Consider the following 45,107-nt stretch of genomic DNA (forward strand, 5'->3'; position numbering starts at 1 on the left):
TCCCCTTGGGGGCGGGTGCTTTTTGGATCCGGGGATGTTGGCGGTGGTGTTGGATGGGTCGGGAGATTGCACTATAGGACGCGGAAATGCAATATGGGTCGGGAGATTGCCGTATGGGTCGGGGGATTGCACTATGGGTCGGAAGATTGCACTATGGGACGCGGAAATGCAATATGGGGTGCGGAAATGCGATATGGGTCGGAAGATTGCACTATGGGACGCGGAAATGCAATATGGGTCGGGAGATTGCCGTATGGGTTGGGGGATTGCACTATGGGTCGGGAGATTGCCGTATGGGTTGGGGGATTGCACTATGGGTCGGGAAATTGCACTATGGGACGCGGAAATGCAATATGGGGCGCGGAAATGCAACATGGGTCGGGAAATGCACTATGGGACGCGGAAATGCACTATGGGACGCGGAAATGCAACATGGGTCGGGAGATTGCACTATGGGACGCGGAAATGCAATATGGGGTGCGGAAATGCAACATGGGGCGAGGAAATGCAATATAACCACTACAGCTAAACGGTCCCAGTCGGACGCCGCCCCTCCGATGAATACCTTTTCGCCGCGTTGACCATCCTCCTGAAGAAGGAGGATGATTGAAATGAAGAAATGGATATACGCATCAGCAGCGACAGTTGCAGTGCTTGCCGGATGCGGCATGCAGACGGGCGAGGAAGAGGTAAAGATTCCGGTCATGAGCGAGGGAGTCACCACCGCAGTAGAGTCGGACCTGATCAATACCGAAGGGGAGACGGTCGGAACCGTCCTCCTGACAGGAGACAAGCAGGGAACGGGCATCCGGATTACGGCGGAGGGGCTTGAACCCGGAACCAAGGCCATTCATGTGCACGAAAAGGGCGACTGCACGCCGCCCGACTTCAAGTCCGCGGGGGCCCACTTGAACCCGGAACATAAACAGCATGGGTTTGAAAACCCGAAAGGCTTCCATGCCGGAGATCTGCCGAACATTGAAGTGGACGATGAGGGCAAGGTCGATCTCGAAACGGTTTCACAGTATATCTCCCTGAAGGAGGGCCATCCGGGCTACTTGCTGGATGAGGACGGCAGTGCGGTCGTCGTCCATGAAGGACCGGATGACTACAAGACAGACCCGGCAGGAAATTCGGGTTCCCGCATCGCCTGCGCAGCATTCAACAAAAAATAACCAAGCAAAAACCGCACGCCGGCCGCGTGCGGTTTTCATATGCTCATTTAAACAGGAAGTTCTCCGTATAGTATGGCTGGTCTTCTCCATTGAAGGCGACACCGACGCCGAGCATGCGGAAGTCTTCGTTCAGGATGTTTTTACGGTGGCCGAGCGAGTTCATGAGCCCTTCATGGGCGAAGATGCTGCTCGGCTGGCCGTAGGCGAGGTTCTCTCCGGCGCCCCGGAACTGGATGCCGTCTTCCGCCATCCGGTCGAACGGCGATTGGCCCTGCTGGTTTTCATGGGCGAAGTAGTCATTCACCGCCATGTCCTCGCTGTGCTTGACCGCAGTGGCGGCAGTGCGCCCGTCCCAGTCGAGGACCCCATAGCCGTGCGCCACTCGCGCGGCGTTCGTCAGGTCGAACAGCTGGCGCTCGAACCCTTCCTTCAATTCGGGATCTGCGGCTCCGTAAAGGGCGCCGTGCGCCTGCTCGAGTTCCTTTTCGATGATTTGGACGGCGGTGACGGTATCGTTCCGGTGGAGATCATAAAAGACGGTGACATAACTGTTGTCGATCTCGAACACGTCGTACTCGCCGTTGCTTTGGATCAGAAAAGCACTGCGCCCTTTGACGATGCGGTCGAGCGGGCGCCCGTATTCCGCCCGGACGGAAGCTTTCCGGGAACCGTAGGCGATGCCGCTCGTGGAGGCGATGATGTCCTGGTTGGTGTACAGGCCATTCACGCGGCCATCACCGTCAAATGACACCATCGCGAAATTGTGGTAGCCGTCATGGTAGGCGTGCCATTCGGTGCCGTATTCGTTCGTCGTGGAGCGGGCGGGTTCACCGAGCTCTGCCTGGACAAGCTCCCGGGGGTCCCCGATTCCGATATTGTGCACGGTGATCGGAACGGACTCCGGCCGCTCGAGCTCCGGCTTTTCAGCCTCCGCGCCGGAAGACTGGTGGGCACGCTCGTCCTTGACGGACTGCTCCAACTTCGCATAAAGCGAATTGGCGCCTTCATTCAGCTTGCCGATGGCCAGATCGACCGCTGGCTGCCCGCCGATGTCTGCAATCAGCTTGTCTGCCCGGTCAAGGAATGACAGATCGACGACGCGGGACAGCGGTTCTTCCCAGAGCGGGCGGGCAAGAAAGACCAGGACGGCAAAAAGAATCAGTCCGAACAACCGTCTCACCATGCACAATCACCTCCTTTATCTTTCCATTTTACCACCCGGACATCCTGTTCATGCATGAAGGCATAATAAATCCCGGGTGCCACAAAAAGTCTTTATGATAAGGACAGCAACCATGAAGAGGATGTTCCTTTCAAAAGAAAACAAAAAGACCCGATCGGGGTCTTGGAAAAAGGCGGACGGTCAAAGCCGTCCGGTATATTCTTCTTTCAGGAAATCGCGCACTTCATCCAGCGGGAGATCCGCCCGGACGACGCCTGCGGCTCCAACCGCGACTTCATATTCGTCGAAATAAATCGAGAGCCGGTCATTGCGGATTGCCCATTTCCAGGAGGTCGGATCGTTCAGCGCCATTGCAAGCAAGTCGTTGAAGAGTTTGTCTTTCAGCTGTTTCTGCTCCAGCAGGTGCTCTTTCACCATTTTCTGGAGAACCGGGCCGTCACGTTCGAGATCGAACAGGTCCGCCAGTTCAACGATTCGGCCCTCGGAAGGATCGATGTTAAACGGCTTGATCTTCATCGTGCCGTTTTCGCCGCCGGTGTACTGATACGACGTGTAGAGCAGGCTGTAGAGACTGCCGTGATGGGGCAGCTTTTCCGCTGTCAGCCTGAGTTGGGCCCGCTCGCCGTCTGCAAGCAGAGTTTTATATTCATCGACACTGTCTTCAAAAAGGTCTTTCTGCTCGTCGATCCACTTGGTGATCGGCTTTTCTACTCCTTGATGATCCGCCGTCACCATATTGATGTCCATCGTATACCATTTTGTCTGTTCCGTAACCGTCTGAAGCTGAAGGCCGGGAGTTTCCGGAAGTTCCTTCGTTACGGCCGCGTCCGCGATAGCCGGGTTTTCGCCGATCCCATCCGGCTTACCGGTCTGCGAAAAGGCGATTCCAAGCATGGCGGTAAGGGCCAGCATGGCCGATAGGGTCCATGCTGGCCAGCCGGGCCGCTTCATTCGCGTTTTCATAAATGTAAATCAGCCCTTCTATTTTTTGGCCGCCTGTTTTTTATATGTTCGGGCGACCCCCCTAATAACTCGTACAGTATACCATTGATTTGCGCCTGAAGGGAGGGGAAATGACAAAAGCATGCAAGGATGCGGGGTTTGTGAAAATATCTCGGATGGAAATGGGGTTCTTATCAACCTCCCGACCAACAATCAATTCAAGCGGAATACTTTTCGGAAAGAAAAGGCCTCCCCGCACTCAGGGAAGCCTTTCAATGATAGGACCGCTTAAGGTTTCAGGATGACTTTTGTGCATTCATCCCCATGTTCATAGAACGTCTTGTACGCAATAGGCGCTTCCTCGAGGGGGACGATGTGGGAGATGATTTCGGTCGGGTCGAATTGTTTTTCGGTGATCATCCTGAACAGCTCCGGCATGAGGTGGGGCACGGGCGCCTGGCCGGACTTGATCGTGATGTTGCGCTCGAAAAATCGCCCGAGCGGGAAGGCGTTGTACCACAGGCCATAGACGCCGGTCAGCTGGACGGTGCCGAATCGCCGCACGGCGCGGTGGGCAGTACGGAGCGCGGTGAGCGAACCGCCGTGGAGTTTCATCTTGTGCTGCACCTTTTCCGGAACGGTCTTTTCTCCGTCCATTCCGACGCAGTCGATGACGACATCGGCGCCGCCGGATGTGAGTTCTTTGAGATAGTTGCCGGTCTCTTCCGGGTCTCGGTAGGTGACCGTTTCAGCCTTGTTCATTTCTCTCGCCTTGGCCAGCCGGTACGGCACATGATCAACGGCGATCACCCGCTTGGCGCCCATCATCCAGGCGAACTTCTGGGTCATGAGGCCGATCGGTCCGCTGCCCAGGACAATGACCGTGTCGCCCTTTTTCACGCCGGAGTGGAGCACGCTCCAATAGGCGGTCGGGAGAACATCCGACATGAAGAGGACCGCTTCATCAGGAACTTCGGCAGATTCCGGGATGACGAATGGCAGGAAGTTGCCGAACGGCACGCGCATGTACTCAGCCTGTCCGCCCGGATGGTTGCCGAACATTTCTGTATAGCCGAAGTAGCCGCCGAAGTCGGTGCCCGGCGTCGGGTTACTGTCAGGGTGTTCGCACTGGCTTTCCATGTCATGTGTGCAGTACCAGCATTCGCCGCAGGCAACGTTGAACGGGATGACGACCCGGTCGCCTTTTTTGACTTTCGTGACGGCGGGGCCGACTTCTTCGACGATGCCCATCGGTTCGTGGCCGATGACGTATCCGGGACGGGTCATGATGGAGCCTGCATAAATGTGCAAGTCCGATCCGCAGATGGCGGTGGAGGTGATGCGGAGGATGATGTCGTCGTCTTTTTCGATTTTGGGGGCTTCCACGTTCTTGACCTGGATGTCTTTTGTGCCTTGGAATGTCACTGCTCTCATTTGTCGAACGCCTCCTTTGGGGATGTCTCCCTTAATAGTTTCCGCTTTCCGGTCCGGGTAAACGCCGGGGGGTGCGAAGGAGCTGGCGGACAGGTATACTTGGAACATGAAAACCCGCAAATTGCGGGCCTGGGAGGAAAGCGCATGATTTTCGGAATGGACAGTGTCCCGATGTGGTTTTACGTTCTCGCAATCTGCGTGGTGATTCTGTTTGTCCTCTTCGCCGAGTGGTGGACGAGGTGAACGATATGAAAATCCGTGCGCCGAAATTGGCGGCAGGATTGCCGGAATTCTCCTGGGAAGGCGCATTCGAAGAAGAGGATTCGTCCATTCGCGCATCCTGTGTGGAGGGCGGACAGGCGATTGCCGGCGGCCGGGTCATCTTCGACGGCGTCGTGTTCAGGAAAACCGATTTCCGCGGATTCCGCGCACCTGCCTCAGAATTGATGGATGTCGTGTTCGATGGGTGCGACTTGTCGAACGCGGACTTTTCCCGGTCTTCGCTGCACCGATGTGAATTCCGGGGAACGAAACTCACCGGTGCCGTCTTCAGCGAATCGATGCTACAGGACGTGCGTTTCACGGATTGCGCAGGACGTTATTCGAGCTTCAACTTCTCGAAGCTGCGGAATGTCGCATTCGGCGGCTGCGAGCTGGAGTCGGCCGATTTCGTCGGCTGTTCGTTGAAAGCCGTCGCATTCGGCAAAAACCGGCTCGATGACATCAGCTTTCTCGATACGGATCTTAACGGCATCGACCTGACCAAAGCGGAATTCAGCCGGATCACCGTGACGCCGTCAAAACTTGCAGGATGCAAAGTGACGCGCGAGCAGGCAATCGGCTTTGCCCGCACGTTCGGGCTCGTCGTGGAAGAATAAGCAGCGAGAATGCTGGATAGAACAGAAAGAGACAAGGAAGGTGTTTAGCATGCTCAGTTTTCAAGAAAAAGAAGCCATCATCGCGAACTTCCCGGAATTGACCCGGAAGGAAGTATCGATGGGGCGCGTGAACTACCATTACGAAGAATCGCTCCATGAGAAGAAGATCGTCGTGCGCCACCTGCATGAAAACGGCAACGGCTTTGTCTACGTCGGCAAACTGCCCCAATACGAGGCGGACAAAAAAGGGTTTATCAACATCCGTGACTTCTCGGAGGACGAGCTGGAAGAAGTGATCGCCGAATCGATCCGCTACCTCTCAGCCGACCCGGCTGGCGAACCGGTCAATGAAGCGTGGGTGAACCGTGAAGGCATCGAACTCCATCTGAAAGAAGAGAACGGCTACTTCAACTTGTATTATGGGGAGAACCTTGAAGAAGGGTTCGACTCCGCCAAGGAAGCACGCCTGTACTTGAAGGAAGAAGGCTTCCGCCTGAAATCGGGAGGCGCCATGTAATGGATGGCAAAAAGTTCGTCATTGTATTCCTCACAATCTTCATTCTCGTCATCCTCGTCGTCCTGCTTAGTTTCTGGGTGTTCTACCAGGTGGATCAGTGAGCGGCGGACACTGTCCGTTCTGCGACCTTTCCCTGATGGAAGGGCAGGAAATCGTACTGGAAAATAACCTTTGCCGATTCCTGACGATGCCGCAGGAAGTGCTGAAAGGCTCCGGGGTAATCGTCCCGGCAGCCCATCGCGGGACGGTATTCGACCTCACGCCCGAGGAGTGGCAGGCAACACAGGATCTGCTGAAGGAAGCGAAGAAGCTGCTTGATCGGGAATTTTCGCCGGATGGCTACAACATCGGGTGGAATGCCGGCGGGACCGGGGGCCAGCACATCCCGCACGCCCACCTTCATGTCATTCCGAGATTTGCTGATGAACCGTACGCGGGAAAAGGAATCCGGCATTGGCTGAAAAGCCATGACAACATAAGACAGGCCCCCGTAAACAAACAAGGTTAATGGGCGCTTCCGTATCCCGGAAGCGTCTTTTTAAAAGAGAAATACGGGGGGGGGGAGCACGATGGGCAACACTTCAAGAAAAACAGGGTTTTTCCTTGTCATCACGGGAGCGGCATTGTGGGGCGTCGGCGGCACCGTCGCGCAAAAGCTGTTCCAGCAGTATGGAATCGACATCAACTGGCTCGTCACGACCCGGCTTCTCATTGCGGGGCTGCTTCTTTTGGCTGTCCAATATCTGATGAAGGACCGCTCCCAGATCATCGGTGTCTGGAAAGAAAAGCGGACAGGAATCCAACTCATCGTGTTCGGGCTTCTCGGCATGCTGGCGGTCCAGTATACATACATGGCTTCCATCCGGCACGGCAATGCCGCGGTGGCGACATTGCTCCAGTACTTGGCGCCGGTCATGATCATTGTTTACCTGGTCCTCCGCAGGCAGGCTGTATTCCGCCGGGTAGACTTGGCAACAGTCATTCTCGCGCTCGGAGGCTGTTTTCTTCTGCTGACGAACGGGTCGCTTTCCGGCCTGTCCGTTCCGGCGCCGGCCGTCATCTGGGGTGTGCTCTCAGGTGTGTCTCTCGCCTTTTACACACTATACGCCATTCCGCTGCTTGCACGGTTCGACTCTTTGGTCATTGTCGGCTGGGCGATGGTCATCGGCGGAGTGGCGCTGAGTTTCATCCATCCTCCTTGGCGGATCGACTTGTCGGGACTGAACACTGAAGCATTCGGCTACATCGCTTTCGTCATCATTTTCGGTACGATGATCGCGTTCTGGTTTTACATCGAAAGCCTCCAGAACCTGGCACCGAAGGAAACGAGTCTTCTTGGCAGCCTGGAGCCGCTGGCGGCGGTGCTGACGACTGTCTTCTGGCTGGGCGTACCGTTCGGCTTTTATCAGTGGCTGGGCACAGCCAGCATCATCGGGATGATTCTGCTGTTGGCTCTTTCGAAAAAACAGGATTCTATAAAAAGTGAGTAAGACAGTTGCGCCCTTGGGGAACAACTGTCTTCTTTTTGAACAAAAGGTGAAACAGTAGTGAAATATTTGTAATGTCTATGTTACAAAAGAGGTTTTTCCTGTATCCTTAGGGAGTCTTAGCATTTCGTGAAAGGAAGTTTCTTGTGATTAAACGATTAAAGTTCCCTGCGTGGGTCGTCATCGGAACGGCGATGATTTTGATTGTGGCCGGGGTTATACAGCTTTTTGATTCTGCGGGCCTCCGCAAATCGGCAGAAAACGTAACGACTATCAGTAAGTATCCCGGGCTTGACCTCCATACGCTGACCAAGGAAACGGATCACTATACCTATTCCATCAGCCAGCCTGAAACGGAGCATCAGGCCATCAATGAGTCAATCAATCAGTGGATCGACGGTGAGAAAGGAGCGTTTCTCAAAGAAGTCGAAATATCCAAAGAGTCCTTGGACGACACCATGAGGGCGCATCTCAACATTCAAGTCGAAACAAACCGGATGTCGGAGAACTTCTATAGCCTGGTATTCCGCTCTTATTCAATCACCGGGGGTGCCAACGGACAAAACAAGGTGAACGTTTTTAACCTGGACATGACGAACGGCCGTCTCCTCGAACTGGGCGATGCTCTGGAACTGGACGGGGAAAACATTGATCAGCTAAAGGAAATCATCTGGGAAGGGCTGCAAAGCAATCAGGAATGGCAGCTTTATGTGGACGAAACCCTTTTCAATGAAGTGATGGGAGATCCGGACAACTGGAAATGGTCAATCGACAACGGGCATTTCACCTTGTACTGGGATGAATATGAAATCGCGGCGGGCGCCGCAGGGGAAATGGAACTGGATATCCCGATCGAGAAAATTGCGGTTTTCCTGAAAAAAAGCATCCAATCATATCTGGCGATGCCAGAAGAGCAGGTCCGGGAACTGGACGCGATCCGGGAACGCGAACAGCTGAAACTTGACCCGGACGGCAAGTACATCGCGCTGACATTCGATGACGGCCCAAGCGCCGCCGTCACCCCGAAAATCTTGCAGGCACTCAAGGACCATAACGCCAAAGCGACCTTTTTCATGCTGGGAAGCCAGGCGGAGTACTACCCGGGCCTTGTCAGGGAAGTGGCGAAGGCCGGCCATGAGATCGGCAACCACTCCGGAAGCCATCCGGATCTTTCCAAGGCGGACGCTGCGAAAATCCGTGACGAAATAGCCGGAACGACCAAGACCATCAAAGACGCGGCGGGAGTGGACGTCAACCATTTCCGGCCGCCGTACGGTGCGTACAATGAGGGCGTCATCGACTACATGAACGAGACCGGACAGTCGATCATCCTCTGGTCGGTGGACTCGCTGGACTGGAAATACCGCAATTCCGAGACCGTCCGGCAGACGATTCTCCAGCAGGCATCACCTGGTGCAATCGTTCTGATGCACGACATCCACCCGACAACCGCCGATGCGTTGCCGGACCTCCTGAGCGCGCTCGAACAGGAAGGCTATGAGTTCGTGACGGTCTCCCAGCTGCTGGAATGGAAAGGGCAGGCAGGGGTCGGGCCGTACTTTGGCAGCAGGCAGGCTTCCGGAAAATAACCAATGCGGCTGCTCCAATGGAAGACAGCCGCATGTCCTTACCGTTATTTATCCCTGAAATTATGAAGCGCAAATGGAGGGAGTACTTGGAAATACGATGGTTACTGATAGGCGTGATTGCAGCCGTTGCCTCTATAGGGTTTATGAACAAATGGCATTATCCTTCACTGCCGATAGAGTCCGTGACACCGAGAGAAGCCATCCAAAAAATGAATGCGTCTGAGCAGGACTTGGTGGAGATATCAAGAAAAGGTGATGGGATATGGTACATCATGGAGCTCACCAAGAGTGGGATGGAAGGCATTGACGATAAAATCATTGCATTTTTAGACGGTAAAGGATGGAGCTTCACAGAGAAAGAAGGAAGCGGGCTGTTCTTTGAAAAAGACGATGAGCGCCTCATTGTCAGTACGGAGATGTGGACAAAGCATTATGTCCTCGTGAGAATCCCATCACAAATATGAACACAATGGAAAAGGCGGCCGCCCATCGGAGCAGCCGCCTTTCTCATACCGTTATTCAACTCAATGCCAATTCCCGCCCTTATAAGGCCCTTTGCGGAACGGCATCCACCAGTTCCATTTTCCGAACAGTTTCATGAGGCTCGGTACGAGGAGGAGGCGGATGATGGTGGCGTCGATGGCGACGGCGATTGCGATGCCGACGCCGATCTGCTTGACCGGCATGACTTCCGTGAACGCGAAAGCGCCGGTGAGGACGATCATGATGAGCGCCGCGGACGTGATGATCTTGCTGGTCACGGAAAGGCCTTCGACGGTCGCGCGGTCGTTGTCGAAGTCCTTCGTGTATTCCTCCTGGATGCGCGAGATGAGGAACACTTCGTAGTCCATGCTGAGTCCGAAGACGAGGCTGAAAACGAGCACCGGGATGATCAGCGCGATCGTGCCGGCTTCCAGGCCGAAGTGGCCGTACTGGAAGATGTAGACGAGCGCGCCGAACGCCGCGGACAGGCCGATGACGTTCATGATGATCGCTTTCAGCGGAATCAGGACGGAGCGGAACGCGATCATGAGGATGATGTACGTCGAGACGATGATGATTCCAAGCACATAGCCGATCTTGTCCCAGATCTCATCGAAGATTTCCTGGTTGAACTTCGGATAGCCGCCGACTGACAGGTTCCACTCGGTGTCCTTTTCTGCCCAGTCGCGCGCCCAGTTCTGGGCTTCGGCCGACGCGCCTTCCGGCTTCAGTGTGACCGGAACGAGAAGAGAGTCGCCTTCGATGAAGGAATCAAGGAGCGGTTCAACGGCAGCGGCCGTCTCCGGCATCTGCGTGGCCTGCAGCCAGGTGTCGGCGTCTTCGATCTCCCCCTCGGTGAAGATGGTGGACACTTCGTCCGTGCGGCTGTCGTCAAGAAGGGCATCCTGCAGCTTCTCGATTTCACGGATGCCATCCTCATCTTCCCAGCCGCCCTCGCGCTCGGCGATGATGTAGGCAGTGGAGTTCGAGAGGCCGAACTCGTCCTCGATCTTCTCGAACGCCTGACGGGTGTCATTGGAGGACGGGAGCGAGTCCATCTCAGGAATCGTCAGCTCCATGTCTTTCACCGGGATCATGCAGACGCCCAGGATAATGAGGGCGCCGATCGTGATAAGCACCGGGCGCCTGATGACGCGCTCCGCGAACTTGCGCCAGCCGCTCGCGCCTTCCTTCACCTTGAGGATCGTCCACTTGTTCAGACGATCGCCGAGGACGAGGAGGATTGACGGCAGGAGCGTGAGTGATGACAGGACGGCCAGTGACACGACCGCCATGCCGCCGACACCGATGTTCTTGAACAGGTCGATTTGGATGATGAACAGGGCACCGAGACCGATGAATACGCAGAACGCCGAGAACAGGACGGACCGCCCCGCGGTGAGGATCGTCGTCCGGACCGCTTCATCAACCGGCTGCTTTTTCCGCTCCTCGCGGTATCGGTTGATGAACAGGAGCGAGAAGTCGATGCTGAGGGCAAGGCCCAGCATCGGGACGATGTTCAGCATGAAGATCGATAGGTCCATCGACTGTCCGATCAGCGTCATCGTGCCGAATGTCGTGATGATCGTGGCGACCCCCACAAAGAACGGCACAAGTGCCGCGACGACCGATCCGAACGCGAGCAGCAGGACAATCAGGGCAATCGGCAGCCCGATCGTTTCCGCCTTGACCAGGTCGCGCTGGCTCGCTTTATTGATATCTTCGCTGATCGCGGTGCCGCCGGTGAGGACGGCGCCGTCATGATCGGCGGTTTCCTGGATGGCTGACACCGCTTCAGTCATGTCCGCGTCTTCTTCGAAATGGAGAAGGGCATAGGAGAGGTTCTCGGTATGGAGGGAGTTATCTTCCAATGGGGACACGATGTCCTCCGCAAGCCCCAGGTCTTCCACATCCGACACCGCCGTTTTGATTTCCTCATCGGTCATGTCCTCGAAGACGAGGAACATCGTCTCCGCCGGCAGGCCGAACTCCTTGGTCAGCCGTTCGGCCACTTGTTCATATTCGCCGTCCATCCGGAAGCCGTCCCCTTCCAGGACCCCCGGCAGCTTGATGGCCTGGAACGCCATAACGGCGGCGATCACGATCCAGAGCGCAATAATCCATTTCGGAAACCGGATGACGAGATTCGCAAACATGCGCAAAAGGCTTCTTCCTTTCAGGTCAAACATAGATTATTTTTCTCCAATAGTTTACATGAAAGGAAGAGGGTTTGTCGTGCGGGAAGGGCAGGGGGATTGAAAAGCGGATGGAGGCATATCGTAACCGTGACAAGGAGGGTTCTGATCTTTCGTGAGGTGTTATTGATCATTCACGAGGGGTTATTGATCTTTCGCGCGGTGATGGTGATCTTTCGCAGGATTCCCCGCTCCCGCAAAAAAACGCACCCCGTTTCCGGGATGCGTCTATGGATCATGATTATTGTGGGGTGGCCGCCAGGATGCGCTCTTCCACCTGGTTTGCCACATCTTCGACCGAGATGCCGAGCGCCATCGAAAGCTCCCTGAACAAAATCGTCTGGACATGGTTCAGGAGCTTGCGGTCCTGGTCATAGATTTTCTGATCGGTGTTGAGTTTTTTGTCCATGAGTGCGCCGGTGACTTCCGCGATCTTCTGGCGGTCGCCCGACTGTACAAGGCTCTGGTAAGCACGCGCCCGCTGTTTCGGGTTTTCCACCCAGTCGATGCCCCGGCTTCCGAACACGTCCATCAGTTCCTCGGCTTCCTTGCGGTTCATTGTCCGCATGAGCCGCTTTTTCTTGCCGTCCACCGGCGTGCTGATTTTCAGCGTCTGTTCTCCAATGGGATGGAGTACATAGTAAAGTCGGGTCTCGCCAAACAGATCCTTCTTGCAAATGTCATCGATTTTGCACAGTCCGTGCTCGGAATAGATGACCACATCACCGATCTCAAACATCCGCATGGCCTCCTCATGGCATATTGTCAACTAAGTTTACATTCATTGTAACCTTAACCGGTCTGATTGTCAAATCGGTTGACAATCAGACCGGTTGACAATCAGACCGATGCTTGTCATGATAATCCCGTTAAGAAACCGGATATGGAGAGGAAGGGTCAGGATGCAGGAAATGAGCGGCCTGGACTTGATCGATCTGCTGGGAGAGCGTCATTTCGGGCTTCGGCGCATTGCCGAGGAACTGTGGAATGAACGCGGGGACGTCGCGATTTCCAACTCGGAATGGTTTGTCATGACAAGAATCGGCAGCGGGGAGCCGACCATCGCCGAAGTGAGCCGGCAGGTTGACATCACCCGCCAGGCGACCCACAAACTGATCCGGAAAATGTTGGAAAAGGGGCTCGTCGCAGTGTCTGACGATGAGCGGAATAGAAAAGTGAAGCGTGTCCGCCTGACGGAACTTGGGTACAAGTGCTATGAGAACAATGAAGAGCTGAAAGCGGAACTGGAGGCCCGGATCGCCGAGGCGATCGGGACCGATAAGGTGGCGGCGCTCAAAGCGATCCTTGCAATGGATTGGGGATTGAAAAACAGGGAATCGTAAAGGAGAGAGTCAAAGAAAGCAGGAGGGGAATCCAGGTGGAGAATCTGTCGGCAGCCGAAAAGATTCTTTTCGGGATTGCTTTGGTGATTTTTGTGGCATCGATTTTCAACCGTGATCTGTTCCGCTTTATGTTCCTTGCGTTTGCGTTAGCCTTCGTCTACCGGGTCATCCGGCCGAAGGAAGGGGAAAAGCGGGGATGGAACCTGCTGATCGTGGCGTTGCTGCTGATGGGGTTCCTGCTCGCCAATCCGTGGTGAAACCAAAAAACGCCGTCTCCCGGAGGAGACGGCGTTTTAGTAGTCGTTAAATGGATTACATTTTTACGACGTTCGCAGCTTGAAGACCGCGTGGGCCTTCTTCGATTTCGAATTCTACTTCTTGACCTTCATCAAGGGACTTGAACCCGTCTTGCTGGATAGCGGAGAAGTGTACGAATACATCGTCGCCATCTTCGCGCTCGATGAAACCGAAGCCCTTTTCTGCGTTAAACCATTTTACTTTACCTTGTTCCATGTTTGTTTCCTCCTTGCGTGCCACCTGGCACACGTGTGTTACTATCCTTGCTCAAGTCTTGATGTGTCAGGATGAAGTGAATTCCACCCGAACGTCATTGCCGAACAAAAATAATTCTTCTACATCATAACAGCCCACCCAGATCATTGCAAGTGAAATGCCGAAGAGTTTTGAGAAGACAGACCTCTGTCTTCTTTTCTGAATAAATTGAGAAAAAATTGAAACCATTTAAATCCTTGTCACGTATTACAAATAAGCAAACAGAGGGGGTGGAGAAGGTGGTCGTGTTCGGGCTTGCGGTGGAGCAGCTTTACCTGACCGTACTGGTCGTTGCCGGGCTTGCGACCGTGTTGTACCTGTTTTTCGGAGATGTGGCAGACGGTGCCGGGGAGGCATTGCCTCTCCTGAATCCGGCGGTGATTCTGGCATTCATGACGTTTTTGTCGGCTTCCGGGTTCATTTTCGAAAATGTGACGGAGCTAGGAAGTGCCCTGATCCTTACTGTGTCTGCAGCGATTGCGGCGGTGCTGTCGTTTCTTCTTTATTTCTTTGTCCTTCTTCCGCTGCGGTCCGCTGAGGCCTCGACCGCCTATACCGAGGAATCGCTCCTCGGCCAGGTTGGCCGCGTGATCACGCCGGTTCCGGAAGACGGGTTCGGCGAGGTCGTCATTGAAACGGTGAACGGACTCATTTCCAAGCGGGCGGCTGGCCTGGAAAATGCCGCAATCGACTACGACAGGGAAGTGCTGATCATCGAGATCCTGGAAGGCACGCTCATCGTGAAGGAATACGAACCGTTCCGGTTCAAAGAGCTGTCCTGAACCTTTCTCCACCATTTATTCGCATGTTTGGGTTTAATTAAAAGGGGGCTGTAAAAATGGTTTGGATTGCAATTGGGATTGTCGCGTTCGTGCTTCTGGCCATCATCGGCGTGTACGTGACGCGCTACCGCACCGCGGGGCCGGACGAGGCGCTGATTGTCACGGGAAGTTATCTCGGTACGAAAAATGTGCACACGGATGAATCAGGGAACAAGATCAAGATCATCCGAGGCGGCGGTACGTTCGTCTTCCCGGTTTTCCAGCAGGCGGAACCGCTCAGCCTGCTGTCGAGCAAGCTTGAGGTGACAACACCTGAAGTGTACACCGAGCAGGGCGTGCCTGTCATGGCGGACGGAACGGCGATCATCAAGATCGGCGGTTCGATCTCCGAGATCGCGACGGCCGCCGAGCAGTTCCTCGGCAAGGCAAAGGAAGACCGTGAGAACGAAGCGAAGGAAGTGCTGGAAGGCCATCTCCGTTCGATTCTCGGGTCGATGACGGTCGAGGAAATCTACAAGAACCGCGATAAATTCTCCCAGGAAGTGCAGCGCGTCGCCTCGCATGATCTCGCGAAAATGGGGCTTGTCATCGTTTCCTTCACGATTAAAGACGTCCGTGATAAAAACGGCTACCTCGACTCGCTCGGGAAGCCGAGGATTGCACAGGTCAAGCGCGATGCCGATATCGCGACGGCGGAAGCGGAAAAGGAAACTCGCATCAAGCGGGCCGAGGCCGACAAGGAAGCCAAGCAGGCGGAACTGTTCCGCGCGACGGAAATCGCCGAGTCCGAGAAGGAAAACCAGCTGAAGGTTGCGGAATATCGGCGTGAACAGGATGTCGCAAAGGCTCGCGCCGACCAGGCGTACGAGCTGGAATCCGCCCGCGCCAAGCAGGAAGTCACCGAGCAGGAGATGCAGGTGCGTATCATTGAGCGCCAGAAGCAGATCGAGCTCGAGGAAAAGGAAATCCAGCGAAGAGAGCGCCAGTACGACTCCGAGGTCAAGAAAAAGGCGGACGCCGACCGCTATGCCGTCGAACAGAGCGCGGCCGCGGAAAAGGCGAAGCAGCTTGCCGAAGCGGATGCCGAGAAATACCGCATCGAAGCCCGCGCAAAGGCCGATGCCGAAAAGATCCGGCTCGACGGAATCGCGAAGGCCGAATCCGAGCGAGCGCAGGGTGAATCGGAAGCGGACGTCATCCGCCTGAAAGGTCTTGCCGAGGCGGAAGCCAAGCGCAAGATTGCCGAAGCATTCGAGCAGTATGGCCAGGCTGCGGTGCTCGACATGATCGTCCGGATGCTTCCGGAATACGCGAAAAACGTCGCGGCCCCGATCGGCAACATCGACAAGCTGACGGTCGTCGACACGGGAAGCGGCGAAGGCGGCGGCGCCAACCGCGTCGCAGGCTACGCCACCGGCCTCATGACGAGCCTGCAGGAATCACTCAAGGCGAGCTCCGGCATCGACGTGAAGGAAATGCTTGAGAACTACTCCGGCAAGCACAACCTGCGCCCGAGTCTGGACGACATCGCATTCGAGATGAAGGAAAAGCGGGAGAAAGAGGAAGCACCTGTGTCCGTTGCAGTGGATGAGGAATCCCCGACGGAAGACGCGGAGCAGGTGGAAGTTTGATGAAATCAATGAACCCGGACCCGGCCTTCTCGGAGGCTTGGGATCCGGGTTTAGTTTATCCCCTGATCGTCAGAATAAGATAGCGGATAAAAGCCTTCGCCAGGGAGATGCATACCATTTTTAAAGCTTTAAATTCCCCGGAAGCCGAGTCTGCTCGAGTGCGCTATTGAAAAATTGGGTTCTGAATGGCGTGAAAGTGCGTACTATATATAGAAGGTTTTCCTGAATTGCCGGACGTCCGAGGTGATTGAATGGGAGCGTTTGAAAAAAGTTGTCGCGGTGGTATACTGAAACCAAAGGAATCAGACGCATGAAAAAGCCATCCGGCTGCAACCGGATGGCCCAGCGAACGGTGCAACTGAGGCCTGCCCGTAATAAGGATCATCCAGAAAATGACCTCACCTATCGAGCGGCGAACTCAGCAGGGGGTCATTTTTTGTTCGTTGATTCCATAATAGCCACGCATAGCGCCGCGAAAGTAACTGCGAACATTAGCGCTTCATATATGGACAAAGGCCTCACCCCCTCTCGCGGGGAGTGGGCAGACCACCCTTTGCAAACCGTATCGCTGTCCATTAAGTTTAACATGCCAAAAACCATCCGCCCCTGCTCCGGAAGAATCATTTTCGGGCAGGGGCTTTTTTTGATGATTTTCTAATGGCCTTTTTCGGACAGGCGGTCGCCTTGCTTCCCCGCGAACACCCACGCCCGCTGAATCAGGAAACCGGCAATGAACAGGCCGAAGTCGACGAGCACTTTCAGGGTCGTTTCGTTGATGAACCTGAACAGGAAATGAAGAACGGTGACAAATGCGGCGGAAGCGGCCATGTTGAACAGGACGAGCGCCGCGTACTTCAAGAAAGAATTTTTTGACCCGGATTGAAAGACGAGACGCCGGTTGACGGTGTAGTTGAATACTGCGGAAATCGTACGGGCGATGACGGTCGCAAATGTGATATACATGACCGGCGAGTCTTCCTTAAGCCACTTCGAGAACACCCAGAACAGGCCGATATCGATGGTAAATGAGGCGATGGCCGACAGCGTGAACCAGCTGAAGGTGCGGTACGTCTCTTTCCGGATTCTCTTCATGGCCGCACCTCCTTTCATAGGTCCCATACCCTTACCGCTGCCGGGTGAACCGGGGCGGGGTGATGATATTTCCCGGCATCTTAATGATATTTCCCGGACAGTTGGTGATTTTTCGCCGGACCTTAAGAAAATCTTCACTTTCCCCCTCGCTTTTCCTTCAGGTTTCCCTTCTATACTGAAGTCAGCACTCATTATTGGAGGAATGAACATGATCGAAGTGAAGGGGCTGTCCCACTCGTTCCGGGTCGGCAAGAAGGGGAAAGAGACGGAAGTGCCCGTCCTGAAAGAATTGTCTTTGAAGGCGAAGGATGGGGAGATTGTGTCGATCGTCGGACGGAGCGGTTCGGGGAAGTCGACGCTGTTGCATATCCTTGCCGGATTCCTGCAGCCGGATACGGGACGGGTGCTCGTCGACGGAACAGATCTTACCGCGATGAACGAAGCGCAGCGGGCGGCGTTCCGGCTGGAGCGGTTCGGGTTTGTCTTTCAGAACTTCCAATTGATGCCCGGGCTGACGGCGTTCGAAAACATCGAGCTGCCGCTGACGCTTAAGGGCGTGCCGGCGCCGGAGCGGAAGCGGAAAGTGGAGGAACTGATGGAGAGCACCGGCCTGGCGGCGATCCGCGGGCATTATCCCAACGAACTGTCTGGCGGACAGCAGCAGCGGGTCGGGATTGCTCGGGCGCTCATCACGGAGCCGCCGGTCATTTTCGCGGATGAGCCCACGGGAAGCCTCGACTCCGAAACCGAGCAGGATATCCTGAACCTGATTTTGTCGCTTAACCGGAAATACGGCATCACGTTTGTCATCATCACGCATGACGACGAGGTGGCGGCCATCGCGAACCGCCAGTACCGGATGCACGACGGAGAGCTCACGGAAGGGGGCCTCCGCCATGTCGTTTAAGGACCAGATCGCATTTGTCCGCCAGCACATCCGGCGGAACCGGCTCCGGGTGTTCATGACGGTGCTGGCCGCGACGATGGGCACGGCCTTCCTGATCGTTCTCGCATCGGTCGGCTTCGGGCTGCAGAAGACGATCAAGGACGACATCCTGTCGAACCAGATGGTGACGCAGATCGAAGTGTACAGCGAAGACATGACAGACGCGAAAACCGATGCGATGAAGAAGATCGGGCATGTCGAGACGGTCGTCCACCGCAAGCAGCTGGTGCCGATGGCTTTGGGCGAACTGGAGGGCCATACCGGCAGCATGAACACATACTTCACAGACTTTAAGGATGAACAGGCCTCCGGCTTCAAGCTTGCGGAAGGGCGTTTTCCCGAAAAGCCGGGCGAGGTGATTGTCGGATCCCAATTTGCCGAGCAACTGATTGATGAAAGCAAGGAATTGGAGGAAGGCGAAGAACTGGCGACCTATGAGGGGAAAGTCATCGGACAAACATTCACGTTCTCATTCGAAGGCAGGAATGATGAAAACGCATCGGCAGCCTGGCCGTTCACCATCGTCGGCGTCAAAGAGGCACCGGGCAAGGACTGGGCGTTCGACGGGTACCTGTACCTGGATGAATCGTTCATGGAAGAGATGGAGTCGGCATACGCGGCAGCCTCCAAGGATCGGTCCGAAGAGGAAGACATGCCGTTCACCAACAGCCAGGTGAACGTCTATGCGGACGATCTGGCCAACGTAAAGTCCATCACACAGGCGCTTAAGGATGATGGGTACGCGGTTTATTCAGTTTCCGAGGAGATCGAACAGATTGACGTGTTCTTCCTGGCGCTGAAAGCGGGTCTTATTTTTGTCGGGACGATTGCGATCCTGATTGCCTCGATCGGCATCTTCAACACGATGACGATGGCGGTGACGGAGCGGACGCGGGAGATCGGTGTGATGAAAGCGCTCGGTGCCGGACCGAAACTGATCCAGCGGCTGTTCCTGATGGAAAGCGCATGGATCGGGCTCGTCGGCACGGTCATTGCGGTGGTGATCTCTTATGGCGTGAGTTTTGCGGCGAATGCGGTTCTGCCGATTATTGTGGACGCAGCGCTCGGCGGGGAAACGGGCGACTCATTCGAAGTGACGTTCTCCGTCATCCCGTGGCAGCTTGTCCTGATTGCATCCGCCATCTCATTGACCGTCGCCATGATCTCCGGCTGGCGTCCTGCGCGCAAAGCGACCAAAACGGATGTGATCGGTGCGCTTCGGCATGAGCTTTGAGTGGTCGAAAGAAAGTAAGTTTCAATAAGGAATTTTCAAAAAACACATTGCTATTTCAAGATTATTATGGGAATATGGGCTGGCCGTGAACGAAAGAGTATTTATCGGATTATTCGATCTTCTCCTTTCGATTGCATTATCTTCTGTTGTATTTGCCGAAGAGAACAATGGTTTTCCTGGATGTGAGATTTATAGTGATGCACCAATTGGATTCACCGTTAAGAACCGTTTCAGCAAAAATTAGCGATGATTTAATGACTAAGTAATTTCCAATGCCATCAACATCGTAAGGGGGCGATGAATTGGACACGCCGGTGTTAGAAGCCTGGCAACCAGTCACAAATTTAGAGAGGAACGACGTTTGTCAGACGAGAATAGAGATTAACGGAAAGGGATTGACCATCTATTTGGAAGATCTCAAGGGAAATAAAGTCCGGGTCATCTATGATCAAATGTCCCAGATCCATGACGTTGTCTGGACGTTTAGATACACTGCCGAAGGTCCGAGAAATGATTTAGTGAAACCCATGCAAGAAGCGGATGCAAGAGCGATCGGTTTAAACAAGGAAAAGGAGTGCTTCTATAAAGTACTCAACTCGGATTTAATCCGGTGGTTTGATCAACTGCCGTGGATGAGTAGCAAGGATTTTCCGGATGTGGAGCATCATCTTTATTTCACGATGAATGAAGTGTACGAAGTGGTTGCGGATTATGAACCCAGATTTGTTTTTGAATAGTAAACAGAGAACGGGCAGCTGACACAGATCAGCTGCCCGTTTGCATGGTTGAAGCCTGCCCGCCGGTGGGGTCGGGCGGCTTGATAGATCGTATTCGGAGAGTCCTTTATTTATGCGGGTTCGTCGTCTCACCGGATAAACACGGCGGCTGATACCTCTTCGACGACGGCCCTTCTCTCTGCATGCCTTCTATTGTTTCTTCCCCGAAAATGTAGCAAAATAGAGAAGGATTGAATTTCAGCAGACCCGAAAGGATGAGGAATGATGGAATACCGCATTGAACGCGATACGATCGGCGAGATCCAGGTACCTGCGGACAAGCTGTGGGGCGCGCAGACGCAGCGGAGCAAGCAGAACTTTAAAATCGGCTGGGAGAAAATGCCGATGGAAGTCGTCCGTGCATTCGCCAACCTGAAAAAGGCGGCAGCGATCACAAGCAACGAGCTCGGCAACCTGTCCGGTGCAAAGGCGAAAGCGATCGCGGCGGCGGCCGATGAAGTGATCGAAGGCAAGCTCGACGACAACTTCCCGCTCGTCGTCTGGCAGACCGGTTCCGGCACGCAGTCGAACATGAACATGAACGAAGTGCTTGCCCACCGCGGCAACCAGCTGCTTGAAGAGTGGGGCGAGGAAGACCGCCTCCACCCGAACGATGACATCAACAAGTCGCAGTCGTCGAACGATACCTACCCGACAGCGCTCCACGTTTCCGCGGTCGTTGCCGTTCTGGGCGATCTTCTTCCGGCGATCGACAAGCTGAAGGCGACGCTTGATGAGAAAGCCAAGCAGTTCGACGACATCATCAAGATCGGCCGTACGCACCTGCAGGACGCAACACCGCTCACACTCGGCCAGGAAATCAGCGGCTGGGTACGCATGCTGGAAAAAGACCGTGTCATGATCGAAACGGCAGTCGAGCAGATGAAAGAACTTGCAATCGGCGGCACGGCAGTCGGCACAGGCCTGAACGCGCCTGCAGGCTTTGGCGACAAAGTTGCGGCACAGATCTCCAAACAGGTCGGTATCGAGTTCACGTCCGCGGAAAACAAATTCCACGCGCTCACAAGCTATGACGAAGCCGTCTTCACGCACGGCGCGATCAAAGCGCTCGCGGCGGACCTCATGAAAATCGCGAACGACGTGCGCTGGCTGGCGAGCGGCCCGCGCTCCGGCATCGGCGAAATCACAATCCCTGCAAACGAGCCGGGCAGCTCCATCATGCCGGGCAAGGTCAACCCGACACAGAGCGAAGCCATGACAATGGTTGTCGCCCAGGTCATGGGGAACGACGCGACGATCGGATTCGCCGCAAGCCAGGGCAACTTCGAGCTGAACGTCTTCAAGCCGGTCATCGCCTACAACTTCCTCCAGTCGGTGCGCCTGCTGTCGGATGCAATCATCAGCTTCAACGACAATTGCGCGGTCGGTATCGAGCCGAACCATGAGAAGATCCAGGAACTCCTGGACAACTCGCTCATGCTCGTTACTGCCCTGAACCCGCACATCGGCTACGAAAACGCGGCGAAAATCGCGAAGACCGCCCACGCGGAAGGCACGACACTGAAAGAAGCTGCCATCAAGTCCGGCCTTCTGACAGAAGAGCAGTTTAATGAATGGGTCGTTCCGTCAAAAATGATCGGACGATAATGAATGGATGCAGCCGGGGACTCGGATCCCCGGCTGTTTTCAATTTTGAATGTGGGGAGATACGGTTTCGTCATTCGGGCCGGGAGTCTCGTCATTCGTGGCTGCAGTCTCGTCATTCAAGCCTGCGGTTTCGCCATTCGTCACCCGCCCCTTCGCGAATGACGAAACTGCGGAGCGGAATGACGAAACCGGAAAGCCGAATGACGAAATCAAACCGGTGAATGACGAAACCGGATTGCCAAAAATTCCGGAACGTGGGCTGTCCGGCTGTTTTCACTTTTTGCTCACAGCATCCATCTGCAGATTCCGGTATAGTGGTACGCAAAGGAGTGATTCCATATGAAAAAACGGTTCATCTATATACTTGCAGCGCTTGGGCTCGTTTTGTCTGCATGCGGCAACGACGCGGCGGGGGAGAGCGAAGCCCATGAAGACGAAGCAACACATGAAGGGCACGACCATGCCGCTCCAACTGACCGGGAAGTGAAGGAAGGCCAGACCGTTCTGCCAAATGGCGACCTGCAGGAAGTGACGGCATCCGCGGAGGAACTGCCTTCATTCCTCGCCGACAAGCCGGAAGACATGCAGCTTGTGTATCAAGTGGCGGGTTCCGCGACGGACATTCTGGAATGGATGCCATGCTATTGCGGCTGCGGGGATAGCGCCGGACATAAAAGCAACATGAACTGCTTTATCTCGGAGGTTCGTGAAGACGGGTCGGTTGTCTGGGATGACCACGGCACGCGCTGCCTCGTCTGCCTGGAAATCGCGGTGGAATCCGTGAAGATGGCACAGGACGGCAAGTCGCTCAAGGAAATCCGCGAGACGATCGATGAAACCTATAACGAAGGCTATGCAGAGCCAACCCCGACGCCGATGCCGGCGTGAGGGGGAAGCGGGGCGAATTCGCCCCGCTTTTTATATGGAGAAAAAAGGAGCCCCGCAAACGGGGCTGCGGCGGCGAACTGGCCCCTTGCCGCCGCGCCCCCAATCCCCCCTGATCATCCGCACCATATGCTACACTTTCCCTAAAGGGGGTCATACGATGAACAACCAACCATTTTTTGCTTCGTGGAGCGGAGGCAAGGATTCGGCGCTTGCGCTGCACCGGGCGATTCAAAACGGCGGGAGGCCGGTGCGGCTGCTGACGATGTTCGACGGGGAGGGGGACCGGTCGAAATCGCACGCGGTCAGCGAGACGGTCATCCGTGCACAAGCGGGGGCGATGGGGGTGCCACTCGTGATCCGGCGCGCCGGCTGGACGGATTATAAGGAACAGTTCCTTTCGGGGCTGGATGAGATGAAAGAGGCGGGGATCCAAACAGGCGTATTCGGTGACATCGACCTGGAGGATCACCGCAAGTGGGTGGCCGATACCTGTGCGGAGAAGGGAATCGAAGCCGTGCATCCGCTCTGGGGCATGGGCCGCACGGAAGTGGTCCGTTCCTTCATCGCCGCCGGCTTCCGGGCGACGGTCGTTGTCGGTCATGATGAGCGGTTTCCGGCCGGATGGGTCGGACGGGCATTCGACAATGAACTGATCGGCGACATGGAAAGCCGCGGCATCGATCCGTGCGGGGAAGCGGGCGAGTTCCATACGCTCGTGACGGACGGTCCTCTTTTTAAAGAACCGCTCCGTCTCAACCAGTCCGATTTTCTGAAGCGGGATGGCTATTCATTTGCCCGAATGGAGCTTGAGAAATGAAAGCGGCGTTCGATGCGTTCGGGCGGCAGGATTGGCCGGAAGCGGAGCGGCTGTACCGCGCACAGCTTGCCGATCCCGAACAAGAAGAAAACGCGATGCATATGCTCGCGTTCACCCTGGCGATGAAACATGATTTTACCGGGGCCCGCACTCTTTACGAAGAGCTCCTCCGCAGGGCGGAGCAACAAAATCACGATGAGTCTTCCGCCATCTCGATGCACCAGCTCGCAATGGTCTGCCGGATGGAGGGGGATGCGCCGGCCGCAAGAAATTGGCTGGAGCGGGAGCGGGCACTCCGCCTGGAACGGCTATCGGATGATCATGCCGGGCATTCCGCCAACGCCTATGAATTCGGCGAAACAGCGATGATCGAAGGCAACCTTGAAGAAGCGATCGGGGCTTTCCGGCTGGCACTCCGTCAGGGAAAGAAAGCGGGGGATGCCATCTGCATCGCCTGTGCCTGGCGGGGAATCGGCCAGGCAAGCGTCCGGTACGGGCACAACCCGGGCCCTGCCTACGAACAGAGCATCAATGCCTTCCGGAGGGCCGGAGACGTCAAAGGCGAAGAGGAAGTCCGCCGCCTGCTTGAAGAACAGTCCGGATAACAAAAAAAGCACCGGTTATCGGCGCTTTTTCCGGGCAAGCCGCCCGGCATGGGCAAATCAGATGACCGTATAATCTTTCGGACGAACCGTCCGCTGCGTCCGGATGAATGTCATCGCGTCCAACAGTTCGTCTTGTGACAACCGCCGGCCGTCCAGGCATAGCTCGTATTTATCGAGCATGTCGCCGGCTGCCTCCTTGATTTCGACGGAGACGGGTTCTCGGGCCAACAAATAGTCGGTGGTCACTTGGAAGTAGTCTGCAAGGGCGATCAGCTGGGGATAGGTCGGCAGTTTCTTGTCGAGTTCGAACGTCCAGATCAGGCTTTTGGCAACGCCGATCGTCTCTGCCAACTGCTCGGGGGACACGACATGCTGAATCCGGAGGGCCTTTAGACGCTCGCCGAATGTGAGGGATTCGTTCAATGCTAACACCTTTCCGTTTAAGAAATTAGAAAATTTGAATTCCTCTGATAGCATATCATATATCGCGCGGAAAAGAAAACGACAACCCATTGGGCTGTCGTTTTTTGCAGGTTTACGCCATTTCGGCGAGAACGCCTTTTACAAGGCCTGAGAATTTCGTTTTGACCTGTGCGGCGACCTCGATGACTTCGCCGTGGCTGAGCGGCTGGTCCAGGATGCCGGCCGCCATGTTCGTCAGGCAGGAAATGCCGAGCACACGCATTCCGCCGTGTGCGGCGACAATCACTTCCGGCACGGTGGACATGCCGACCGCGTCGGCGCCGAGTGTGCGGATCATGCGGATTTCTGCAGGGGTTTCATATGTGGGGCCGCTCCACCAGGCGTAGACGCCTTCGCGCAGGCTGAAACCGAGTCCTTCCGCGACGCCGGCCGCCTTCGTCTGCAATTCCTTGCTGTACACTTGCGTCAGGTCCGGGAAGCGCGTGCCGAGTTCCTCGTGGTTCGGGCCGATCAGGGGATTCGTGCCGGTCAGGTTCAGGTGATCGGTGATCAGCATGAGGTCCCCGGGATTGAAGTTTTTGTTCACCGAGCCGCATGCGTTCGTGATGATGAGGTCTTCGATGCCAAGCGCCTTCATGACGCGGACAGGGAACGTGACTTCTTCGAGCGAATAGCCCTCGTAGTAGTGGTAACGTCCCTTCATTGCCGCGACCGTCTTGCCGTTCAGCTTGCCGATGACCAGCTCGTTGGCATGGCCGACAGCCGAAGAAGTCGCGAAATGCGGGATTTCCGCATACGGGATGGTGATGGAATCTTCGATCTCGTCGGCAAGAGATCCGAGGCCGGAGCCGAGGATCAGCCCGACCGTCGGGCGGTGGTCCGTCTTTCCCTGGATAAATGAAGTGGCTTCCCAGATATGATTGAACAGAGTCATCTGAATCTCTCCTTGTCTTTCGTCGGCCTGTACGGCCCGTTCTGATTGCGTTCATGCCCGCGGACAGAAAATCTTCATCCGAGGACGGGGGCGAGTTCTTCCTTCAATTCCCGCTCCATGAAAGGCTCCGCGCCGAGCATGTCCCGGAACGCCTTGTATCGGGACACCCGTCCGGCATCGGCCGTCCGCCCGGTCTTGTAAGCGCGGATCATGATGTTTTTTGGCGTGTTCGCCATGTCGATGAATTCAAGCAGTTGCGCGTCGTAGCCGAGCAGGCTGAGCAGCTCGGCACGGATCGAGTCGGTTGCCAGTGCCGCAAAGCGCTCTTTCACGAGTCCGTGCTGAAGCATGATGCCGAGTTCCGGGGTATCAAGCTGACTGAACAATTCGTGCTGGCAGCACGGGACGCTCAGGATGACACGCGCCCCCCAGCGCACCGCGCGGGCAAGCGCCATGTCGGTCGCCACGTCGCAGGCGTGAAGGGTCACGACCATGTCGACGGCGGTCTCGTCATTATAGTCATTGATGTCGCCGACCAGAAACTCCAGGTCGTCCCCGTAGCCGAGGTCGGCGGCAATCTGCCGGCACTCCTCGATGACTTCTTTTTTCAGGTCGAGGCCGGTCACCCGGACATCAAGCTGCTTTTCGATCCTGAGGTAATGGTAAAGGGCGAATGTGAGGTAGGACTTGCCCGAGCCGAAGTCGAGGATGCGGATCGTCCGGTCTGCCGGAAGGTGGGTGAGGCTGTCGGAAATGTATTCGGTGAAGCGGTTGATTTGCCTGAACTTGTCCGCCTTGCCCTTTTTCACTTTACCGTCCGCGGTCTGTACGCCGAGCCGCACGAGAAACGGATAAGGCGTCCCATCCTCGAAGATATAACGTTTTTTGCGGTTGTGGGAGAGGTCCGGTCCCGCTTTGGTTTCGGTCTGGCCGGTTTTCCAGGAAACCTTCAGCTTCTTAGAGAGCCGGATCTGCACGTCTTCACCGGTGAAGGTTGCCTGCATTTGGCGGAAGGTGCGGAGCAGTCTGTCAAGGACAGGGCGCACTTGTCCGGCCGGCACGTTTTCGTGCTTCAGGATCCGCTCGTACTGATATTCGAACTGGATATGAAGCTCACCGCGAAGCTCGACAGGCTTCAGCCTGATGCGCTTGAGTTCCTCAGACTTGAGGCGGGGCTGGCTGATGGTTGCCTTGACCAGCGTGCCGTTCGCCATGCGGGAAGCAAGCGCATCCATCATCTCATCAAACTCCATAAGTTGTCCTCCTTTCTGATTGGACGGCCGGTTATTCGAACCGGAACCCCTGCTTGGCAAGAAACGCTTTCAGGTGCATACGGCGCGGCTCCTTCAGGAATGCCGCCATGTCCCCGGACCAGGTGGCGTCTTTCCGGTTGCTGCCGCGGCTCAGGTAATAGCCGTTCATCGTCCGGTCGTATTCGGACAGTTGCTCTTCATACTTTTCACTATTGTACTCATTCTCATGCAGCACGGCATTTACCGGGAGGCGCGGCTTCACTTCGTTGCGGAACTTCGGCACGCCGATCGTCATGCCATAAAGCGGCGCGACGCCTTCCGGCAGGCCGAGCACGTTGCTGATTTCTTCGGGCGCGTTCCGGACGCCGCCGATATAGCAGATGCCGTAGCCTTCCGATTCGGCGGCAATGGCGACGTTCTGCGCAAACAGCGCCGTATCCGTGACACCGACGACGAGCGCTTCGGCGTTGGAGTAGACAACTTTTTCACCTTGCAGGGAGGCCGCGGCTTCCAGGCGGCGGAAATCCATGCAGAAAACAAGAGCCGCCCCGGCAGTCAGGAACTGCTTCGGGTTTTTCGAAAGCTCGGCCAATGCCTCTCGTTTGGCCGGATCGGTCACGTGGACCACCGAATACGCCTGGACAAAGTGGGAACTCGCCGCATGCTGGCCGGCGCTGACCAGCCGTTCGACCGTTTCCCGGCTGATGGGCACGTCTTCGTAATCGCGGACGGACGAGTGGGAGCTAAGAAGATCGATGATCAATTGATAGAAGACCCCTTTCAAGTATGCGTATTCATCCATCAAACCTTAGCTTATCAAAAGAGTTTTAGGGTAAACAATTTCAGAGGTCTGCACAAGGCGGAAATACATACTGAAAGGGGAGAAACAGAAGATGAGCACTTTCTTCGAAAACGTGTCGCTGACAGCAATGATCCTGTTTATCCTGCTAATCATCGTGCCGATTGTGATGCTGATTTGGCTGTTTTTCTATGACCGCGGCCAAAAGCAGCACTCCATCCTGCGGAATTTCCCGATTCTCGGGCGGGTCCGGTACTTTCTTGAAAAGACGGGACCGGAGTTCAGGCAGTACCTGTTCTCCGACGACAACAGCGGCAAGCCGTTCAGCAGAGAAGAATACTTGCATATGGTTCTTCCGGGCAAGTACAAAAGCTCGCTGATCGGCTTTGGCTCGAAGCGTGATTTCGAGGAACCCGGCTATTACATCCGGAATGCCATGTTCACGAAACAGAATGAGGAAATGCGTGTTGACAACTCCGAACTGGTCGACACCCGCCATTATGTGATCGACGATGAGGGGCTGTTTACGCGGCGTGAGCATATGGAAGATATTCCGGCTCTGCCGTGGCTGCTGCCGCCGGATGATGCGGTCGTCATCGGGCCGGATTGCCGCGAGCCGTTCCATGTGCGGAGCCTCCTCGGACAGTCGGGGATGAGTTACGGAGCCCTGGGCAAAAATGCAATCACCGCCCTTTCGAAAGGGATCGGCATGGCGAAAGGTGCCTGGATGAACACCGGAGAGGGCGGGCTGTCGGATCATCATTTGGCGGGCGGTCCGGAAATTATCGCCCAGATCGGCTCGGGACTTTTCGGTTACCGGACGCCTGAAGGGGAATTTGATATTAAAAAGGTGAAGGAGAAGGCCGCTATCCCGAATGTGCGTGCGTTTGAACTGAAGATTGCACAGGGTGCGAAGATGCGCGGCGGTCACGTTGAAGGCGAGAAAGTGACCGAGGAGATTGCGAAAATCCGGACCGTCGAGCCGTATACGACCATCAACAGCCCGAACCGATTTCGCCAGTTCGAGGATTATCCGGCGATGTTCGAGTTTATCGGGGAGATCCGTGAAGCCGGCGGGAAGCCTGTCGGTATCAAGGTGGTCATCGGCAGCAAGAGTGAGGCCGATGAACTGTCGAACTGGATGAAGAAAACGGGAAAAGGCCCGGACTTTATCTCGGTCGACGGCTCGGAAGGCGGCTCCGGCGCGACTTACCAGGACCTGGCGGACAGCCTCGGCCTGCCGATCAAGACGGCGCTCTCCATTCTCGACGATTCGCTCCGGGAACATGGCGTGCGCGACCGGGTGAAAATCATCGCATCCGGCAAGATCACCACGCCCGACAAAGCAGCCATTGCACTCGCCCTCGGGGCAGATCTCGTGCAGGTGGCCCGTGGCTTCATGATTTCCGTCGGATGCATCATGGCGCTGAAGTGCCATACGAATGAATGCCCGGCCGGTGTCGCGACAACCGACGAAGACCTTCAGCGAGCGTTGGTCGTGGATGAGAAGAAGTACCGGGTGACGAATTACATTTTGACGATGCGCGAAGGGCTCTTTCGCATCGCGGCGGCGGCCGGCCTCGATTCGCCGACAAAGCTGAACCGCAGCCACCTTGTGTACATGGATGAAAGGGGCCGCGCACATCCCGTCCATTCCCATGACGAGCATTTGAGTGTGCGATAACCGCCAACACGCTGTCCCTAAAGGGCAGCGTGCTTTTTTGGGTGAAAATAAATTTCTAAACCATCCGAAAAATGTGTTAACATACAACTGAAAACGATTTCAAAAGGGGGCGTTTGGATGGCACTGCTCGATAAAACTGTCGGAGAGGTGGTCCGGGAAAAGGCGCGGGAGTTTCCGGACGTGGAAGCCTATGTGTATCCGGAACACGGAATCCGGAAAACATACCGGGAGTTCGACGAAGAAACGGACCGTCTGGCGAAGGCTTATCTCGGGATGGGGATCAAAAAAGGGGAACATGTGGCCATCTGGAGCGACAACAAGCGCCAGTGGTTCCTGAGCCAGTTCGCGACCGGCAAGATGGGGGCCGTGCTCGTGACGGTGAACACCAACTACCAGGCGGCGGAACTCGAGTACCTGCTAAAGCAGTCCGAGTCGACGACGCTCATCTTGGACGAGGGGTTCAAGGGGACAAGCTATATCGACATCGTCCGACAAGTATGTCCGGAAGCCGAGGTCTCGGAAAAGGGCGAGATCTCGTGCAAGAACCTCCCGCATCTGAAACGGATCATTCTCATGACGGAACGTGACGAGCCGGGGATGTTCAAATGGTCCGAGTTCGAGGCGAAGGCTGACGGCGTCCCGGACAGGGAATTGGAAGAGGTGTTCCGCTCATTGGATCCGGAAGACGCCATCAATATGCAGTACACGTCGGGCACGACCGGCTTTCCGAAGGGGGTCATGCTGACACATAAGAATATCGTCAACAATGCGCAGCTGATCGGCGACCGGATGAAGCTGACCGAAAAAGACCGGCTGTGCATCCCGGTGCCGTTTTTCCATTGCTTCGGCTGCGTTCTCAGCACACTGACAGCAGTCACGCACGCATCGACTTCTGTCATCATCGAGCAATTCAACCCGCTCACCGTGCTGAAGGCCGTCCAGGATGAGAAGTGCACGGCGCTCAACGGGGTGCCGACCATGTTCATCGCAGAGCTTCAGCATCCGGAGTTCAAGAATATCGACACATCGAGCCTCCGGACCGGGATCATGGCCGGCTCCACGTGCCCGATCGAGGTGATGAAGCAGGTCATCAACGAAATGGGGGCCGATGAAATCACGATTTGCTATGGTCAGACGGAGTCGTCGCCGGTCATTACTCAGACGACGACGGATGACCCGATCGAGAAGCGCGTGGCGACCGTCGGCAAGCCGCATCCGTACGTCGAAGTGAAGATCATCGACCCGGTGACCGGCATGGAAGTTTCTCAGGGCGAACCGGGCGAGTTGTGCACACGCGGCTACCACGTCATGAAGGGCTACTATAACAATGAAGAAGCGACCCGCCAGGCGATCGATGAGGACGGCTGGCTCCACACCGGCGACATCGCCGTCATGGACGAAGACGGTTATATCGACATTACGGGCCGCATCAGGGACATGGTGATCCGCGGCGGGGAAAACATCTATCCGCGTGAAATCGAAGAATTTCTCTATACCCATCCGTCTGTGAGTGACGTCCAGGTGGTCGGCGTGCCGGACCCGAAATACGGAGAAGAACTGATGGCCTGGATCATCCTGAAGCCGGGCGGGCAAGAGACGGAGGAGTCAATCCGCGAGTTCTGCGAAGGGAAGATTTCCTACCACAAGATTCCGCGCTACATCGAGTTTATCGACGAGTACCCAATGACCGCATCGGGCAAGATCCAGAAATTCAAGCTCCGTGAAATGTCCGAGCAACGCACCGGCATCGGGGCGCAATAATGCGAAAACCGTCCGGGCATGGAGCCGGGACGGTTTTTTGATGGGGCGAGGCGGGCGCCCGCGTGAGCGGATATGATGACGTCTTAAAGATCTGTCCGGCCCTTCACTGAAAGTCTGACACCGTTCATGAAAAAGACCGCATCCTGTGCGGTCTTCAGCTTTCATAAAGTGTGTCTTCCAGTTCTCCGTCCCCCTTGTAGATGTTCAGGATGCCGTTTTGGTCATTGACACGCGGCTTGGCTTTTTCAAGAAGAACGTCTTTCGTGTCTTCCCGCAGGATCGCCCTGCCGCTGCCTTTTTTCCGGAGCACCCATTCCTCTCCGTCTTCCCTCACTTCATACACCGGCCTTGCGCCGCCGTCGCCGCCGTGCACATATTCTCGTGCACGGTCCAATGCAATCGGGATGGCGCGGTTGTCCTCATAGCCGTCACGCAAGAGGGCATTGGCAATCTCGATCGCTTTTTCCCTGACCGGCTCGTCCAGGTTCTTGAACGAGTCCGGATAATCCTGTTTGTTCCAAGGCATTCCGGATCGCCTCCTTATACTATGCAAATTCCCCCTGAAGGAAAGGTTAAACGTCATGGGTCCGTCAAAAAAGGGGCTATTTCCGGGTGCTTAGTCATTCGGGCCTCTTCATTATCCTGCTGTGGGCGGGGCACCATCCGACATTTCTGTCATTGCCGGTCGATTTCCCGGGAAATAATGGGGAGCGACGCGCTCCATTTTCCGGCAATATAATTGTATTTTCTTTCTATTCCATTTCTCCAAATTGGCAGTCATATAGACATGGGTCTTATGATAGGATGAAATACAGAAAGGAAGTGAACATCTTGTCAGACACAACGTTTAAATTAATCGCAATCATCATCTACATGGCAGCCATGCTGCTGATCGGCTGGTATGCCTATAGGAAAACTGCCAACCTGACGGATTACATGCTCGGCGGGCGCTCCCTCGGACCTGCGGTGACCGCGCTCAGCGCCGGGGCGGCAGACATGTCCGGCTGGCTGCTCATGGGCTTTCCGGGAGCCATCTACCTCGCCGGGCTGGGTGAAGCCTGGATCGGGATCGGCTTGACCATCGGTGCTTATCTGAACTGGTTGTTTGTTGCACCAAGGCTCCGTGTCTATACACAGGTTTCAAGCAACTCGATCACCATCCCGAGCTATCTGCAGAGCCGGCTCAAGGATCGATCGCCGTTCCTGCGGATCGCTTCCGGCCTGATCATCCTGATTTTCTTCACATTCTATGTGTCTTCCGGAATGGTTGCCGGCGGCGTCTTTTTCAAAAGTTCGTTCGGCCTCGACTATCATACCGGCCTGATCATCGTCTCACTTGTTGTACTTGCCTACACCTTGTTCGGCGGCTTCCTTGCCGTCAGCTACACGGACTTCGTCCAGGGCCTCATCATGTTCCTTGCGCTGATCATGGTTCCGGTCGTCGGAGTTTTCCTGACGGGAGGGCCTGCTGAGACGATCAGCACGATCCGTGAAGCCGAACCGTTCCATCTGAGCCTGATCGGAGGCACGACCACGGCCGTGATCATCTCCTCCCTCGCCTGGGGGCTCGGATACTTTGGCCAGCCGCATATCATCGTCCGCTTCATGGCGATCAGTTCCGTCAAGGAAACACGTTCCGCCCGCCGGATCGGAATCGGCTGGATGCTGCTCAGCCTGATCGGTGCCACGCTGACAGCCCTCGTAGGGTATGCGTATTTCCAGCAGAATCCGCATTTGTCGCTGACCGATCCGGAAGCCATCTTTATCGAGATGGGGCAGATCATCTTCCATCCGTTTATCGCCGGAATCATTTTGTCCGCCGTGCTGGCGGCCATCATGAGTACGATTTCCTCACAGCTGATCGTCACTTCTTCGGCACTCATCGAAGACTTGTACAAGGCGATCATCAAATCGGACGCGGATGACAAGACGTATGTCCTGTATGGGCGGCTGGCTGTCCTTTTCGTGGCGATTGTGGCATTTATCCTGTCCTGGGAGCAGAACGGTACCATCCTGAAGCTTGTGTCGTTTGCATGGGCAGGTTTTGGAGCAGCATTCGGTCCGGTGATTCTCCTGTCGCTCTACTGGCGGAAGCTCACCTCCCAAGGGGCGCTGTGGGCCATGATCACCGGAGCGATTGTCGTCATCATCTGGGGGAACGTCAAGGTCCTGAGCGGTACGCTCTATGAGATCGTGCCCGGGTTTATCCTGAGCCTGCTCGTGGCGGTACTGGTCAGCAAGGCGACCTACCGGCCGAACAAAGAGATCGAACAGGAGTTTACGGAGTCTCTTGAGATGCTCGAACGTGAACGCAAGTAATCATAAAAACAACCGGAAAGCCGACTGGTTTTCCGGTTGTTTAATAGGATCGATTCCGAGCCGGCCAAACACCGGGTCGGAATTTCTTTATTTTTGGGATCGCTCCACTTTTTCTTTTTTCGACATGTTCTCCAAGCGCTGGAATTGACGGAGATCACGCTTTTGGATCGGCAAAGGCTCCCTTTTCAGGAGGATGATCATGGAGAACATGAGCATGATGAGGATGATGCCGAATGGAAGCGCCGAAGCGAGCGAGGCGGTTTCCAATCCGTCGATGCCGCCTGTAAAGAGCAGGACGCCGGCAATGGAGCCCATGAGCACTCCCCAGATCAGCTTGGCGGGCATTTGGGGATTCAGAGAGCCGCCGGAAGTCATGCTGGCCAGGATATAGGTGGCCGAGTCGGCGGATGTGACAATGAAAGTGAAAATCAGCAGGATGGCGAGGACGGAGAGCATTCCCGGGAAAGGAAGCGTCTGCTCGAACGTCGTGAACAGGGCGGATGTGACGTCCTGATTGACCATCTCCGCAATGTTCGTGCCTTTGTTCAGGTCATTGTAGATGGCCGTACCTCCGAACACGGCCATCCAGAACATGGCGATCGCCGGCGGAATGATCAAAGTGCCGATAATGAATTCCCTGATCGTCCGGCCGCGCGATACACGGGCGACGAACGCACCGATGAACGGAGACCAGGCCATGACCCAAGCCCAATAGAAGACAGTCCATTCCTGGACCCAGAGCCGGTCTTTATAAGGCTCAAGACGGAGGCTGTACTGGACGAAGTTGGTGATGTAGTCTCCGAGCCCGACCACAAACGTTTCCAGGATAAAGACAGTCGGTCCTGCAAAAAACGTGAACAGCAGGAGACCCAGCGCAAGACCCAGGTTGAGGTTGCTGAGATAGCGGATTCCCCGATGCAACCCGGTGGTGGAGGACAGCAGGTAAGCGACCATCATGACAGCGATGATGCCGAGCTGGACATACGGGGAAATCTTGATGCCGGCGACGGCATTGAGTCCGCCGTTCATCTGAAGGACCCCAAGGCCGATTGACGTGGCCATCCCCATGATCGTCGCGATGACCGCAAGGATATCAATCGCATTTTTCACCGGTTTGGATGTTCCGACAATCGGCTCGAGTGCCGTGGAGATAAGGCCGTTCTTCCTTTTCCTGAATTGCAGGAAGGCGATGACGAGGCCGGTCAGGGTGAACATGACCCATTGGTGCATGCCCCAGTGGAACATGGAGTAGCCCATCGCATTCCGGGCGGTGTCCTCGGTCATCGGTTCCAAATCGGTGAAAGCCGGCCTGTACATATGGCTCATCGGCTCCGCTACGCCCCAGAAAACAAGACCCGCTCCGAAACCGGCCGAAAAGAGCATGGCGGTCCAGGTGAAAAATGAGAATTCGGGTTTTTCATCATCAGCACCAAGACGGATGCTGCCGTACTTGCTCAGAGCGACCCCAAGCAAAAAGATGATAAAGATAAAGACGGCCAGCAGGTAGAACCAGCTGAATTTGTCGATCGTAAAGTCATAGACAACGGAGGCGACCGACGCAAATGCGTTTGGTGCAACCGCTCCCACCAAGACAAGTGCCAGGATAAAAATGGCGGATACAAGAAAGACTGGATTTTTCCAGTTTGATCTGTCCATGTTCCTCTCCTTCAGTAATTTGGTTTTATTATGTAAAGGTTACATAATAGATGTATACCCGAGGGTAACGAAGATGAACGGGGCCTTCAAGGCTAAAACGGGAATTGACGAAAAAGTTGGGTCCAAATGACTAACCTTGCCGGGAAATATCGAAAGGAGAGAGCAAATTGAAACTGGACCATGCAGTTTACTTCAGCAACCAGACACCTGAGGAAGATGCAAAAGCGTGGAAGAAGCGGGGGATGAACGGGGCACCGGGTGGCCGCCATGACCAGTGGGGAACACAGAATGCGCTTTACTATGCACGCAATGCCTATATCGAAGCGCTGTCTGTAGAAAAACCGGAAATCGCCGAAGGGAGCGGGCAGCCACTGGCGCGGCTGCTCATTCATGATCTGAAGGCATATGGTTCCGGATGGGGGACCGTGTGCCTGCGGCCGGGGAATCTGTACGAATTCGAGAAACAACTGAATGAAAAAGGCTATCGGACGACGGGCGTTCAGGATGCTTCCCGGAGGACGGCATCGGGTGATTTGCTGGAATGGAAATTGCTTTTCATTGATGAGGAAATCGGAGATGGACTGCCCAATCCGTTCTTCATCGACTGGGGAATGGATGAGTCCGCGCGTATGGAGCAATTGCTTTCTTCAGGAACAATGCCTCAAGAAAACTTGGCATCCCGCATCACGGAGGCAGTGTTCAAAGTCCGTGATCCGCAGGCGACCGCAGGCCGGTGGGCCGAGTTGCTCGGACTTGGCCAGCCGGCTGGCAACAGGCTGGCGCTCGGCAATGCAGAACTTGTCTTTGTGAAGGGTGAAAAGCCGGAGCGCCTGGCAGACGTCGCCATTGCCCATGAAGACACGCGCTGAAGTTCCGCAGGACGGGTATACTGTGGACAGGCAGCCTGAACTGGAGGGATTTCATATGGAAGAAATACTGGAACGCGCGGTGCTCGTCGGCATCCGTCTCGACGACGATGAGCAGTTCGATTATTCAATGGAGGAACTGGCAAGCCTGGCGGAGGCCTGCGGCGTGGAAGTCTCAGGAATGATCACACAAAATCTTGAGCGTCCGAATCCGAGCCACTACATCGGCTCCGGGAAGGTGGGGGAGATCCTCACGTTCCATGACTCTACGGACTCCAACCTCGTCATCTTCAACGATGAGCTGTCGCCATCGCAGATCAGGAACCTGGAAACGGAACTTGATACGAAGGTGATTGACCGGACGATGCTGATTCTGGATATATTCGCAAGAAGGGCGAAAACCCGTGAGGCCCAGCTACAAGTGGAATTGGCACAACTGCAGTACATGCTGCCGAGACTTGTCGGCTTGCGCGCGTCGCTCAGCCGGCAGGCCGGCTCGACAGGCGGCGGCGTGGCGACGCGCGGTCCCGGTGAAACAAAGCTGGAGCTTGACCGCCGGAGAATCGAGGACCAGATTGCGCGGCTTCGCCGCGAACTTGAATCGGTGAAAAACCACCGCGAGACGCAGCGGAAACGTCGGGTAAAACGGGACGTTCCGGTCGTTTCGCTTGTCGGCTATACCAACGCGGGCAAGTCGACGATCATGAACTCGATGCTTGCAGGAATCGGGGACGGTGCCGGCCGCCAAGTCCTTGAGCGGGACATGCTGTTTGCGACGCTGGATACTTCGGTCCGGAATATCCATCTGCAGGACAACCGGGAGTTCCTGCTGACCGACACGGTCGGGTTCGTCGGGAAGTTGCCGCACCACCTGGTGAAGGCATTCCGCTCGACGCTCGAAGAAGCGGCGGATGCCGACCTGCTTCTTCATGTCGTCGACGTATCGCACCCGGAACACCGATACATGATGGACGTCACCGAGGATACGCTTGCCGGCATCGGAATCGAAGGGATCCCGGAAGTACACGTCTACAACAAGTCCGACCTGGCAGGCCTCGAGCATCCGAAAAAGCAAGGGAACAGCATCTGGATCTCCGCGAAGGAACCCGATGATATCCGTGAGCTGACCGAATGGATCGCTTCGAAAATCTTCGGCGACTACGTACGGGCGAAGCTACTGATTCCGTTCGACCGTGGGGATGTCGTTTCGTTCCTGAATGAGCATGCCGATGTAAAAGAAACCGAGTATACGGAAAACGGCACCCTCATGGATGTTGAAATCCGGGAGGCCGACCGGAACCGGTTTGAAGAATTTTCCGCTCCCCCGGAGAATTGATCTGTGCCATCTTCATCAACTTTAAAAACTCCCTTCCGCAAAAGCGGGAGGGAGTTTTCATTCTTCAATCATTCAGACAGCGTGACGTCTTTTAGCTGATAATAGCCGCTCGGATCCACACTGAATCCTTGGACACTGTTGGCGACGCCGGCCAGGTATTCCTGGTGATGAATGTAGGCAATCGGGGCTTCCTCGATCAGAATCTGCTGAAGCTGGTTGTAGATTTGTTTGCGCTTCGCTTCATCGGTTTCCGCGCGGCCGGCATCAAGAAGCTTGTCGACTTCGGGATTGCCATAGAATGACTTGTTCGCTCCCGTCCCTTTCTGGGTTGAGTGGAAAAGGGAGTAGAGCCCGTTGTCTGCATCGCCGGTCGCGTTGGACCAGCCCAGTTGGTACATGTCCTGGTCGCCGGCGGTCAGCTTTTCGAGATAACTGCCGAATTCCATCTGTTCAACCTTGACATCGATGTTCAGCTCTTTCAGCTTCTGTTGGAGCAGCACCGCGATGTCGATTCGCTGCGGATTATCATTTGTGATGAGTGTCGTGGAGAAGCCGTCGGCATAGCCGGCTTCTTCAAGGAGTTGCTTGGCTTTTTCCGGGTTGTATCCGAGCCCTTCGATGCTTTCGTTGTAAGCGAAGGTGCCCGGTGCAAGCGGGCCTTTGGCCGGCACGCCATGTCCGTCATAGATGCCGTTTACGATTTCTTCATTGTCGATCATCATCGAGATCGCTTGGCGGACACGAACATCATTGAACGGTTCTTTTTCCGTATTGAACCCGACAAACGAGAGGGCGCGGGAAAGCTGCTTATTGACCGTCGCGTAATCGCCACTTTCAATTTGCGCCACTTCGTTCGGCTGGAGCGGATCGATGATATGGGCGTTGCCGGTTTCAAGCTCTGCAAGACGCGTGGCGCTTTCCGGAATCACGTTGAACGTGACAGTGTCGACGTTCGGTGCGCCGTCCCAATAGTCCTCATTTTTGGCGAGCTTGACCGACACTCCCGGCTCCCAGCTTTCAAACTTGAAGAATCCTGTGCCGACGGGATGCTCGTTGATGGCAGCCCCCGGTTCCTCGCCGCTCTCCATCGCCGCATAGTCCTCATCAATCAGTTTGGGGCTGATAATGGAACCGCCGGAGTGCGACAGGTGGGAGAGAAGCGGTGAAAACGGATAGGCTGTTTTGATCTGGACGGTGTGCTGGTCAATGACTTCGACACTTTCAATCATTTCATACAGATAGGCCTTGCCGGATGCGACATCCGGGTCGCGGACGCGGTCGAAGGTTTTCTTGACCGCTTCGGCAGTGAAGTTTGTGCCATCGTGGAACTTGACGCCTTCGCGGAGCTTGAACTCCCATGTCGTCTCATCGACCATTTCCCATTCTGTTGCCAGGCTCGGAACGATCTCATTCTTGCCGTTCAGTTCAACAAGAGTATCGAACAGATTGTTATGGATGTTGTTGGACGGAACATCGTTCGAGCCCTGGGGATCCAGTGTGGAGGCGTCGGAAAGGACTGCCAGGATCAGGTCGCCCCCTGCCGCTGCCTCGCCTTCGCCGTTTCCGGCATTATTGCCGGTGTCTGCCTGGCCTCCGCCGGCACATGCCGTGAGAAGCATGGACAGCATGAGTGCCGGGATCAGGAGCAGTTGTCTGCTTTTTCTCATGGTGCTTATCCCCCCTTTTTTACCGCGAATTATGTCTAATGCGATATTTCAGAAATATATCACATGATTTCTGGGCGGACAATAGGGATTCGTCATTGTTTTCTCGTCAAGCGGCCCTGTTAATGAATATAAAAGAGCCTTCCCGCAAATGGGGAAGGCTCTATTCAGATTACTCGGACAGGGTGACGTTTTTCAGTTGATAGATACCGGAAGTATCAATATCAAAGCCTTTGACGTTGTTTGCGAGTCCTGTCAGGTATTCTTGGTGGTGAATATAGATCATTGGCGCATCTTCGATCAGATGTTCCTGAACTTTGTTGTAGATATCCTGACGGGCTTCAGGATCGGTTTCCTGGCGGCCTTCGTCAAGGAGCTTATCGACTTCAGGGTTTTCGTAGAACGAGCGGTTGCCCGGGTCCCCCTTCTGGGACGAGTGGAAGAGGGCATACATGCCGTAGTCCGCGTCGCCTGTCGGGTTGGACCAGCCGAGGATGAACATGTCGTGCTCACCTGCAGCTGTCTTTTCGAGGTACGTGCCGAATTCCATCTGTTCGATCTTGACGTCGATGCCGACTTCCTTCAGTTCCTGCTGGAGAAGGACCGCAGAGTCAACACGCTGCGGGTTGTCGTTTGTCCAGATCGTCGTGGAGAAACCATCAGCGTAGCCTGCTTCTTCAAGCAGCTTTTTCGCTTTTTCAACGTTGTTCTCAAGCGGCTTGGCGTCTTCATTGTAGCCGAAGATGCCAGGCGCAAGAGGGCCTTTCGCCGGGATGCCGAATCCTTCGTAAACGCCGGAGATAATGTCTTCCTTGTTTACGAGCATCGAGATCGCCTGGCGGACGCGGACGTCGTTGAACGGTTCTTTTTCCGTGTTGAAGCCGATATACGAGAGGCTCGAAGATGGCTTCTGGTGGACCGTGCCGCTGCCGGAGTCGTTGATCTGCTGGACTTCGTTGGGCTGGACCGGGTCGATGATGTGCGCGTTGCCCGTTTCAAGCTCGGCCACGCGTGTTGCTGCTTCAGGGACAACCTTGAAGGTGACCGAGTCGACCTTGGCCGGTTCGTTCCAGTAGTCTTCGTTTTTCACAACCTTGATCTCGGAGCCCGGTTTCCAGCTTTCAAACTTGAAGTAGCCGGTTCCCACAGGAGTCTCGGAGATGACGGAGCCCGGCTCTTCGCCGTTTTCCATCGCCGCATAGTCTTCTTCGATGGACTTAGGGCTGATGATGCTGCCGCCGTTATGGGACAGGTGGGCGAGAAGCGGTGCAAATGGGTATGCTGTCTTGATCTGGACTGTTTGGTCATCGACAACATCCACGCTCTCGATCATCTCGAAAAGGAAGTAGCGAGGAGAAGCGACTTTCGGGTCGCGAACTCGATCGAGGCTCTTCTTGACTGCCTCAGCGTTGAATTCTTCGCCGTCATGGAATTTGACGCCTTCCTGGAGCTTGAACTCCCAAGTCGTGTCGTCGATTGCGTTCCATTCCGTCGCAAGGCCAGGTTCGATCTCATTGTTGTCATTTCGGTTGACAAGTGTTTCAAAGATGTTTGCCTGGATGTTGGAGGACGGAACATCGTTTGATCCAGCCGGGTCAAGCGATGAAGCATCGGAAAGGACTGCGAGAATGAGGTCGCCGCCTTCTTCGCCGCCTTCAGTTGTTCCATCTTCGCCCTGGCTGCCGTCTTTGCTTCCGCTGTCGGATGCGTTATCATTTCCGCCGCCGGCACAAGCCGCGAGGAACATGGAGACGACCAGCATCAGGACCAAGAGCAACAATGAGCTGCGCTTATTCTTCATGCAAATTCTCCCCCTATTTTGTTTTTTGATATTGCGCAATCGACCGCAATATTCAGAAAGAATATACCATACCAAATAGTCGGTGACAATAGCCGTTCTTTGAAATCGGCTCAAGGTTGGTATAAATGTAGAGAGCCTTTCGCGATTCAACCCGGTAGTGTCGAAAAGAGAATTTGAAAGTATCGAAAATTGTATCATTTTTGTATTTTTCATTTTTAAATATTGTATGTCGAATTTGCACTATTCATGGTAAACTATCGATTACACATATTGAGAAAAAGGCGGCACTTAACTGCCGTTATGGGGAAAGAGGGATTACTATGTCTGAGCAAACAGCCAAAGCCACTACAAGTGAAAAGGCTTACAATCCTCGCCTCGAGCTTTACAAGGGCTTTTGGAGACGGTTCAAAAAGAACAAGTCGGCCCTTGTAGGCGGGATTATTGTGCTGTTTTTCATCTTGTTGGCCATCTTCGGGCCGATGCTGGTGAATACCAACCCGAACGCCACGGACATCGCCAATAAGCTCCAGCCCCCGTCCGGGGAGCACTGGTTCGGCACTGACAACTACGGGCGGGACATTTTCGCGAGGATTGTCCACGGCACAAAACTTACGCTCGTCGTAGGCTTTGTTTCCGTTATGATCGGCGGAATCATCGGTGTCCTGTTCGGAATCGTTTCCGGCTACTACGGCGGTAAGGTGGATACGATCATCATGCGCCTGATGGATATCCTGCTCGCCTTCCCGGGGATTCTCCTTGCGCTCGCAATCGTGAGCGTGCTCGGCGGCAGCCTCCAGAACATGATTATCGCGATCGGGATTTTCTCGGTTCCGACCTTTGCGCGGATTGTTCGCGGATCGACACTGTCCGTCAGGAAACTGGAATACATCGACGCCATGCGGGCGCTTGGTGCATCTGATTTCCGGATTATCTTCAAGCATATTCTTCCGAACGTCCTGTCCCCGATCATCGTCCAGGCGACACTCCGGATTGCGACCGCAGTCCTGACGGCGAGCGGCCTGTCCTTCCTCGGGCTCGGCGCCCAGCCGCCGACTCCGGAATGGGGCGCGATGCTGTCGGCCGGACGGTCGTATATGGCGGAGTCGCCGCACATGATTCTGATTCCGGGACTGGCCATCGTCCTCGTCGTTCTTGCATTCAACATCTTCGGCGACGGACTGCGCGATGCGCTTGATCCGAAGGCGAACAAATAAGGAGGGAGAAGCGAAATGCTCAAATACATCATCCGGCGGGTCCTTCAGACCATCCCGGTGCTTATCGGTGTCTCCATTCTCGTCTTCTCCCTGATGCACCTGATCCCGGGCAACCCTGCCCAGATCATTGCGGGAGAAGGTGCTTCGGAGCAGACAGTCAGGCAGATCGAGGAGCGCCTCGGCCTGAATGACCCGATCCATATCCAATACTTCAACTATATGAGCGGCGTCCTCCAGGGCGACCTCGGCAATTCCGTCCGGAGCGGCCGCGCTGTTTCCGACGAGATCGCAACACGCTTCTGGGTCACGGTGGAGCTGTCCTTCTATGCCACCGTCCTCGCCGTCTTCCTCGGACTGATGGCGGGGATCATCTCGGCGGTCCGCCGCTATACGCTGGCGGACACCGCCATCATGATCGTGGCGCTGTTCGGATTGTCCATGCCGAACTTCTGGCTCGGCCTTGTCCTTATCGACTGGTTTGCCATCGGCGGGGATTGGCTGCCGGAGTGGGCAAAACTTCGTCCTTCGGGATGGGGAGACTCCTGGCGGCAAGTCATCCTGCCGGTCATCACGCTCGGAACAGGCGGCGCGGCGATCATCGCCCGCATGACCCGGTCTTCGATGCTTGAAGTCATCAACCAGGATTACATCCGGACGGCCCGGGCAAAAGGGCTCACCGACCGCATCGTCACTTACCGGCACGCGCTCAAGAATGCGCTCATCCCGGTCGTGACGGTCGTCGGGCTTGAATTCGGCGGCTTCCTCGGAGGCGCTGTCCTGACAGAGACGATCTTTGCCATCAACGGCATGGGCCGGCTGACAGTCCAGGCCATCACCCAGCGGGACTTCCCGATTGTCCAGGGTGCCGTGCTGGTCCTCTCCGTCCTGTTCGTTTTCGTTAACCTGATCGTCGATATTTCATATAAGCTGCTCAACAAGCGGATCGACCTGAACTGATCGGTCCCGGCCAACGGCCCAAGGAGGAAAGATCATTGGAAGAAACGATTTTGGATGTGCGCGGCCTGCGCACCTCTTTCTTCACGGACGAGGGAGAAGTCAAAGCCGTCGATGGCGTGAGCTTCTCCGTCCCGAAAGGTAAAACATTAGGAATCGTAGGCGAGTCGGGATCCGGCAAGAGCATCACCTCTCTGTCGATCCTCCGGCTTCTTGCGGAAAACGGCAAGGTGGTCGACGGCGAGATCCGGTATAAAGGCGAGAATATCCTGGATTTCTCGGAAAAGAAGATGCGAAGCCTCCGGGGGAACAAGATCTCGATGATCTTCCAGGAGCCGATGACCTCGCTGAACCCGGTCTTCACGGTCGGCCAGCAGATTTCAGAATCACTTACCACCCACCAGGGAATGAACAAAAAGCAGGCGATGGCCAAATCCGTCGACTTGCTGAAGCTGGTCGGCATCCCGTCTCCGGAAAAGCGCGTGACCCAATATCCTTATGAACTGTCAGGCGGTATGCGCCAGCGTGTCATGATTGCGATGGCTTTGGCCTGCAATCCGGAAATCCTTGTCGCGGACGAGCCGACAACCGCGCTTGACGTAACGATCCAGGCACAGATACTTGGCCTGATCAAAGATCTTCAGAACCGCCTCGGCATGTCTGTGATTCTTATCACGCATGATCTTGGCGTCGTCGCGGAAACTTGTGATTATGTCGCTGTCATGTACGCGGGACAGGTTGTCGAATACAGCGATGTGCGGACACTGTTCCGCAAGCCGCGCCATCCGTATACGGTCGGGCTGCTCAAATCGCTGCCGCGTCCTGATGCCGACCAGGAAAAACTGGTCCCGATCCACGGCATGGTGCCGTCGCCGTTTAACATGCCGAAGGGCTGCCGGTTTGCTCCGCGCTGCCCGGCGGCGACCGATCTTTGCCGCGAAAAACTGCCGGATCTGTTTGATGACGGAGAAGGCAACCAGGTACGCTGCTGGATCTATGATGAAGAATGGCCGGGTCCGAAGGAGGTGGATGTCTTTGGAGAAAAGAGAATTGCTCAAGGTTGATGGGCTGAAGCAGCACTTCCCGATCAAGGGCGGCTTCTTCGGCCGCACGGTCAACCATGTCAAAGCGGTCGATGATATCAGCTTCACTGTGTATGAAGGGGAAACCGTCAGCATCGTCGGTGAATCCGGGTGCGGAAAATCCACAACCGGGCGCGCGATCCTCAGGCTTGAGGAACCGTCAGACGGAAAGGTGTACTTCGAAGGCACCGACCTCGCTTCCTTGTCGAAGTCGGAAATGCGGAAATACCGGAAGGATCTCCAGATTATCTTCCAGGACCCGTACGCCTCGATCAACCCGCGCCAGTCGATTTCGGATGTCCTGAATGAAGCGATGGAAATCCAGAATGTGCTTCCGAGGAAAGAGCGCCGCAAGCGGATCATCGAACTGCTGGAAACGGTCGGATTGAACGGCAGTCAGGCTGACCGCTATCCGCATGAATTTTCGGGTGGCCAGCGCCAGCGGATCGGCATCGCCCGCGCGCTGTCGGTGAACCCGAAGCTCATCATCTGCGACGAAGCCGTATCGGCGCTCGACGTCTCCATCCAGGCCCAGGTGTTGAATCTGCTTGAAGAGTTGCAGGATGAGTACGGACTCACCTATCTGTTCATTTCCCATGACCTCGGTGTGGTCCGCCACATCTCGGACCGTGTGATCGTCATGTATCTTGGGAAGATTGTGGAGATCGGAGACAAAGTATCGATCTTCGACAGCCCAAAACACCCGTACACGAAGGCGCTCCTGTCAGCGATTCCCGTTCCGGATCCGGATCGGGAGCGGGAACACGTCGTTCTCCGCGGCGATGTGCCTTCGCCGATTGACCCGCCATCGGGTTGCCGCTTCCACACGCGCTGCCCGTTCGCGCAGGAAAAGTGCCGGGTCGACGTGCCGGAACTTGTCACGCACGATGGCATGAAGCAAGGCCACGAAGCCGCCTGCCACTTCGTCGAAGAAATCGAAAGCGGCCAGCTTAAACCGAACTACATGGAAAAAGCGGCTTTTTAATTAATATAGAAGGAATTCAAACCCGTTGCCGGAAAGGCAGCGGGTTTTCCGATTGGAATTGCTTACGGAGCGGATTTGCCATATGGGTTGCGGATTTGCAGTATGGGGCGCGGGTTTGCCGTATGGGATGCGGATTTGCAGTATGGGGCGCGGGTTTGCAGTATGGGATGCGGGTTTGCCGTATGGGTTGCGGGTTTGCCGTATGGGTTGCGGATTTGC

Annotated in this window: 43 protein-coding genes; 28 read left to right on the forward strand and 15 right to left on the reverse strand. The window is 55.4% G+C overall.

Going from position 1 to position 45,107, the window contains the following annotated elements; all coding sequences use genetic code 11:
- The first annotated feature begins 611 nt into the window (after nt 1-611).
- Nucleotides 612-1,175, forward strand: a complete 564-nt coding sequence (locus BLT01_RS12695; RefSeq protein WP_092098349.1) for a superoxide dismutase family protein — start codon at nt 612-614, stop codon at nt 1,173-1,175.
- A 43-nt stretch (nt 1,176-1,218) separates the two neighbouring features.
- On the opposite strand, the gene BLT01_RS12700 is transcribed toward BLT01_RS12695, so the two are convergent.
- From BLT01_RS12700 to BLT01_RS12710, 3 genes are all read right to left on the reverse strand, one after another.
- The gene (locus BLT01_RS12700; protein WP_092098351.1) at nt 1,219-2,358 is read right to left on the reverse strand and encodes a CAP domain-containing protein; all 1,140 of its coding nucleotides are present in this window, start codon (nt 2,356-2,358) and stop codon (nt 1,219-1,221) included.
- Nucleotides 2,359-2,538: 180 nt separating this feature from the next.
- On the reverse strand, nt 2,539-3,321 hold the full coding sequence (locus tag BLT01_RS12705; RefSeq protein ID WP_092098353.1) for an RsiV family protein: 783 nt from the start codon (nt 3,319-3,321) through the stop codon (nt 2,539-2,541).
- A gap of 267 nt (nt 3,322-3,588) precedes the next feature.
- Nucleotides 3,589-4,734 carry a zinc-dependent alcohol dehydrogenase gene (locus tag BLT01_RS12710; protein ID WP_092098355.1) on the reverse strand — a complete coding sequence of 382 codons (1,146 nt, stop codon included), beginning with the start codon at nt 4,732-4,734 and terminating at the stop codon, nt 3,589-3,591.
- Nucleotides 4,735-4,982: 248 nt separating this feature from the next.
- Here BLT01_RS12710 and BLT01_RS12715 point away from each other — a divergent pair, with 248 nt between their 5' ends.
- The 6 genes from BLT01_RS12715 (at nt 4,983) to BLT01_RS12740 (ending at nt 9,669) form a co-directional block, all read left to right on the forward strand.
- A complete protein-coding gene (locus BLT01_RS12715; protein ID WP_092098357.1) occupies nt 4,983-5,612 on the forward strand; it encodes a pentapeptide repeat-containing protein in 630 nt (209 codons plus the stop codon).
- 49 nt (nt 5,613-5,661) lie between these two features.
- Entirely contained in the window at nt 5,662-6,129 is a 468-nt protein-coding gene (locus BLT01_RS12720) for a hypothetical protein (RefSeq protein WP_092098359.1), read from the forward strand.
- Nucleotides 6,130-6,226: 97 nt separating this feature from the next.
- Complete coding sequence (locus tag BLT01_RS12725) at nt 6,227-6,637, forward strand: HIT family protein (protein ID WP_245696933.1); 411 nt, start codon at nt 6,227-6,229, stop codon at nt 6,635-6,637.
- A 61-nt stretch (nt 6,638-6,698) separates the two neighbouring features.
- The gene (locus BLT01_RS12730; RefSeq protein ID WP_092098361.1) at nt 6,699-7,619 is read left to right on the forward strand and encodes a DMT family transporter; all 921 of its coding nucleotides are present in this window, start codon (nt 6,699-6,701) and stop codon (nt 7,617-7,619) included.
- A 143-nt stretch (nt 7,620-7,762) separates the two neighbouring features.
- Complete coding sequence (locus BLT01_RS12735) at nt 7,763-9,205, forward strand: polysaccharide deacetylase family protein (protein ID WP_092098363.1); 1,443 nt, start codon at nt 7,763-7,765, stop codon at nt 9,203-9,205.
- Nucleotides 9,206-9,222: 17 nt separating this feature from the next.
- On the forward strand, nt 9,223-9,669 hold the full coding sequence (locus tag BLT01_RS12740) for a hypothetical protein (protein ID WP_218123201.1): 447 nt from the start codon (nt 9,223-9,225) through the stop codon (nt 9,667-9,669).
- A 60-nt stretch (nt 9,670-9,729) separates the two neighbouring features.
- On the opposite strand, the gene BLT01_RS12745 is transcribed toward BLT01_RS12740, so the two are convergent.
- Nucleotides 9,730-11,844 carry an MMPL family transporter gene (locus BLT01_RS12745; protein ID WP_245696934.1) on the reverse strand — a complete coding sequence of 705 codons (2,115 nt, stop codon included), beginning with the start codon at nt 11,842-11,844 and terminating at the stop codon, nt 9,730-9,732.
- 280 nt (nt 11,845-12,124) lie between these two features.
- Complete coding sequence (locus BLT01_RS12750) at nt 12,125-12,622, reverse strand: CarD family transcriptional regulator (RefSeq protein WP_176765153.1); 498 nt, start codon at nt 12,620-12,622, stop codon at nt 12,125-12,127.
- Nucleotides 12,623-12,785: 163 nt separating this feature from the next.
- Here BLT01_RS12750 and BLT01_RS12755 point away from each other — a divergent pair, with 163 nt between their 5' ends.
- Together BLT01_RS12755 and BLT01_RS12760 are read left to right on the forward strand one after the other, a co-directional pair.
- Complete coding sequence (locus BLT01_RS12755; RefSeq protein WP_092098369.1) at nt 12,786-13,226, forward strand: MarR family winged helix-turn-helix transcriptional regulator; 441 nt, start codon at nt 12,786-12,788, stop codon at nt 13,224-13,226.
- Nucleotides 13,227-13,261: 35 nt separating this feature from the next.
- The gene (locus BLT01_RS12760) at nt 13,262-13,483 is read left to right on the forward strand and encodes a hypothetical protein (protein WP_092098371.1); all 222 of its coding nucleotides are present in this window, start codon (nt 13,262-13,264) and stop codon (nt 13,481-13,483) included.
- A gap of 55 nt (nt 13,484-13,538) precedes the next feature.
- Here BLT01_RS12760 and BLT01_RS12765 read toward each other — a convergent pair whose 3' ends face one another.
- The gene (locus tag BLT01_RS12765) at nt 13,539-13,739 is read right to left on the reverse strand and encodes a cold-shock protein (RefSeq protein WP_008297547.1); all 201 of its coding nucleotides are present in this window, start codon (nt 13,737-13,739) and stop codon (nt 13,539-13,541) included.
- A gap of 278 nt (nt 13,740-14,017) precedes the next feature.
- Here BLT01_RS12765 and BLT01_RS12770 point away from each other — a divergent pair, with 278 nt between their 5' ends.
- From BLT01_RS12770 to BLT01_RS15080, 3 genes are all read left to right on the forward strand, one after another.
- Nucleotides 14,018-14,560 (forward strand): NfeD family protein, encoded by a 543-nt coding sequence (locus BLT01_RS12770; RefSeq protein ID WP_092098373.1) that lies wholly within the window; start codon nt 14,018-14,020, stop codon nt 14,558-14,560.
- Nucleotides 14,561-14,616: 56 nt separating this feature from the next.
- Nucleotides 14,617-16,191, forward strand: coding sequence for a flotillin family protein (locus BLT01_RS12775; RefSeq protein WP_092098375.1), 1,575 nt, complete (start codon nt 14,617-14,619; stop codon nt 16,189-16,191).
- Nucleotides 16,192-16,501: 310 nt separating this feature from the next.
- On the forward strand, nt 16,502-16,849 hold the full coding sequence (locus BLT01_RS15080; protein ID WP_143020598.1) for a hypothetical protein: 348 nt from the start codon (nt 16,502-16,504) through the stop codon (nt 16,847-16,849).
- On the opposite strand, the gene BLT01_RS12785 is transcribed toward BLT01_RS15080, so the two are convergent.
- Entirely contained in the window at nt 16,846-17,283 is a 438-nt protein-coding gene (locus BLT01_RS12785) for a GtrA family protein (RefSeq protein WP_176765154.1), read from the reverse strand. The two genes, BLT01_RS15080 and BLT01_RS12785, sit on opposite strands and share 4 nt — an antisense overlap.
- A gap of 208 nt (nt 17,284-17,491) precedes the next feature.
- Between BLT01_RS12785 and BLT01_RS12790 the strand changes: the two genes are divergently transcribed.
- The 7 genes from BLT01_RS12790 to BLT01_RS12820 all read left to right on the forward strand — a co-directional run bounded on the left by BLT01_RS12790 (nt 17,492) and on the right by BLT01_RS12820 (nt 24,157).
- Nucleotides 17,492-18,190 (forward strand): ABC transporter ATP-binding protein, encoded by a 699-nt coding sequence (locus BLT01_RS12790; protein ID WP_092098381.1) that lies wholly within the window; start codon nt 17,492-17,494, stop codon nt 18,188-18,190.
- Nucleotides 18,180-19,463 carry an ABC transporter permease gene (locus tag BLT01_RS12795; RefSeq protein WP_092098383.1) on the forward strand — a complete coding sequence of 428 codons (1,284 nt, stop codon included), beginning with the start codon at nt 18,180-18,182 and terminating at the stop codon, nt 19,461-19,463. The genes BLT01_RS12790 and BLT01_RS12795 overlap by 11 nt, the downstream gene beginning before the upstream one ends.
- A 302-nt stretch (nt 19,464-19,765) precedes the next feature.
- A complete protein-coding gene (locus BLT01_RS12800; RefSeq protein ID WP_092098385.1) occupies nt 19,766-20,200 on the forward strand; it encodes a hypothetical protein in 435 nt (144 codons plus the stop codon).
- Between the two features lie 264 nt (nt 20,201-20,464).
- On the forward strand, nt 20,465-21,847 hold the full coding sequence (fumC, locus tag BLT01_RS12805; protein ID WP_092098387.1) for a class II fumarate hydratase: 1,383 nt from the start codon (nt 20,465-20,467) through the stop codon (nt 21,845-21,847).
- Nucleotides 21,848-22,186: 339 nt separating this feature from the next.
- Nucleotides 22,187-22,735, forward strand: a complete 549-nt coding sequence (locus BLT01_RS12810; protein WP_092098389.1) for a PCYCGC motif-containing (lipo)protein — start codon at nt 22,187-22,189, stop codon at nt 22,733-22,735.
- Nucleotides 22,736-22,892: 157 nt separating this feature from the next.
- The gene (locus BLT01_RS12815; protein WP_092098391.1) at nt 22,893-23,552 is read left to right on the forward strand and encodes a Dph6-related ATP pyrophosphatase; all 660 of its coding nucleotides are present in this window, start codon (nt 22,893-22,895) and stop codon (nt 23,550-23,552) included.
- Nucleotides 23,549-24,157 carry a tetratricopeptide repeat protein gene (locus BLT01_RS12820; RefSeq protein ID WP_092098393.1) on the forward strand — a complete coding sequence of 203 codons (609 nt, stop codon included), beginning with the start codon at nt 23,549-23,551 and terminating at the stop codon, nt 24,155-24,157. The genes BLT01_RS12815 and BLT01_RS12820 overlap by 4 nt, the downstream gene beginning before the upstream one ends.
- Nucleotides 24,158-24,214: 57 nt before the next feature.
- On the opposite strand, the gene BLT01_RS12825 is transcribed toward BLT01_RS12820, so the two are convergent.
- The 4 genes from BLT01_RS12825 to nfsA all read right to left on the reverse strand — a co-directional run bounded on the left by BLT01_RS12825 (nt 24,215) and on the right by nfsA (nt 27,530).
- Nucleotides 24,215-24,580, reverse strand: coding sequence for a helix-turn-helix domain-containing protein (locus BLT01_RS12825; protein WP_092098394.1), 366 nt, complete (start codon nt 24,578-24,580; stop codon nt 24,215-24,217).
- Between the two features lie 112 nt (nt 24,581-24,692).
- Entirely contained in the window at nt 24,693-25,514 is an 822-nt protein-coding gene (locus BLT01_RS12830) for a purine-nucleoside phosphorylase (protein WP_092098395.1), read from the reverse strand.
- A gap of 74 nt (nt 25,515-25,588) precedes the next feature.
- Nucleotides 25,589-26,767: a class I SAM-dependent methyltransferase gene (locus tag BLT01_RS12835; RefSeq protein ID WP_092098397.1), complete on the reverse strand. Its 1,179-nt coding sequence runs from the start codon at nt 26,765-26,767 to the stop codon at nt 25,589-25,591.
- A gap of 31 nt (nt 26,768-26,798) precedes the next feature.
- Nucleotides 26,799-27,530 (reverse strand): oxygen-insensitive NADPH nitroreductase, encoded by a 732-nt coding sequence (gene nfsA, locus BLT01_RS12840; protein ID WP_092098398.1) that lies wholly within the window; start codon nt 27,528-27,530, stop codon nt 26,799-26,801.
- Nucleotides 27,531-27,660: 130 nt separating this feature from the next.
- Between nfsA and BLT01_RS12845 the strand changes: the two genes are divergently transcribed.
- Both BLT01_RS12845 and BLT01_RS12850 read left to right on the forward strand, forming a co-directional pair.
- The gene (locus BLT01_RS12845) at nt 27,661-29,250 is read left to right on the forward strand and encodes an FMN-binding glutamate synthase family protein (protein WP_092098399.1); all 1,590 of its coding nucleotides are present in this window, start codon (nt 27,661-27,663) and stop codon (nt 29,248-29,250) included.
- Between the two features lie 96 nt (nt 29,251-29,346).
- Nucleotides 29,347-31,011, forward strand: coding sequence for an AMP-binding protein (locus BLT01_RS12850; RefSeq protein ID WP_281241528.1), 1,665 nt, complete (start codon nt 29,347-29,349; stop codon nt 31,009-31,011).
- A gap of 154 nt (nt 31,012-31,165) precedes the next feature.
- Here the strand turns inward: BLT01_RS12850 and BLT01_RS12855 are convergent, their stop codons facing one another.
- Entirely contained in the window at nt 31,166-31,537 is a 372-nt protein-coding gene (locus BLT01_RS12855) for a DUF2188 domain-containing protein (RefSeq protein WP_092098402.1), read from the reverse strand.
- Nucleotides 31,538-31,842: 305 nt separating this feature from the next.
- On the opposite strand from BLT01_RS12855, the gene putP reads away from it, so the two are divergent.
- Nucleotides 31,843-33,330 carry a sodium/proline symporter PutP gene (gene putP, locus BLT01_RS12860; RefSeq protein ID WP_092098404.1) on the forward strand — a complete coding sequence of 496 codons (1,488 nt, stop codon included), beginning with the start codon at nt 31,843-31,845 and terminating at the stop codon, nt 33,328-33,330.
- 87 nt (nt 33,331-33,417) lie between these two features.
- On the opposite strand, the gene BLT01_RS12865 is transcribed toward putP, so the two are convergent.
- Nucleotides 33,418-34,986, reverse strand: a complete 1,569-nt coding sequence (locus BLT01_RS12865; protein WP_092098406.1) for a BCCT family transporter — start codon at nt 34,984-34,986, stop codon at nt 33,418-33,420.
- Nucleotides 34,987-35,153: 167 nt separating this feature from the next.
- Between BLT01_RS12865 and BLT01_RS12870 the strand changes: the two genes are divergently transcribed.
- Together BLT01_RS12870 and hflX are read left to right on the forward strand one after the other, a co-directional pair.
- On the forward strand, nt 35,154-35,855 hold the full coding sequence (locus BLT01_RS12870; protein WP_176765156.1) for a VOC family protein: 702 nt from the start codon (nt 35,154-35,156) through the stop codon (nt 35,853-35,855).
- 55 nt (nt 35,856-35,910) lie between these two features.
- Nucleotides 35,911-37,188, forward strand: coding sequence for a GTPase HflX (gene hflX, locus BLT01_RS12875; protein WP_092098410.1), 1,278 nt, complete (start codon nt 35,911-35,913; stop codon nt 37,186-37,188).
- Nucleotides 37,189-37,256: 68 nt separating this feature from the next.
- On the opposite strand, the gene BLT01_RS12880 is transcribed toward hflX, so the two are convergent.
- On the reverse strand, nt 37,257-38,855 hold the full coding sequence (locus tag BLT01_RS12880; protein ID WP_092098412.1) for a glutathione ABC transporter substrate-binding protein: 1,599 nt from the start codon (nt 38,853-38,855) through the stop codon (nt 37,257-37,259).
- Nucleotides 38,856-39,024: 169 nt separating this feature from the next.
- Nucleotides 39,025-40,653 carry a glutathione ABC transporter substrate-binding protein gene (locus BLT01_RS12885; protein WP_092098414.1) on the reverse strand — a complete coding sequence of 543 codons (1,629 nt, stop codon included), beginning with the start codon at nt 40,651-40,653 and terminating at the stop codon, nt 39,025-39,027.
- A 320-nt stretch (nt 40,654-40,973) separates the two neighbouring features.
- Between BLT01_RS12885 and nikC the strand changes: the two genes are divergently transcribed.
- The 4 genes from nikC to BLT01_RS12905 are packed head-to-tail and all read left to right on the forward strand — an operon-like array spanning nt 40,974 to nt 44,888.
- Nucleotides 40,974-41,867, forward strand: a complete 894-nt coding sequence (gene nikC, locus BLT01_RS12890; protein ID WP_092098416.1) for a nickel transporter permease — start codon at nt 40,974-40,976, stop codon at nt 41,865-41,867.
- A gap of 15 nt (nt 41,868-41,882) precedes the next feature.
- Complete coding sequence (locus BLT01_RS12895) at nt 41,883-42,824, forward strand: ABC transporter permease (protein WP_092098418.1); 942 nt, start codon at nt 41,883-41,885, stop codon at nt 42,822-42,824.
- 35 nt (nt 42,825-42,859) lie between these two features.
- Nucleotides 42,860-43,885 (forward strand): ABC transporter ATP-binding protein, encoded by a 1,026-nt coding sequence (locus BLT01_RS12900; protein ID WP_092098420.1) that lies wholly within the window; start codon nt 42,860-42,862, stop codon nt 43,883-43,885.
- The gene (locus tag BLT01_RS12905) at nt 43,851-44,888 is read left to right on the forward strand and encodes an ABC transporter ATP-binding protein (RefSeq protein WP_092098422.1); all 1,038 of its coding nucleotides are present in this window, start codon (nt 43,851-43,853) and stop codon (nt 44,886-44,888) included. Before BLT01_RS12900 ends, BLT01_RS12905 begins: the two co-directional genes overlap by 35 nt.
- The last annotated feature ends 219 nt before the right edge of the window (nt 44,889-45,107 follow it).

It is taken from the genome of Bhargavaea beijingensis (genome assembly GCF_900101985.1).
Classification (GTDB): Bacteria; Bacillota; Bacilli; order Bacillales_A; family Planococcaceae; genus Bhargavaea; species Bhargavaea beijingensis.

Coding starts and splice junctions, on each gene's coding strand:
- BLT01_RS12695 (WP_092098349.1), top strand. CDS start 612: ATGAAGAAATGGATATACGCATCAGCAGCGACAGTTGCAGTGCTTGCC.
- BLT01_RS12700 (WP_092098351.1), bottom strand. CDS start 2,358: ATGGTGAGACGGTTGTTCGGACTGATTCTTTTTGCCGTCCTGGTCTTT.
- BLT01_RS12705 (WP_092098353.1), bottom strand. CDS start 3,321: ATGAAAACGCGAATGAAGCGGCCCGGCTGGCCAGCATGGACCCTATCG.
- BLT01_RS12710 (WP_092098355.1), bottom strand. CDS start 4,734: ATGAGAGCAGTGACATTCCAAGGCACAAAAGACATCCAGGTCAAGAAC.
- BLT01_RS12715 (WP_092098357.1), top strand. CDS start 4,983: ATGAAAATCCGTGCGCCGAAATTGGCGGCAGGATTGCCGGAATTCTCC.
- BLT01_RS12720 (WP_092098359.1), top strand. CDS start 5,662: ATGCTCAGTTTTCAAGAAAAAGAAGCCATCATCGCGAACTTCCCGGAA.
- BLT01_RS12730 (WP_092098361.1), top strand. CDS start 6,699: ATGGGCAACACTTCAAGAAAAACAGGGTTTTTCCTTGTCATCACGGGA.
- BLT01_RS12740 (WP_218123201.1), top strand. CDS start 9,223: ATGGAAGACAGCCGCATGTCCTTACCGTTATTTATCCCTGAAATTATG.
- BLT01_RS12745 (WP_245696934.1), bottom strand. CDS start 11,844: ATGTTTGCGAATCTCGTCATCCGGTTTCCGAAATGGATTATTGCGCTC.
- BLT01_RS12750 (WP_176765153.1), bottom strand. CDS start 12,622: ATGTTTGAGATCGGTGATGTGGTCATCTATTCCGAGCACGGACTGTGC.
- BLT01_RS12755 (WP_092098369.1), top strand. CDS start 12,786: ATGCAGGAAATGAGCGGCCTGGACTTGATCGATCTGCTGGGAGAGCGT.
- BLT01_RS12765 (WP_008297547.1), bottom strand. CDS start 13,739: ATGGAACAAGGTAAAGTAAAATGGTTTAACGCAGAAAAGGGCTTCGGT.
- BLT01_RS12775 (WP_092098375.1), top strand. CDS start 14,617: ATGGTTTGGATTGCAATTGGGATTGTCGCGTTCGTGCTTCTGGCCATC.
- BLT01_RS15080 (WP_143020598.1), top strand. CDS start 16,502: ATGAAAAAGCCATCCGGCTGCAACCGGATGGCCCAGCGAACGGTGCAA.
- BLT01_RS12785 (WP_176765154.1), bottom strand. CDS start 17,283: ATGAAGAGAATCCGGAAAGAGACGTACCGCACCTTCAGCTGGTTCACG.
- BLT01_RS12790 (WP_092098381.1), top strand. CDS start 17,492: ATGATCGAAGTGAAGGGGCTGTCCCACTCGTTCCGGGTCGGCAAGAAG.
- BLT01_RS12795 (WP_092098383.1), top strand. CDS start 18,180: ATGTCGTTTAAGGACCAGATCGCATTTGTCCGCCAGCACATCCGGCGG.
- fumC (WP_092098387.1), top strand. CDS start 20,465: ATGGAATACCGCATTGAACGCGATACGATCGGCGAGATCCAGGTACCT.
- BLT01_RS12810 (WP_092098389.1), top strand. CDS start 22,187: ATGAAAAAACGGTTCATCTATATACTTGCAGCGCTTGGGCTCGTTTTG.
- BLT01_RS12815 (WP_092098391.1), top strand. CDS start 22,893: ATGAACAACCAACCATTTTTTGCTTCGTGGAGCGGAGGCAAGGATTCG.
- BLT01_RS12820 (WP_092098393.1), top strand. CDS start 23,549: ATGAAAGCGGCGTTCGATGCGTTCGGGCGGCAGGATTGGCCGGAAGCG.
- BLT01_RS12830 (WP_092098395.1), bottom strand. CDS start 25,514: ATGACTCTGTTCAATCATATCTGGGAAGCCACTTCATTTATCCAGGGA.
- BLT01_RS12835 (WP_092098397.1), bottom strand. CDS start 26,767: ATGGAGTTTGATGAGATGATGGATGCGCTTGCTTCCCGCATGGCGAAC.
- BLT01_RS12845 (WP_092098399.1), top strand. CDS start 27,661: ATGAGCACTTTCTTCGAAAACGTGTCGCTGACAGCAATGATCCTGTTT.
- BLT01_RS12855 (WP_092098402.1), bottom strand. CDS start 31,537: ATGCCTTGGAACAAACAGGATTATCCGGACTCGTTCAAGAACCTGGAC.
- BLT01_RS12865 (WP_092098406.1), bottom strand. CDS start 34,986: ATGGACAGATCAAACTGGAAAAATCCAGTCTTTCTTGTATCCGCCATT.
- hflX (WP_092098410.1), top strand. CDS start 35,911: ATGGAAGAAATACTGGAACGCGCGGTGCTCGTCGGCATCCGTCTCGAC.
- BLT01_RS12880 (WP_092098412.1), bottom strand. CDS start 38,855: ATGAGAAAAAGCAGACAACTGCTCCTGATCCCGGCACTCATGCTGTCC.
- BLT01_RS12885 (WP_092098414.1), bottom strand. CDS start 40,653: ATGAAGAATAAGCGCAGCTCATTGTTGCTCTTGGTCCTGATGCTGGTC.
- nikC (WP_092098416.1), top strand. CDS start 40,974: ATGTCTGAGCAAACAGCCAAAGCCACTACAAGTGAAAAGGCTTACAAT.
- BLT01_RS12895 (WP_092098418.1), top strand. CDS start 41,883: ATGCTCAAATACATCATCCGGCGGGTCCTTCAGACCATCCCGGTGCTT.
- BLT01_RS12905 (WP_092098422.1), top strand. CDS start 43,851: ATGTCTTTGGAGAAAAGAGAATTGCTCAAGGTTGATGGGCTGAAGCAG.